Origin of the sequence: Dongia sp., from assembly GCF_041905885.1 — a bacterium.
Classification (GTDB): Bacteria; Pseudomonadota; Alphaproteobacteria; order Dongiales; family Dongiaceae; genus Dongia.
The window spans coordinates 1-55,471 of sequence record NZ_JAYRKD010000009.1 but is presented as its reverse complement, the minus strand read 5'-3'; the positions used below and the strand labels follow the sequence as shown (position 1 = coordinate 55,471).

At 66.0% G+C, this 55,471-nt stretch carries 53 protein-coding genes (1 of these 53 cut by a window edge); 13 read left to right on the top strand and 40 right to left on the bottom strand.

What is annotated here, in order from left to right:
- A protein-coding gene (locus ACH2CY_RS11485; protein ID WP_395019121.1) for a branched-chain amino acid aminotransferase crosses the window boundary here: on the top strand, positions 1-204 show its 3' portion. It extends 894 nt beyond the left edge of the window; the window shows 204 of its 1,098 coding nt (coding positions 895-1,098); the start codon falls outside the window, past its left edge; its stop codon occupies positions 202-204.
- Between the two features lie 40 nt (positions 205-244).
- Here ACH2CY_RS11485 and ACH2CY_RS11480 read toward each other — a convergent pair whose 3' ends face one another.
- The 6 genes from ACH2CY_RS11480 to ACH2CY_RS11455 form a co-directional block, all read right to left on the bottom strand.
- On the bottom strand, positions 245-1,150 hold the full coding sequence (locus ACH2CY_RS11480) for a DUF2189 domain-containing protein (RefSeq protein ID WP_395019119.1): 906 nt from the start codon (positions 1,148-1,150) through the stop codon (positions 245-247).
- Positions 1,151-1,349: 199 nt separating this feature from the next.
- A complete protein-coding gene (locus tag ACH2CY_RS11475) occupies positions 1,350-2,927 on the bottom strand; it encodes a ribulokinase (protein ID WP_395019117.1) in 1,578 nt (525 codons plus the stop codon).
- Entirely contained in the window at positions 2,927-3,619 is a 693-nt protein-coding gene (locus tag ACH2CY_RS11470) for an L-ribulose-5-phosphate 4-epimerase (RefSeq protein ID WP_395019116.1), read from the bottom strand. Before ACH2CY_RS11470 ends, ACH2CY_RS11475 begins: the two co-directional genes overlap by 1 nt.
- 62 nt (positions 3,620-3,681) lie before the next feature.
- The gene (locus ACH2CY_RS11465; protein ID WP_395019114.1) at positions 3,682-4,617 is read right to left on the bottom strand and encodes an ABC transporter substrate-binding protein; all 936 of its coding nucleotides are present in this window, start codon (positions 4,615-4,617) and stop codon (positions 3,682-3,684) included.
- A gap of 81 nt (positions 4,618-4,698) precedes the next feature.
- Positions 4,699-5,703 (bottom strand): ribose ABC transporter permease, encoded by a 1,005-nt coding sequence (locus ACH2CY_RS11460; protein WP_395019112.1) that lies wholly within the window; start codon positions 5,701-5,703, stop codon positions 4,699-4,701.
- Positions 5,704-5,711: 8 nt separating this feature from the next.
- A complete protein-coding gene (locus tag ACH2CY_RS11455) occupies positions 5,712-7,217 on the bottom strand; it encodes a sugar ABC transporter ATP-binding protein (protein ID WP_395019110.1) in 1,506 nt (501 codons plus the stop codon).
- 214 nt (positions 7,218-7,431) lie between these two features.
- On the opposite strand from ACH2CY_RS11455, the gene ACH2CY_RS11450 reads away from it, so the two are divergent.
- Positions 7,432-8,268: a DeoR/GlpR family DNA-binding transcription regulator gene (locus ACH2CY_RS11450; protein ID WP_395019109.1), complete on the top strand. Its 837-nt coding sequence runs from the start codon at positions 7,432-7,434 to the stop codon at positions 8,266-8,268.
- Here the strand turns inward: ACH2CY_RS11450 and ACH2CY_RS11445 are convergent, their stop codons facing one another.
- The 5 genes from ACH2CY_RS11445 to ACH2CY_RS11425 form a co-directional block, all read right to left on the bottom strand.
- Positions 8,269-8,970 carry an ABC transporter ATP-binding protein gene (locus ACH2CY_RS11445; RefSeq protein WP_395019108.1) on the bottom strand — a complete coding sequence of 234 codons (702 nt, stop codon included), beginning with the start codon at positions 8,968-8,970 and terminating at the stop codon, positions 8,269-8,271.
- The gene (locus ACH2CY_RS11440; RefSeq protein ID WP_395019106.1) at positions 8,970-9,704 is read right to left on the bottom strand and encodes an ABC transporter ATP-binding protein; all 735 of its coding nucleotides are present in this window, start codon (positions 9,702-9,704) and stop codon (positions 8,970-8,972) included. Before ACH2CY_RS11440 ends, ACH2CY_RS11445 begins: the two co-directional genes overlap by 1 nt.
- A complete protein-coding gene (locus tag ACH2CY_RS11435; protein WP_395019104.1) occupies positions 9,701-10,648 on the bottom strand; it encodes a branched-chain amino acid ABC transporter permease in 948 nt (315 codons plus the stop codon). The genes ACH2CY_RS11440 and ACH2CY_RS11435 overlap by 4 nt, the downstream gene beginning before the upstream one ends.
- Positions 10,645-11,529 (bottom strand): branched-chain amino acid ABC transporter permease, encoded by an 885-nt coding sequence (locus tag ACH2CY_RS11430; RefSeq protein ID WP_395019102.1) that lies wholly within the window; start codon positions 11,527-11,529, stop codon positions 10,645-10,647. Before ACH2CY_RS11430 ends, ACH2CY_RS11435 begins: the two co-directional genes overlap by 4 nt.
- A 157-nt stretch (positions 11,530-11,686) precedes the next feature.
- Complete coding sequence (locus ACH2CY_RS11425; protein WP_395019101.1) at positions 11,687-12,979, bottom strand: ABC transporter substrate-binding protein; 1,293 nt, start codon at positions 12,977-12,979, stop codon at positions 11,687-11,689.
- Between the two features lie 133 nt (positions 12,980-13,112).
- Here ACH2CY_RS11425 and ACH2CY_RS11420 point away from each other — a divergent pair, with 133 nt between their 5' ends.
- Positions 13,113-14,462, top strand: coding sequence for a hypothetical protein (locus ACH2CY_RS11420; RefSeq protein WP_395019100.1), 1,350 nt, complete (start codon positions 13,113-13,115; stop codon positions 14,460-14,462).
- On the opposite strand, the gene ACH2CY_RS11415 is transcribed toward ACH2CY_RS11420, so the two are convergent.
- Positions 14,463-14,948, bottom strand: a complete 486-nt coding sequence (locus ACH2CY_RS11415; protein ID WP_395019098.1) for a MarR family winged helix-turn-helix transcriptional regulator — start codon at positions 14,946-14,948, stop codon at positions 14,463-14,465.
- A gap of 214 nt (positions 14,949-15,162) precedes the next feature.
- Here ACH2CY_RS11415 and ACH2CY_RS11410 point away from each other — a divergent pair, with 214 nt between their 5' ends.
- Positions 15,163-15,936 (top strand): ferredoxin--NADP reductase, encoded by a 774-nt coding sequence (locus tag ACH2CY_RS11410; RefSeq protein ID WP_395019096.1) that lies wholly within the window; start codon positions 15,163-15,165, stop codon positions 15,934-15,936.
- Positions 15,937-16,083: 147 nt separating this feature from the next.
- Here ACH2CY_RS11410 and ACH2CY_RS11405 read toward each other — a convergent pair whose 3' ends face one another.
- From ACH2CY_RS11405 to ACH2CY_RS11395, 3 genes are read right to left on the bottom strand one after another with little or no spacing between them, the layout of a single operon-like run.
- The gene (locus ACH2CY_RS11405) at positions 16,084-16,926 is read right to left on the bottom strand and encodes a carbohydrate ABC transporter permease (protein ID WP_395019094.1); all 843 of its coding nucleotides are present in this window, start codon (positions 16,924-16,926) and stop codon (positions 16,084-16,086) included.
- Positions 16,923-17,810: a carbohydrate ABC transporter permease gene (locus ACH2CY_RS11400; protein WP_395019093.1), complete on the bottom strand. Its 888-nt coding sequence runs from the start codon at positions 17,808-17,810 to the stop codon at positions 16,923-16,925. The genes ACH2CY_RS11405 and ACH2CY_RS11400 overlap by 4 nt, the downstream gene beginning before the upstream one ends.
- 37 nt (positions 17,811-17,847) lie before the next feature.
- Complete coding sequence (locus ACH2CY_RS11395; protein ID WP_395019091.1) at positions 17,848-19,113, bottom strand: ABC transporter substrate-binding protein; 1,266 nt, start codon at positions 19,111-19,113, stop codon at positions 17,848-17,850.
- A gap of 132 nt (positions 19,114-19,245) precedes the next feature.
- Between ACH2CY_RS11395 and ACH2CY_RS11390 the strand changes: the two genes are divergently transcribed.
- On the top strand, positions 19,246-20,145 hold the full coding sequence (locus tag ACH2CY_RS11390) for a helix-turn-helix domain-containing protein (RefSeq protein WP_395019090.1): 900 nt from the start codon (positions 19,246-19,248) through the stop codon (positions 20,143-20,145).
- A 68-nt stretch (positions 20,146-20,213) separates the two neighbouring features.
- Here ACH2CY_RS11390 and ACH2CY_RS11385 read toward each other — a convergent pair whose 3' ends face one another.
- Together ACH2CY_RS11385 and ACH2CY_RS11380 are read right to left on the bottom strand one after the other, a co-directional pair.
- Entirely contained in the window at positions 20,214-21,533 is a 1,320-nt protein-coding gene (locus ACH2CY_RS11385; RefSeq protein WP_395019088.1) for an alpha-glucosidase/alpha-galactosidase, read from the bottom strand.
- Positions 21,534-21,630: 97 nt separating this feature from the next.
- Positions 21,631-23,103 (bottom strand): D-alanyl-D-alanine carboxypeptidase/D-alanyl-D-alanine-endopeptidase, encoded by a 1,473-nt coding sequence (locus tag ACH2CY_RS11380; protein WP_395019086.1) that lies wholly within the window; start codon positions 23,101-23,103, stop codon positions 21,631-21,633.
- Between the two features lie 92 nt (positions 23,104-23,195).
- On the opposite strand from ACH2CY_RS11380, the gene ACH2CY_RS11375 reads away from it, so the two are divergent.
- Positions 23,196-24,731: a trimethylamine methyltransferase family protein gene (locus tag ACH2CY_RS11375; protein WP_395019085.1), complete on the top strand. Its 1,536-nt coding sequence runs from the start codon at positions 23,196-23,198 to the stop codon at positions 24,729-24,731.
- Here ACH2CY_RS11375 and ACH2CY_RS11370 read toward each other — a convergent pair whose 3' ends face one another.
- From ACH2CY_RS11370 to ACH2CY_RS11345, 6 genes are all read right to left on the bottom strand, one after another.
- A complete protein-coding gene (locus ACH2CY_RS11370; protein WP_395019083.1) occupies positions 24,732-25,712 on the bottom strand; it encodes a 2-dehydropantoate 2-reductase in 981 nt (326 codons plus the stop codon).
- A gap of 10 nt (positions 25,713-25,722) precedes the next feature.
- Positions 25,723-27,237: an acyl--CoA ligase gene (locus tag ACH2CY_RS11365; RefSeq protein ID WP_395019081.1), complete on the bottom strand. Its 1,515-nt coding sequence runs from the start codon at positions 27,235-27,237 to the stop codon at positions 25,723-25,725.
- Between the two features lie 13 nt (positions 27,238-27,250).
- The gene (ggt, locus tag ACH2CY_RS11360) at positions 27,251-28,837 is read right to left on the bottom strand and encodes a gamma-glutamyltransferase (protein WP_395019080.1); all 1,587 of its coding nucleotides are present in this window, start codon (positions 28,835-28,837) and stop codon (positions 27,251-27,253) included.
- A gap of 37 nt (positions 28,838-28,874) precedes the next feature.
- Entirely contained in the window at positions 28,875-29,555 is a 681-nt protein-coding gene (locus ACH2CY_RS11355; protein ID WP_395019078.1) for a FadR/GntR family transcriptional regulator, read from the bottom strand.
- Between the two features lie 165 nt (positions 29,556-29,720).
- Entirely contained in the window at positions 29,721-30,188 is a 468-nt protein-coding gene (locus tag ACH2CY_RS11350; RefSeq protein WP_395019077.1) for a hypothetical protein, read from the bottom strand.
- Positions 30,185-31,747 carry a GMC family oxidoreductase gene (locus tag ACH2CY_RS11345; protein WP_395019076.1) on the bottom strand — a complete coding sequence of 521 codons (1,563 nt, stop codon included), beginning with the start codon at positions 31,745-31,747 and terminating at the stop codon, positions 30,185-30,187. The genes ACH2CY_RS11350 and ACH2CY_RS11345 overlap by 4 nt, the downstream gene beginning before the upstream one ends.
- A gap of 145 nt (positions 31,748-31,892) precedes the next feature.
- On the opposite strand from ACH2CY_RS11345, the gene ppaT reads away from it, so the two are divergent.
- The gene (gene ppaT, locus ACH2CY_RS11340) at positions 31,893-33,092 is read left to right on the top strand and encodes a pyridoxamine--pyruvate transaminase (RefSeq protein ID WP_395019074.1); all 1,200 of its coding nucleotides are present in this window, start codon (positions 31,893-31,895) and stop codon (positions 33,090-33,092) included.
- Between the two features lie 31 nt (positions 33,093-33,123).
- Entirely contained in the window at positions 33,124-33,864 is a 741-nt protein-coding gene (locus ACH2CY_RS11335) for an SDR family NAD(P)-dependent oxidoreductase (protein WP_395019072.1), read from the top strand.
- 68 nt (positions 33,865-33,932) lie between these two features.
- Here the strand turns inward: ACH2CY_RS11335 and ACH2CY_RS11330 are convergent, their stop codons facing one another.
- From ACH2CY_RS11330 to ACH2CY_RS11285, 10 genes are all read right to left on the bottom strand, one after another.
- Entirely contained in the window at positions 33,933-34,739 is an 807-nt protein-coding gene (locus tag ACH2CY_RS11330) for an N-acyl homoserine lactonase family protein (RefSeq protein WP_395019071.1), read from the bottom strand.
- Between the two features lie 29 nt (positions 34,740-34,768).
- Positions 34,769-35,707: an ABC transporter permease gene (locus ACH2CY_RS11325; protein ID WP_395019070.1), complete on the bottom strand. Its 939-nt coding sequence runs from the start codon at positions 35,705-35,707 to the stop codon at positions 34,769-34,771.
- A gap of 1 nt (position 35,708) precedes the next feature.
- Positions 35,709-36,788, bottom strand: a complete 1,080-nt coding sequence (locus tag ACH2CY_RS11320; protein ID WP_395019069.1) for an ABC transporter permease — start codon at positions 36,786-36,788, stop codon at positions 35,709-35,711.
- Positions 36,785-38,368 (bottom strand): ABC transporter ATP-binding protein, encoded by a 1,584-nt coding sequence (locus ACH2CY_RS11315; RefSeq protein WP_395019068.1) that lies wholly within the window; start codon positions 38,366-38,368, stop codon positions 36,785-36,787. Before ACH2CY_RS11315 ends, ACH2CY_RS11320 begins: the two co-directional genes overlap by 4 nt.
- A 62-nt stretch (positions 38,369-38,430) precedes the next feature.
- Positions 38,431-39,474: a BMP family protein gene (locus ACH2CY_RS11310; protein WP_395019066.1), complete on the bottom strand. Its 1,044-nt coding sequence runs from the start codon at positions 39,472-39,474 to the stop codon at positions 38,431-38,433.
- A 121-nt stretch (positions 39,475-39,595) separates the two neighbouring features.
- Positions 39,596-40,510 carry a 3-hydroxyacyl-CoA dehydrogenase NAD-binding domain-containing protein gene (locus tag ACH2CY_RS11305; protein ID WP_395019065.1) on the bottom strand — a complete coding sequence of 305 codons (915 nt, stop codon included), beginning with the start codon at positions 40,508-40,510 and terminating at the stop codon, positions 39,596-39,598.
- Between the two features lie 22 nt (positions 40,511-40,532).
- Positions 40,533-41,135, bottom strand: a complete 603-nt coding sequence (locus ACH2CY_RS11300; RefSeq protein WP_395019064.1) for a glutathione S-transferase family protein — start codon at positions 41,133-41,135, stop codon at positions 40,533-40,535.
- Between the two features lie 52 nt (positions 41,136-41,187).
- Complete coding sequence (locus tag ACH2CY_RS11295) at positions 41,188-41,568, bottom strand: RidA family protein (RefSeq protein WP_395019062.1); 381 nt, start codon at positions 41,566-41,568, stop codon at positions 41,188-41,190.
- Between the two features lie 35 nt (positions 41,569-41,603).
- Positions 41,604-42,731, bottom strand: a complete 1,128-nt coding sequence (locus ACH2CY_RS11290; RefSeq protein WP_395019061.1) for an LVIVD repeat-containing protein — start codon at positions 42,729-42,731, stop codon at positions 41,604-41,606.
- Between the two features lie 9 nt (positions 42,732-42,740).
- Positions 42,741-43,913, bottom strand: coding sequence for a cupin domain-containing protein (locus tag ACH2CY_RS11285; RefSeq protein WP_395019059.1), 1,173 nt, complete (start codon positions 43,911-43,913; stop codon positions 42,741-42,743).
- 209 nt (positions 43,914-44,122) lie between these two features.
- On the opposite strand from ACH2CY_RS11285, the gene ACH2CY_RS11280 reads away from it, so the two are divergent.
- The 3 genes from ACH2CY_RS11280 (at position 44,123) to ACH2CY_RS11270 (ending at position 47,843) form a co-directional block, all read left to right on the top strand.
- Positions 44,123-44,902 carry a FadR/GntR family transcriptional regulator gene (locus ACH2CY_RS11280; protein ID WP_395019058.1) on the top strand — a complete coding sequence of 260 codons (780 nt, stop codon included), beginning with the start codon at positions 44,123-44,125 and terminating at the stop codon, positions 44,900-44,902.
- 271 nt (positions 44,903-45,173) lie between these two features.
- Complete coding sequence (locus ACH2CY_RS11275) at positions 45,174-46,799, top strand: GMC family oxidoreductase (RefSeq protein WP_395019056.1); 1,626 nt, start codon at positions 45,174-45,176, stop codon at positions 46,797-46,799.
- Positions 46,800-46,892: 93 nt separating this feature from the next.
- Positions 46,893-47,843, top strand: coding sequence for a dihydrodipicolinate synthase family protein (locus tag ACH2CY_RS11270; RefSeq protein WP_395019054.1), 951 nt, complete (start codon positions 46,893-46,895; stop codon positions 47,841-47,843).
- Position 47,844: 1 nt separating this feature from the next.
- Here the strand turns inward: ACH2CY_RS11270 and ACH2CY_RS11265 are convergent, their stop codons facing one another.
- The 5 genes from ACH2CY_RS11265 to ACH2CY_RS11245 all read right to left on the bottom strand — a co-directional run bounded on the left by ACH2CY_RS11265 (position 47,845) and on the right by ACH2CY_RS11245 (position 52,679).
- The gene (locus tag ACH2CY_RS11265; RefSeq protein WP_395019053.1) at positions 47,845-49,017 is read right to left on the bottom strand and encodes a YbfB/YjiJ family MFS transporter; all 1,173 of its coding nucleotides are present in this window, start codon (positions 49,015-49,017) and stop codon (positions 47,845-47,847) included.
- A gap of 59 nt (positions 49,018-49,076) precedes the next feature.
- Entirely contained in the window at positions 49,077-49,310 is a 234-nt protein-coding gene (locus ACH2CY_RS11260; protein WP_395019051.1) for a 4-oxalocrotonate tautomerase family protein, read from the bottom strand.
- Positions 49,311-49,351: 41 nt separating this feature from the next.
- On the bottom strand, positions 49,352-50,062 hold the full coding sequence (locus ACH2CY_RS11255; RefSeq protein ID WP_395019049.1) for an SDR family NAD(P)-dependent oxidoreductase: 711 nt from the start codon (positions 50,060-50,062) through the stop codon (positions 49,352-49,354).
- 127 nt (positions 50,063-50,189) lie between these two features.
- A complete protein-coding gene (locus tag ACH2CY_RS11250; RefSeq protein ID WP_395019048.1) occupies positions 50,190-51,125 on the bottom strand; it encodes a LysR family transcriptional regulator in 936 nt (311 codons plus the stop codon).
- A gap of 9 nt (positions 51,126-51,134) precedes the next feature.
- A complete protein-coding gene (locus ACH2CY_RS11245; RefSeq protein ID WP_395019046.1) occupies positions 51,135-52,679 on the bottom strand; it encodes a trimethylamine methyltransferase family protein in 1,545 nt (514 codons plus the stop codon).
- Positions 52,680-52,883: 204 nt separating this feature from the next.
- Between ACH2CY_RS11245 and ACH2CY_RS11240 the strand changes: the two genes are divergently transcribed.
- Positions 52,884-53,348 (top strand): PAS domain-containing protein, encoded by a 465-nt coding sequence (locus ACH2CY_RS11240; protein WP_395019044.1) that lies wholly within the window; start codon positions 52,884-52,886, stop codon positions 53,346-53,348.
- Between the two features lie 10 nt (positions 53,349-53,358).
- Here ACH2CY_RS11240 and ACH2CY_RS11235 read toward each other — a convergent pair whose 3' ends face one another.
- Positions 53,359-53,787, bottom strand: a complete 429-nt coding sequence (locus tag ACH2CY_RS11235) for a bacteriohemerythrin (RefSeq protein ID WP_395019042.1) — start codon at positions 53,785-53,787, stop codon at positions 53,359-53,361.
- 35 nt (positions 53,788-53,822) lie between these two features.
- Positions 53,823-54,887, bottom strand: a complete 1,065-nt coding sequence (locus ACH2CY_RS11230) for a 2OG-Fe(II) oxygenase family protein (RefSeq protein ID WP_395019040.1) — start codon at positions 54,885-54,887, stop codon at positions 53,823-53,825.
- A gap of 184 nt (positions 54,888-55,071) precedes the next feature.
- Here ACH2CY_RS11230 and ACH2CY_RS11225 point away from each other — a divergent pair.
- Positions 55,072-55,471, top strand: a 400-nt coding sequence (locus tag ACH2CY_RS11225; RefSeq protein ID WP_395019039.1) for a 2-dehydropantoate 2-reductase N-terminal domain-containing protein, incomplete at its 3' end; no start/stop codon positions are given.

Sequence of the window (55,471 nt, the reverse complement as noted above, 5' to 3'; positions counted from 1 at the left end):
AAGAGCGGCAAGATCCGCGAGGCTTTTGCTTGCGGGACCGCGGCGGTGATCACGCCGATCGCCAAGGTCCGCGGCCGGCGCCACGATTTCACCATGGGCAACGGCAAGGCCGGCCCGGTGGCGCTGAAGCTCAAAAAGACGCTGCTCGACCTGCAGACCGGCCGCAGCAACGACACCTACGGCTGGGTCGACAAGCTGTTCTGATAGGCCTGCGCTCCGCTCTCTCGCGATCCGGCCGGTGTCATCAGTGCGCCGCGGGCAGGCGCGGTACGAGCTTGCGATAGAGGTGCCAGCTCGCGTGGCAGAGGACCGGCATCGCGATCGCCAGCCCGATCAGCAGCGGGATCGCGGCGACGACCAGGCCACCCGCCACCACCAGGCCCCAGGCGGCGATCGGCAGCGGGTTCGCCCGGACGGCACGGAACGACGTCTGCACCGCCGTGCCGAGGCCGACATCGCGGTCGATCAGCAGCGGGAAGGACACGACCGTCATCATCAGGGCCAGCACCGCGAACAGGAAGCCGACGGCAAGGCCGATCCCGATCAGCCACCAGCCGGCCTGGGTCAGGAACAGGTCGGCCACGAACCGGCCGACGGATTCGATCGCCTGCGGCCCATGCGTGACGCGGTAGATCCAGAACGCGGTGCCGAGCCAGACCAGGTACATCGCCACCAGCATGAGCCCGAGCAGCATGATCGCGCCGAAATTGCGCCGTCGCGTCACGCTGAGGGCATTGGCCCAGCTGTGACTGTCGACGTGGTGACGCGTGAGGTTGATCTCGCGTCGGCGGCTCAGCTCATAGAGGACTACGCCGACGAACGGCCCCATGATGACCGAGCCCGATACGATCGGGAACAGCATCGGGATGAACTCATGGTGCAAGGCGGCGGCGCCGATCGCCAGCGAAGCGAGCGGATAGATCAAGAGCAGGAAGACGATGTCGGTGCGATAGGCCATGAAGTCATCGAAGCCGCTGGCCAGCACCTCCTTGAGGTCGCTGAGCTCGATCTTGCTGACGGCGAGCGGCCTGGAGAAGAGGTGCGTTGACGTGTGCCCGATGGACCGACCGGCGCCCGCGACGCCCGTCGCCACTTCGCGCAGCTCGTCAATGACGCACTCGACGGGATTTCTGATTGTCTGCACATCCATGATGCTTCCTCCGAACGGATTGGCTCTGGAGGTCATCGGCTTCGCAGGGGCCGCATCATCGATGGGCGGCGGGCACAACCGACTGCGGCGTGCAGGCAACGCCCAAGTCAGACGACGGTCGGGGCTAGGCCGCGACCAGTCTTAAGTTCGCAGCATACGCCTCCGTGGCGCCGGCGTGAAGGCGGGAACGGCGCCGTCGTCAGGCGCCGGAATGGCCAGCGGCGAGGTTCTTCAAGTAGGGCAGGATCTCGCCGAGATTCGGCGCCGGCTGTCCGCTGCCGAAGGCGAAATAGGCCTGCTTGAACATGCCGTAGAGCCGGTCGTAGACCGCGCGCCGTTCGGGGCGGGGCTGGATGGTCTTGAACGGCAGGCAGAGCGTGGCTTGCGCCGCCGCGACGTCGGGATAGAAGCCGGCGGCGAGGCCGGCGAAGATGCCGGCGCCGAAGCCGGTGGGGATGCCGTCCGGCACCAGCACCGGCTTGCCGAGGACGTCGGCATAGACCTGGTTCAATACCGCGTTCTTCTGCGGGATGCCGCCGCCGTTGATGATGCGGGCGATCGGCACGCCGTTCTCGGCCATGCGCTCGAGGATGAGGCGGGTGTGGAAGGCGGTGCCCTCGATCGCGGCGAAGAGTTCGTCCTGCGCCCTGTGCATGAGGTTCCAGCCGAGCGTGACACCGCCGAGGTCGGATTTCACCAGCACGGTGCGGTCGCCGTTGTCCCAGGTAAGGCGCAGCAGCCCCTTCCCGCCCGGGCCGTAGCGGTCGAGGCTCTTGCTCAGCTCTTCCAGGGGGACATGTGCGCGGCGGGCGATGGCGTCGAAGATGTCGCCGGTCGCCGAGAGCCCCGCCTCGATGCCGATCAGATCCGGCGCGACGCTGCCGGGCACGATGCCGCACAGGCCCGGGATCAAGCCGGCTTCGCGGGCGATGGCGATGATGCAGGTGGAGGTGCCGACCACATTCACCACGTCGCCGATGCGGCAGCCGGCGCCGAGCGCGTCCCAATGCGCGTCGAAGCCGCCGACCGCGACCGGAATGCCGGCGGGAATGCCGAGACGTTCCGCCCAATGCGCGGAAAGGCGGCCGGCGATCTTGTCGCTGGTCTGGTAGTCGCCGCCGAGCTTGGCGCGGATTCCGTCGAGCAGTCGATCTACCGCCGAGAGGAAGGCCTGCGACGGCAGTCCCTGCCAGCGTGGGTTCCACATCCATTTGTGGCCCATGGCGCAGATGCTGCGCTTCAGCTGCGCGGCATCGGTGACGCCGGTCAGCGTGGCCGCGACCATGTCGCAATGCTCGACCGCGGTCACCAGCTTGCCGCGGTCGCTGGGGTTGTGGCGCAGCCAATGCAGCAGCTTGGCGAAGCCCCATTCGTGGGAATAGACCCCGCCGCACCAGTGGATCGCCTCCAGGTCCTGTTTATGGGCGAGCGCGGTGATCTCCTCCGCTTCGGCTTTGGCGCGGTGGTCGCACCAAAGATAGTAGTCGCCGAGCGGCTGCATCCCCTCGCCCAGCATCAGCACGCTGGAGCCGGTGGTGTCGGCCGCCAGCGCCACGATGTCCGCGCCGGCGACGCCGCTGTCCTTAAGCGCCGTCTTCAGCGCGAGGGTGAGCGCCGCCATGTGGTCGTCGTGCGACTGTGTGGCGAAATCGGGATCGCTGTCGCGCCGGTGCAGCGGGTAATCCGCGACCGCGTGGCCCAAGCGGCAGCCGGTCTCGTCGAACAGGGTCACGCGGACGCTGAGCGTGCCGAAATCGATGCCGGCGACGACGCGCATCAGCTCTTCTGCCCGTAGGTTGCCCCGGCCCCGTGCTTGCGGAAGTAATGGCGGTCGAGCAGAGCCTGGGAGACGCCGGCCGCATCCGGCCGCAGCGCCAGGGTGTTCAGCGCCATGCGCGCGACGTATTCGAGCGTCACCGCATTGTGCACGGCATCGGCGGCATCGCGGCCCCAGGTGAAGGGACCGTGCCCCGCGACCAGCACGGCCGGGACTTCAAGGGGATCCTTGTTGCCGAAGGCCTCGACGATCACCACGCCGGTATTGCCGACATAGTCGCCGCCGATCTCGCCGTCGGTGAGCGCGCGGGTGACCGGGACAGGCCCGTGGAAATAGTCCGCATGGGTGGTGCCGAAAGCCGGGATCGGGCGCGCGGCCTGGGCCCAGGTGGTGGCGAACTCGGAATGGGAATGCACCACGCCGCCGATCGAGCCGAAGGCCTGGTAGAGCTGCAAATGCGTGCCGAGGTCGGAGGACGGGTTCAGCTTGCCGAACACGACCTTGCCCTCGAGATCAGTGAGGACGATGTCGTCCGGCGTCATGCTGTCATAGCGCACGCCGCTCGGCTTGATGGCGACGAGGCCGGCGGCGCGATCGATGCCGCTGACATTGCCGAAGGTCGACAGCACCAGGCCGCTCTTCACCAGATCGAGATTGGCCTCGAGGACCTGCTGCCGCAGCTTATCCAGCATGTTTGTGATCTCTGGAAAAAAGTCCGCGGGGCGCCGTCGCCGGCGCCCCGCGGCACGGGAGGTTAGTGCGAGGTCCAGCCCTTGTAGGTCGCAATGTTGTCGGCGGTGATCAGCACGGGATCCAGCAGGATCACGCTCTGCTCCGGCTTCTTGCCGTTGAGGATACCGGCCGCGAGCTCGAGCGACTGGCCGGCCATCACATAGGGATCCTGCGAGGACGAGGCCTTGATCAGCGAGGTCGGGTCCTTGAGCTCGACCTCGATGTCCGGCGCGCCGTCCACCGCGGTGATGATGAACTCCTTGCGGCCGAGCTGCTTGGCCGCGAGGTTGACGCCGATCGCGGTCGGGTCGTTGATCGCGAAGATCGCGTCCACCTTCGGGAAGCGGGTCAACAGGCTCTGCGCCACGGCGAAGCCTCCGTCGCGGGAGCCCTTGGCATCCTGGTCGTCGGAGAGGATCTTGATGCCCGGGTTGGCGGCGAAGACTTCCTTGCAGCCCTTGACGCGATCGGTGACGGAAGAAACCTGCGGCCCGTTGACGATCAGGACTTCGCCGCTCTTGTTCGGCAGGTGATCGACGATGTACTGGCAGGCGAGCGTGCCGGCCTTGACGTTGTCGGTCATGACGGTCACGTCGGCGCCGGCCGCCGCGACGTCGAAGGCGGCGACGATCATGCCGGCCGCCTGGGCCTTCTTCACCGCCGGCTCGATCGCCTTCGGATCGACCGCGTTGATCATCAGCACGTTGGTGCCCGCGGCAATGAAGTTGTCCACCTGGGTGAACTGCTTGTTGAGGTCATAATCGGACGAGACCGAGGTCACTTCGACCTTCGGGTTGATGCCCTTGGCCTTGTCCTCGATGCCCTTGATGGTGGCGACGAAGAACGGGTTGCCGAGCGAGCCGACCGAGATGCCGACCTTGCCGAGATCGGCGGCCAGGGCCGGCGCCGCGATCGCGGTGCTGAGCACCAGGCCGAGTGCCAGACGAGAGAGCTTCATGGTTCCTCCTTGTTGCGACGATGTTTGTTGGTTTCGTGCAGTGATCCGGCGCCTATCACGCGCCGGCCGTCTTGGTCCCCTTCACGTGCGTCCGCCTTCCCGCGTGCGATAGCGGTCGAGCGCGACGGCGCCGATGATGACCAAACCCTTGATGATGTATTGCCAGATGTCGGAGATGCCGAGCAGGATCAGGCCGTTGGTCAGCATGGCGATGATCAGCGCGCCGATCAGCGTGCCCCAGATCGAGCCGATACCGCCGGTGAAGCTGGTGCCGCCGAGGATGACCGCGGCGATCGCGTCCAATTCGTAAGACTGCCCGAGCTGCAAGCCGTTCGCGGCATAGAGCCGCGCTGCCGACATGACGCCGCCCAGCCCCGAGAGCAGGCCCGAGGCGGCGTAGACGAAGAGCAGGATCTGCCAGACCTTGATGCCGGCGAGGCGCGCCGCGTCCGGGTTGCCGCCGACCGCATAGATGCGGTTGCCGAGCACGGTCCGCCGCAGCACGATCCAGGAGATCACCACCACGGCCAATGCAATGATCACCAGCCAGGGCACGCCGAGGAAAGTGCCGTTGCCGATGAAGGCGAAGGGGAGCTGCGGGTTGAACACGGTGGTGTCGGCGCCCATCAGCCGGGCGATGCCGCGCACCGCGGTCAGCGAGCCCAGGGTCACGATGAAGGGCGGCAGGCGCATCGCCGCGATCAGGATGCCGTTGGCCAGCCCGAAGGCGAGGCCCATGCCGAGCGCCGCGGGAATCCCCAGCATGCCCCATTCCGGGATATTTGAGGCGATGATCGCGATCATGGCGGAGGCGGCGAGGATCGAGCCGACCGAAAGATCGATTCCGGCGGTGAGAATCACGAAGGTCATGCCGGCGGCGAGCACGATGTTGATCGCCGCCTGCTGGGTCACGATCGAGAGATTCTGCCAGCTCATGAAGCGGTCGGTGGTGAGCTGGAAGAACACCGCGAGCAGGATCAAGACCGGCAGCATCCCGGCGACCTGCAGGATTGTGCGCATCTTCTGCTTGCGGGCCTGGGCGCCCTGCCTGGCTTCGGCTGCGGATTGGGTTGCCTGATCGACCATGCTTGTCTCTAAGCCGCCTTGCTGTCTTCGGTGAGGGTGGCGAGCGCCATGACGGCTTCCTGGGTGATCGGCTGTTCCGCCGAGCCCTTGACCTCGCCGACGATCCGGCCGTCGCGCATGACCAGCGCACGGTCGGAGATGCCGACCAGCTCGGGCAGCTCGCTGGAGATGACCAGGATCGCCGCACCGGCGCGGGCGAGATCGTCGATGATCTGGTAGATCTGCGACTTGGCGCCGACATCGATACCGCGGGTCGGCTCGTCGAGCAGCAGCACCTTGGGCTTGGTCTCCAGGAGCCGCGCCAGCAGCACCTTCTGCTGGTTGCCGCCGGAGAGCGAGCCGGCGGTGACGCCGGCGCTCAAGGTGCGGATGCCGAGCGACTGGATCGCCTTGGCCGCGCGGGCACGGGCGGCGCGGAGATTCAAGAGGCCGCCGGGATGCGAATCCTGGTCGAGCACGCCCATGCCGATATTCTCGCGGATGGTCATGTCGAGGAAGAGGCCCAAGGCCTTGCGATCCTCGGTGAGGTAGACGATTCCGGAATCGACTGCGTCCTGCGGCGCGCCGATCCGGCATTCCCGGCCGCCGACCAGGACGCGGCCGGCGGTCTTGCGGTCGGCGCCGTAGATGAGACGCGCGAGCTCGGTGCGGCCGGAGCCAACCAGGCCGGAGAGCCCGACCACTTCGCCGGCGCGCAAGGTGAAGCTGCAATCCTTGATCAGGCGGCCGTCGCTGAGCCCTTCGACCTGCAGCACGATCGGCCGATCGCCGGCGGCGCCGCCATGTTTCTTGGTGTAGAAGGAGGAGAGCTCGCGGCCGACCATCATGCGCACGATGGCGGCGGCATTCACCTCGCCCTTGTCGAGGGTCCCGACCAGCAGGCCGTCGCGCAAGACCGAGACGCGGTCGGCGAGCTCATAGACCTCGCTCATCCGGTGGCTGATATAGACGATGGCGATGCCTTCGGCCTTCAATTGCCGGATGATCGCGAACAGGCGCTCGGCCTCGCGGGCGGAGAGCGCGGTTGTCGGCTCGTCCATCACCAGGATGCGCGGGTGTTCGGCCAGCGCCCGGGCGATCTCCACCAGCTGGCGCTCGGCCAGCGACAGGGTCGCGACCCGCGCCGCCGGGCTGAACGGCGCGTTCAGGCGTTCGAGCAGGGGCCGCACCGCGGCCTCCATCGCCCGGCGGTCGATCAGGCCTATGCGGCTCTTCTCGTCGCCGAGGAAGACGTTCTCTGCGACCGTGAGATTGGGGGCGAGCGAAAGCTCCTGGTAGATGACGGCGATACCGTGGCGCCGGCCGGCCAGCGGCCCGTCGATCGTCACCGGCCTGCCTTTGAGGCGGATCTCGCCGCCGGGATCGGCCTGGTAGGCGCCGGAGAGAATCTTCATCAGGGTGGATTTGCCGGCGCCGTTCTCGCCCATAAGCGCGTGGATCTCGCCGCGATGGAAGGTGCAGGTGACGTCGGTCAGCGCCCGGATCGCCCCGAACGTCTTGCCGATCCCGCGCATCTCCAACTCGGGTGCCTCACCCGCAGCCACTGACCCTGGGGTCCCTGACAACGCCGCTCCTCCGCCCGGTCTTTACTTTTGAATTTTGCATTCGACTTTTGAAATAGAAACTTCCGTATCGAAAGCGCTTTGTCAAGCACTGGAGGAATTGAGCGATTTCAAGCCTCTCGGGTCCGGCTTGACCGCTCCCCCGACTTTCGATTTGATCGCCGCGATGAGCGACCCCGCTGCCCTGACCGATTTTCCCGCTGCGAATGCCGGCGAAGCTTCCGGTTCCGAAGCGCGGCGGCAGCAGTTGCTGGATTTCGTCCGGCACCATGAATTCGCGCGGATCCAGGATCTGGCGCGCCAGCTCGGCGTCTCCGAAGTCACCGTGCGCAGCGACATCGACATCCTGGCGCGGGCCGGCGGCATCCGGCGGGTGCGCGGCGGCGCCATGCGCGTGGTCGAGGCGGTGCCGGAGGTCGTCTACGAGGCGCGGGTCTCCTCACACCAGCGCGAGAAACGCGCCATCGGAATGGCGGCCGCGGCGATGCTCGCCCCCGGCGACAGTGTGATCCTCGACGTCGGCACCACGGCGATGGCGGTGGCCGACGCGATCGTCGACCGGCAGGACCTCACCAACCTCACCGTGTTCACGCCGGGGCTCAACATCGCGCTGGCCTTGGAGCGGGCGATCCCGCGGATCGAGGTGGTGGTGACCGGCGGGACGCTCCGGCCGCAGCAGCATTCTTTGGTCGGACCCAACAGCACGCTGATCCTGGACCAGATCCGCGCCACCTTCGGCTTCCTGGGCTGCAACGGGATTGATCCGTCGCATGGCATCGTGGGCCTCAGCCTCTCCGACGTCGCCTTGAAACAGGCGATCCTGCGCGCTTCACGCACCAGCGTCATCGTCACCGATGCCAGCAAGTTCTCGCAGACCTCGCTGGTCCGCGTCTGCGGCTTCGAGGACATCGACATGGTGCTGACCGCGGGTGCGCCGGACCCGGTCTCGGTCGAGGCGGTGCGCGAAGCCGGCACCGAAGTGCGGATTCTCCCGGTCGACTGACTAGCGGTGGACGCCGATGTAGCGCTCCAGCGGGATCGGGTCCGTGGCGAGCTCGGCCGCCGGCGCCTCGTGCTGGATCACGCCATTCTCGATCAGCGCGATTCGGTCGCAGATCCGCAACGCCGATTTCACCTGCTGCTCGACCAGGAGGATCGCCACGCCGCTTTCTCGAAGTGCCGCGACAGTGTCGAGGATGCGGTGGGTGACCGCCGGGATCAGGCCTTCGCTCGGCTCGTCGAGCAGCAGCACCTTCGGCTGGGCGCAGAGCGCGCGCGCCACCGCCAGCATCTGCTGCTCGCCGCCGCTCAAGGTACCGGCGGCTTGGCTGAGCCGCTCGCGCAGGATCGGGAAGAGGTCGAGGATCGGTTCCGCTTGCGCTTGCGGCGCGTCCTTCACCAGCAGGCCCATGCGCAGGTTCTCGGCCACGGTGAGCTCGGCGAAGAGGCGCCGGCCCTGCGGCACATAGGCGATGCCGCGCCGCGGGATCGCATGCGCCGGCAGGCCGATGATCTCCGCGCCGTCCAGCAAGAGCGAGCCGGAGCGCTTCGGCACCAGGCCCATGATGGTTTTGAGCAGCGTGGTCTTGCCGGCGCCGTTGCGGCCCATCAGGCCGAGGATCTCGCCCGCGGCGACGGTGAGCGAGATTTCGTTGACCGCTCTCACGGGACCATAGGCGCCGGTGATGGATTTCAGCTTCAGCATCAGTCCCCCAGATAGGCCTGCTGCACGGCAGGATGCTGCTCGATCTCGGCCGGCGTGCCTTCGGCCAGGATCGCGCCGCGGTCCATCACGGTGACCCGGTCGGCCAGCTCCAGCACGACCTTGAGGTTGTGCTCGATGAAGAGGATCGTGGTGCTCTGCGCGGTCTTGCGGATCAGGTCGCAAAACGGCGCGATGTCGCCCGGCGCCAGGCCTTGGGTCGGCTCGTCAAGGATCAGCAGCGAAGGCTTGAGCGCCAGGCCCATGGCGATCTCCAGCAGGCGCTGGTGGCCATAGGGCAATTCACCGGCGATGCGCTCGGCTTCACCGGTCAAGTCGACCGCGGCGAGCGCTTCATCGACCGCAGCGTTCAGCATCGCCGGCGGCAAAGCGAAGCGATGGCCTTGCGTCCGGGTCAGGTGCCGCTGCGCCGCCAGCGCGACGTTGTCGCGGCAGCTCAGCCGCTTGAACACGCTGGTGATCTGGAAGGTGTAGACGATGCCGCGGGCGACCCGGTCCCAGGGCTGCATCCGCGTGATGTCGGTGCCGTCGAAGGCGACCGTGCCGGCACTCGGCAGCACGCGGCCGCAGATCATGCCGACCAAAGTGGTCTTGCCCGCGCCGTTGGGGCCGATGACACCGCGGATCTCGCCGCGCTCCAGCACGAAGGAAACGTCGTTGACGGCGCGAATGCCGCCATACTGGCGCGTGAGATTGCGTGTCTCCAAGAGGCTCATGGCGCGCGCCGCCAGCGGCGGAGCCAGCCGGCAAGGCCGGCTGGGAACCAGAGGGTGATCGCCACCAGCGCCAGGCCGACGATGATCATGTAGCTCGAGGTGAAGCGGCTGGCGATCTCGATCAGGTAGTACATGATGCCGGTGCCGAGCAACGGACCGAGGGTGGCGCCCGCCCCGCCGAGCAAAGTCCAGAGCAGCGGCTCGGTCGAATACTGCAGCGACGCGAAGGACGAGCCGACATAGCCGAACAGCAGGCAATAGAGCGCGCCCGCGAGCCCAGAGAGTGTGCCGGAGATGACCAGCGCGGTGAAGCGATAGAGCGCGGTGTTGTAGCCGAGCAGCCGCGTGCGGGCCTCATTCTCGCGGATCGCGATCAGCACCCGGCCGAAGGGCGAGCGCAGCAGCCAGAGCGAGAGCAGCAATGCCAGGGCGAAGGCGAGCAGCGCGACGTTGTATTTCACCATCGGATCGGCGAGGCCGAGGGACGCGCCGAAGATCTCGACCGGCGGCAGCGAAAGCACGATGCCCTGGTCGCCCAAGGTGATGGTGTTGAAGTAGAGCGTCGAGAGGAAGGCGGCCTGGGCCAGCATCAGGGTCACGATCAGGAAAGCGACACCGGTGGTGCGGTAGACGATGGCGCCGGTCAGCAGTGAGACCAGCAGCGCGGCCCCGATCCCGGAAGCGAGGGCGGCGATCGGCCCGAAATCCCACCAATGCGCCGTCAACCCCGCGCCATAGGCGCCGGCGGCGAAGAACAGCGCATGGCCGAGGCTCAAGAGGCCGGTATAGCCGAGCAGGATGTTGTAGCCGATGGCGAAGACCGCATAGAGCATGATGCGGGTGACGTTGCCGTAGTGATAGGCCGGCAGCGCGAATTGCACGACGAACAGCGCCGCGATGACGGCGAGATGCAGCCCATAGAGGCGTGCCGCGGAGCCGCTCATGTCGCGGCACCCCGGGCCAGGCCGCCCGGCTTCCAGACCAGCACGGCGGCGACCAGCAAGGTGGCGATGATCTTCGACAGCGTCGGCGAGAACAGCACCGAGATCATGCCCTCGCCGATGCCGATGCAGGCGGCGGCCAGCAGGGTGCCGCGCAGATTGCCGAGCCCTCCGACGATGACGACGATGAAGGAGAGCAGCAGCGGGTCGGCGCCCATCAGGTAATGCGCGCCGCGGATCGGCGCGATCAGCACGCCGGAGAGGGCGGCCAGCATCGCGCCCAAAGCGAAGACGGTCGCATAGACCCGTTTCACCGGCACGCCGAAGGCCTGGGCGGTCTCGGAATCCAGCTGCGTCGCGCGCATGTAGAGGCCGATCCGGCTCTTCGACAGCAGCAGCCAGGTGGCGCCGAGCAGCAGCAGCGCCAGGCCGGCGACGATCAGCTTGTAGCCGGAATAGCCGAACCAGGGAAATTGGACGCGGAAATAGATCGGCGGCTCCAGCGGGCGCGCATCCGGGCCGTAGACCATGAGCACGCCCTGCTGGATGATGTAGAGCAGGCCCATGGTGGCGACGATGGTGCGCTCGGGATCGTAGTTGATCCGCCGCAGCACCAGCCAGTCCGAGGCGATGGCGATGGCGCCCACGATCCGCGGCGCCACGGCCAGCGCCACGGCGAATCCCAGCAGCGGATGCGCGCCGAGCAGGTCGGCCGAGCACCACCAGGCGACGACCGCGCCCAGCATCACGAACTCGCCATGGGCGATGTTGATGACCCGCATCACGCCGAAGACCAGGGAGAGGCCGAGCGCGGTCAGCGCCAGCACGGCGGCACCGACCGACCCTTCGAGCAGGGCGAGAAGCAGAGCAGAGCCGGTGATCATGGGTGCATCATTGCCGCATCGAGTTTGCGGCACCCCCTCCCAACCCTCCCCCGAAGCCGGGGGAGGGCTTTGCATGCGATCAGATCTCCCTCCCCCGTCTTCGGGGGAGGGTTGGGGTGGGGGTGCACCACAATGACTCTATCCGGCTGCGTCGGCTCTAAAGCGCTTGCTTGGTGTAGTCGGCCTTGGGCTCGTAGAGGCCGTCCTCGATCGAGGTGGTGTGCACCACGTTCAGTTTGCCGCCCTTCACCTCGGAGATGAATTGCGGACCGAACATCTGGTGCGCCTTGCCGATGAACTGCTTCTTGCCCTGCGGATGGCCCTTGCCTTCGTCGTAGCCGGTCGTGGCCTCGATCGCCTCGACCAGCTTCGCCTTGTCGGCGGGACCGGCGTAGCCGCTCTTCTCGACCGCTTCCTTGATCGAGAACAGAGTCTCCCAGCAGCCGAACATATGCGAGTTGGTGCTGATCTCCTTCGCATTGTCGACACTGGCGCCGTTGTCGTCGATGCCGACGGAGGCGCGGTAGAACTTGGCGTTCTCGGTGTCGAGGCCGGAGAGGTAGCGCGGGAAGGCTTCCCAGAGATGCGAGCCTTCCAGGAATTCCAGGCCAGGTGCTGCGATATCCACGGCTTCCAGGGAGTCGATGAAGCCGAACAGCTTCGGTCCTTTGTCGCCGAAGAACTCGCCGAGCTCGCGCACGAAGGTCAAGACGCCTGGGCCGACCATGACGTGATAGATCGCGTCGGTGCCGGCGGGGATCTGCGAGAAATACTTGGTGAAGCTGGTCTCGGTCGGCGGGATGGCGATCACCGCGTTGACCTCGCCGCCCTGCGCCTTGGCGGTCTCGCTGAAGAAGTCGCGGTGATTATACCCGAAGATATAGTCCGGGATGATCATCGTGACTTTCTTGCCGACGTTCTGGATCACCCAGGGCGAGATCGCGGTCACCTGCGAGCGCACGTTGGTGATGCCGGTCTGGAAGACGTAGCGGTTGAAGTCGCCGGCCGCGAGCTCGCTCCCTTCGCTGACCACGAAGAGCGGCATCTTCAGCTCGCCGGCCCGCGCGGCGACCGCGCCGACCACGTTGCCGAACAGCGGGCCGAACACGAAGTCGACCTTGTGCTCGTTGGCGAATTTCTCCATCACCTCGGTGCCGCGCTTGGCATCGGTCGCATCGTCCTCGACGATGAGCTCGACCGGACGGCCGCCGATGCCACCCATGGCGTTGATCACCTTGACCGCGGCGGTGCTGGTGCGTTCGTACCAGAGGCCATAGGCCGCGCCGATGCCGGTGCGATGCGCCTGGAGGCCGATCTTCAGGCTGTTCTCGGCGGCGCGAGCGGTGATGATGAAAGGCTTGGCGAGCTGCAGGCCGGCCACGGCGCCGGTTGCAGCCAGAATCTGGCGCCGCGACAGGCCGCGCGGCGTGCTCTGAGAACGGACACGCATTTGTTTCGCCTCCCTGGGACGATATTGTGTTGTGCCGTTGATTGTTAGTATACGAACAATCGAACACCGGTCAACTGGGGGAACGGTGCGGCAATCCCAATTGAAGCTCGCGCTCAGTCTCGCATTCTGGGTCGTGGCAACGCGCGCAGCGGAAGCCCATGCCGGCGCTGCCGGCTTCATCCTGCTGCTGCCGACCGAGCTCTACATCCTCGGTGGCGCCGCCGCGGTGCTCGTCTCCTTTATCGTGCTCGCATGGTTGCATCGCCGCGCGCCCGCATCCGAGATTGCGCGGGTCGAGCGCGCGCTGCCCCGCGCCGTCGTCGTCGGCGTCAGCCTCGTGACCCTGCTCTTTCTCATCCTGCTGGTCGCAGCGGGATTCTGGGGCAGCGCCGACCCGATCGCCAACCCGCTGCCGCCGGTGCTCTGGACCTTGTGGTGGGCGGGCTTCACGCTGGTCGTGGCCCTGTTCGGCGACCTCTGGAGCTTCACCAATCCCTGGATCGGACTTTATCTCCTGGCAGCGCGGCGCCCGCTGTTGCGCTATCCGGAGCGTCTCGGCCATTGGCCGGCGATCCTGCAGTTCGTCGCCTTCGCCTGGTTCGAGCTCATCTATCCGGCGCCGCAGGACCCGACCCGGCTCGCCACCGCGGTGAGCCTCTACTGGCTGGTCAACTTCATCGCGCTGATGGTGTTCGGTCCGCACTGGCTCGCGCGGGGCGAGGCTTTCTCGGCGTTCTTCGCCATGGTCGGGCGGTTGAGCACGCGCAGCTGGCGGCTCGCCACTGAGCCGAGGCTTGCGGTCATGACGCGCATTGGCCCACCGGCAGAGCGGTTGCGCGAGTCCTCCGGCGACTTGAGCAGCGCGGTCTTCGTGCTGGTGACGCTCGCCACGGTTTCGTTCGACGGATTGTCGCGCACCTTCTCCTGGGTGGGATGGCTCGGGCTCAACCCGCTGGAATATCCCGGCCGATCGGAAGTGATCGGAGCCAACACGCTGGGCCTGCTGCTGAGCATGGTCGCGCTGGGCGCACTCTATGCGGCGGCGATCGCTCTGGGGCGGTGGCTTGCAGGGGCGCAGGCATCATTGCGTCCTCTGCTCTGCCGCTTCGTGCTCTCGATCGTGCCGATCTCGATCGCCTATCACATCGCGCATTACTTCCAGAGCCTGATCGTCGATTTCCCGACCGCGATCCTGGCGCTGTCGGATCCCTTCACTTTGGGCTGGTCGCTGCTGCCGGATGAAGGGCTGCAGCATGGCACCACGATGGGGCTGGGCCCCGAGGGTGTCATCATGGCCTATCGGGTGCAGACCGCGATCATCGTCGTCGGGCATATCCTGGCGACCTTGGCCGCGCATCGCATCGCGCGCGCCGAGACCACCGATCGCAAGCAGGCCGTGCACATGGGCATTCCGCTTGCGGTATTGATGGTGTTCTACACCCTGTTCGGACTTTGGCTGCTGTCAACGCCCGAGATCGGCTAGTCAGCGCATCTTGTCCAGGAGCCGCATCAGGGTCTCGCGCTCATCCTTGCCAAGCGGCGCGAGCGTCTGCTCGCTGATCTCCAGTGCGTTGGCGGCCAGCGCGCGGTAGAGCTGCGTGCCTTCCCGCGTCAGGCCGACCAGCAGCAGGCGCGCATCCTCTTTATCGGGCCGCGTGTCCACCAGGCCGCGCTTGATCAGCCGGTTGACCACGCCGCGGATGGTCGAGGCATCCATGCCGGTCAGGCGGCCGAGACGGTTTTGCGAAGTGGGACCGGTCTGCCATAGCTTGGCAAGCGCCGCCCATTGGGTCGGCGTCAGCTCCGCATCGCCGATCCGCGCGGCGAAGAGCGCGCAATGACGCTGATGCGCGAGGCGCAGCGCGAAGCCGATCTGGTGATCGAGCACGTAGAACGCCGCGGCGGCGCCCGCGTGGATCTTGGGGGCCGGAGCGGTGCTGCGTCTCGCTTGGGATGCCTTGGCAGGCATGGGCGAACCCCGGGGCGACGTCACACCGCACCGTTCTAGGCGCTTGTGAGTACACACGCAAGATCTGGGGTTATTCAGGCCGAGATCGGGCGCCGATATGTCGAAGCCGCATGGGTTCTGCCCGCTAAGTCGCATTGCGGGGCTTGGAGATCGTATGTATACACCCAATATCGGATATCTCGGTCGTGCCTGCCGCAGCAAAACGGACAGAAACATGAGCAATCTCAACGAAGAGACCGTCCTCAGCGTCCACCACTGGACCGACCGGCTGTTCAGCTTCAAGACCACCCGGAACCCCGCCTTCCGCTACCGGAACGGCCAGTTCACCATGATCGGCCTCAAGGTCGAGGGGAAGCCGCTGCTGCGCGCCTATTCGATGGCGAGCGCGAACCATGACGACCATCTCGAGTTCTTCTCGATCAAGGTGCCGAACGGCCCGCTGACCTCGCGCCTTCAGCACTTGAAGGAAGGCGATCCGGTCGTCGTCGGCATGAAGCCGACCGGCACGCTGATCCAGGACAACCTGCTGCCGGGGAAGAACCTCTATCTGCTCGGCACCGGCACCGGCCTCGCCCCCTTTCTCTCGGTGATCCGCGACCTCGAGGCCTATGAGCGGTTCGAGAAGATCGTGCTGGTGCATGGCTGCCGGACCATCGCGGAGCTGGCTTATGGCGATCTCATCTCGGAGAAGCTGCCGGCCGACGAGCATTTCGGCGAGTTGGTGAACGAGAAGCTGATCTACTACCCGACTGTCACCCGCGAGCCCTACAAGAACAACGGCCGGATCAGCCTGCTGATCGAGAATGGCAAGCTCTGCGACGACATCGGCCTGCCGCAGCTCAACGCCGAGACCGACCGCGTCATGCTCTGCGGCAGCCCGGCGATGCTGAGCGACCTCCGCAGCATCCTCGAAGCCCGCGGATTCGACGAAGGCAACATGGGCGAGCCCGGCCATTTCGTGATCGAGAAGGCCTTCGCCGAGAAGTAAAACGGCTGCTCGGCGCTGGAGTAAGTTTCTCCCGCTTTTGAACTCGTCATCCTCCGCGAAGGCGGAGGATCCACGAGTTTGCATCCATCGCTCGAGAGAAACTCGTGGATAGTCCGCCATCGCGGACCATGACGACCCAAAGGGTCGTCACTTCAATCCGCTGAGCGCCACGCCCTCGATGAAGTGCTTCTGGGCGATGAAGAAGGCGACCATGATCGGGGCGACGCTGACCAGCACCGCCGCCATCATGATGGTCCATTTGCCGGCGAACTGAACCTGAAACAGCGCGAGGCCGACCGGCAGGGTGGTCTTGTCGAGATCGCTCGGCAGGTAAATGAGCGCCGTGAAGAGATCGTTCCAGGAAAACAGGAAGGCGAAGATCGCGAAGGCGGCCAAGGCCGGCTTCGCCAGCGGCAGGTAGATCTTCCAATAGATGGTCATCAGGCTGGCGCCGTCGATCCGTGCCGCTTCGGCAAGCTCGATCGGGATGGTCAGGAAATACTGCCGCATCAGGAAGACGCCGAAGGCGCCGCCAAGGAAGCTCGGGAGATAGAGCGGCGCCTGGGTGCCGTAGAGACCCAGCCACTTGAACAGGATGAATTGGGGAATCGCGGTGATCTGCTGCGGGACCATCAAGGTCACCAGCAGCAGCACGAAGAGAAAGTGCCGTCCCGGGAATTTCACGATCGCGAAGACGAAGGCCGCCATCGAGCAGGTCAGCAACTGGCCGAAGGTCGAGATCAGCGCGATCTTGATGCTGTTCCAGAGCAGGGTCTGGAAGGACATGAGCTCGAAGATCCGCGTGTAGTTTTCGAAGGTGAGAGTCGGCGGGATCAGCGTCCGGGTGTAGGTGTCTTCCGGCAATTTCAATGAGGTCGAGAGCATCCAGACGAAGGGCCCGACCATGGCGACCGCGCCGACCAGCAGCACCAGCATGGCGAGACGATCGGGCCATTTGCTTTCCCAGGGTGCGGGTTCGATGCGGATCAAGCCGGCACCTCCCAGCGCTTCTGGATCCGGAAGTAGACCAGGGTGAAGAGGAAGATGATCGCGGTGAGCACGATCGCCTGCGCCGTCGCGTCGCCCATGCGGAAGAAGCGGAAGCCGTTGCGGTAGATCGAGAAGACCAGGGTCGGCACGCTGGAATTGCCGTTGCCGACCCGTGTCAGGATGTAGATGTAGTCGAAGGCCTGGAAGGCGTGGATGGTCGAGAGCACCGACTGGAAGAACAGGCTCGGCGCCATCGCCGGCAGGGTGACGTAGAGGAGCCGCTGCAGGGCATTGGCGCCGTCGAGATGCGCTGCCTCATATTGCTCGCGCGGGATCGCCTGCAGGCCGGCGAGGAAGACGATCATGCCCTCGCCGATGGCACCCCAGACATTCACGATCACCACCGAATAGAGCGCCATGTTCGGCCCCAGCCAGCGGACCGGCGGGATGCCGAGGTTGCCGAGCATGGCGTTCAACACGCCCTGATCCTGGGCAAAGATCCAGGTCCAGAGCAGGCCCACGGCCGTCGGCGAGGAGATCACCGGCAGGAAATAGAGCGTGCGGAACAGGCTGACGCCGTGGATGCGGCGGTTCAGCAGCAGCGCCACGGACAGCGCGCAGACGATGGTGAGCGGCACATAGAGCAGCGAGAAGATGATCGTGTTGGAGAGCGAGCGCAGGAACATGCGGTCGCCGGCGAGGCCGAGGTAATTGTCGAAGCCGACGAATTCCGGCGTCGTCAGTAGGTCCCAGCGGAAGAAGCTCAAGCCGAGCGTGGCGAAGATCGAGCCGAAGGCGCCCACCGCCAGCCCCAGCAAGGTGGGGCCGAGCAGCAGGAGCACCCAGAGCTTCTCCCTGCCCAGGGGCCGCAAACCGAAATTCATCCAGGCTCCCCGTGCAGCGCGTTACGAAGCGCCGGCGCTATTGCCGGTTCTTCGCCAGCGCGTCGTCGCCATTCTGCACGGCTTCGGCGACCGCGTCATCGATCGGCATCGCGCCGGTCCAGGCGTTGTTGAGGGCATCGCCCACCGCGGCAGACCATTCCTCATAGCCGCGGAAGACGGGTTTCACATGCGCGTATTGCAGGGCGTCGATGTAGAGCTTGTGGTCGATCGGGGCCGAGGTCTGCGCAAGATAGGCCGGGCTTTCGGCCACCGATTTCCGGATCGGGATGGCGAGGCCGATCTTCGCCGCTTCCGCCTGGCCCACCGGGCCGGTGGCGAATTTCACGAACTCCCAGGCTTCCTTCGGATGCGGGCTGGCCTTGGCGATCACGAAGCCCGCGGAGTTGACACCGGTCGCCCGGCCGGCCGGACCCTTCGGCAGCGGCGCCACCGCCCATTTGAACTTGGCCGGCGCGTAATCCGGCACCGACCAATGGCCGGAGACACCCATCGCGGCGATGCCGGCCTGGAAGCCGTCGGTGCCGTATTGCTGGAGCTGCTCGGTGGTCGGCATCGACTTGTCTTCGAGCCACATGTCGTTGATGAAATGCCAGGCCTGCATGGCCTGCTCGCTGCCGATCAGGGTCTTGCCGTTGGGGATGTCGACGATGTCGCCGCCGAAGGACCAGACCACCGCGCCCCAATAGGGCTCGGGATCGAGCACCTCGGCCCAGAAGCCCCATTGGTCGATGCTGCCGTCGCCGTTCAGGTCCTTGGTCAGCGCCTTCGCCGCCTTGCGGAAGTCGTCGTAGGTCCAATCGTCGTTGGGGTATGCCACGCCCGCCGCGTCGAACATGTCCTTGTTGTAGTAGAGCACGATGGTCTGGAAATCCCGCGGCAGGCCGAAATAGCCGTCCTTGGTTTTGTAGGCTTCCAGGGTGATCGGGTAGATGTCGTCGAGAATGCCGGGCTCGGCATCGATATAGGGCTGGAGATTGAGGAGCACGCCGCGCGATTGCCAGTCGGGATAAAGCGGCGCGTCCATGGCAAAGACGTCGGGCGGCGTGCCGCCGGCCATAAGCACGCGGATCTTCTCCCAATAGGAATCCCAGTCGTTGACCTCGACCTTCACCTTGATGTCGGGATGCTGGGCTTCGAACTCCTTGGCGACCTTCTGCCAGACCTCGCCTTCCTGTGGCGAGCCCCAGAGCTGGTAGGTGATCTCGGTCTCGGCGCGCGCCGCGCCGGCGGCGACGAATACGATGGCGGCCAGCGCCGCCCCTGAAAGTGCTTTCCCGCGCATGTCCCTCACCTGTGCTGCCCGGATTGGCTTCCGGGTCGATTGCCACTGATCCGGCAGTCTGGGGCGGGGAATCCGGTATTTCTACCGGTAAAACCGCTGGAGATTCCCGTTTTTGAGTATCATTCTGCCGCCATGACCGTCGCCGCCGAGATCCTGGAAGCCCCGGAAGTCAGTGACGGCTTCCTCAAAGCCAGCGCCTTCTTCGCCGAGCATCACGTCGCCGAGGCGATGCCGGAGGCGCATTGGCATGACCATGTCGAATTGAACCTGCTGCTCTCCGGCGGCATGACCTATCTCTTCAACGGCCGCCGCGTGCCGCTGGCCGAGAACCAGGTCTATTGCTTCTGGGCCGCGATCCCGCACCAGGTGATCGCGGTCGAGAAGCCGAAGAACGGCAAGGTGGAGTTGGTCTGCGTCTACGTGCCCTTCGCCGATTTCCTCGCCCTCTCCATCGGCGACGGATTCAAGAGCGCGGTGATGGGCGGCCGGATCCTCACCCTGCCGAAAATGGACGCGATCGACCCGCTGCTGTTCCGGCGCTGGGCCGGCGAATGGCAGTCGGCCGACGAGGCGCATGAGCAGATTCTGCGCGACGAGGTGCGGCTGCGGGTGAAGCGACTGGCGATGGATGCCCTGCCGGCCGTCCCGATCGAAGCCGAAGCGCCCGAAGGCGAGGCCGAGCCGCAGCATCTGACCGCCGACCGCAGGATGATCGACCGGGTGCAGAAAATGACCACCTTCATCAACGCCCAGTTCGGCAACCCGATCCAGGTCGAGGACGTGGCCAAAGTCGGCGGGCTGCACCCGACCAATGCAACCGTGGCGTTCAAGAAGGTGCTGGGCATGTCGATCGCGCAGTATCTGCGCCGCCAGCGCCTCAGCCAGGCGATGATGATGCTGGTCGATACCGACATGGCGATCATCGAGATCGCGTTTGCCTGCGGCTATGGGTCCTTGAGCCGCTTCTACGACGCCTTCCAGCGGCATATGGGGAAGACGCCGCGGGATTATCGGATGCAGTTCAGGAAGTAGGGTTGGATCTTCCGATTCGTGCGCACGGAAGCATCACGAGGGGATCGTGCCGGCGGAAGATCAGCGCGCTAATGATACCGCGGCAGCAAGTTGCCGTGCGCATCGATCATCGCGTCGACCATCTCCTTGATCTCGTCCATCGAGAGCTCAGCGGCGGTGTGCGGGTCGAGCATGGCGGCGTGGTAGATGTGCTCGCGTTTGCCGGTGAGCGCGGCGGCCACCGTCATCTCCTGGACGTTGACACTCAGGCGCATGATGCCGGCGAGCTGGCCAGGGACGCGGCCGACGCGGATCGGCTGGATGCCGTTGCGATCGACGTGGCAGGGCACCTCGACCGCGCATTCCGGCGGCAGGTTCTCGATCAGGCCGTTGTTGCGGACATTGCCGTAGATCAGGTTGTGCCGGCCGGTCACCATGGCGTGGATGATGGCGGCGGCATATTCGTTGCTCTTGCAGACCTCGAGCGGCTTGGCCTGGTCCTCGAGTTCGCCTTTCAGCCGGTTCCAGTCGGCGATCTGGTCCTCGCAGCGCACCAGATATTCGTCGAGCGGCACCGAGAACTTCTTCACCAGGTCGTCGCGGCCGCGCTTGATGAACCAGGAATTATACTCGGCGAAATGCTCGGATGATTCGGTGACGAAATGGCCGAAGCGCTTCATGGTCTCGAAGCGCACCGCGTCGGTTGTCGGGTAGCTGCCGTCCTCTGCCAACCTTCGCAGCCGCGGATAGAGGTCCTCGCGCGCGCCGTTCGGATGCCGCTTCTCGAATTTCAGGAAGAAGGCGACGTGGTTCAGGCCGGCGCTGACGTAATCGATGCTCTCGATTGGCTCACCCAAGCAGCGGGCGAGATGGGCCGAGGTTTCCTGCACGCTGTGGCAGAGGCCGACATAGCGGAGCTCCGGTGCGGCCTGCGTGACCGCCCAGGAGTTCATCGCCATCGGGTTCACGTAGTTCATCATCAGCGCGTCCGGGCAGAGGTCGCGCATGTCGCGGGCGATGTCGAGCAGCACCGGAATCGTGCGCAGGGCCCGGAAGATGCCGCCGATCCCGAGCGTGTCGCCGATGGTCTGGCGCAGGCCGAAACGCTTCGGCACTTCGAAATCGGTCACCGTCGCCGGCTTATAACCGCCGACCTGCATCATCAGGATGACGAAATCGGCGCCCTGCAGCGCCTTGCGCCGGTCGGTGGTCGCATCGACATGGAGCTTCGCGAGACCCAGGGTCTCGCCGATGCGCCGCGCCACGATCTCGGAGGTGGCGAGCCGCTCGGGGTCGACGTCGTGCAAGCTGATGGCGCTCTCGGCCAGCTCGGGATTGCTCAGCACATCGGAGAGGATGTTCTGCGCGAACACCGTGCTGCCGGCGCCGATCAGGGTAATCTTGGTCATAAAGCGAAACCTCTCAACTCAGCCCGTCAGGGTATCGCATGGGCCAAGATCCGGGTTCTTGCCGTTTCCCCGGAGAGCTTTCCCGAAAGCCAGCGGCCTAGAAGCGCTCGCGCCAGCTCTTTAACAGGGTGTTTTCCAGGGCATGGGCGCGGCCGAGCCAGTTCCGCGCCCCCGGCGTGGGGGCGAGGACGCGGCGGTCGAAGCTGGCGTCCAGCGCGCTGCGTTTCTCGCGATCCAGCAGGAAGATCGCGAAGGCGAGGCGCTTGCCGCTCTTGGCGGTGAGGAAGCCGCCGAGGCCGCAGGCGAAATCCATGGTACCGCTCTTCGCCGCCGCCTCGGCCTTCGGGTCGTCGCCCATGATCTTGTTGAGCATGCCGGCCAGAACCGGCTCGCGCGCCATCGCCATCAGGACCGCCGCGATCTGCCGCGGCGAGGCGCGGCTCTCGCTGGAGAGGCCCGAATGGTTGACCAGCTTGAAGCCGGTCCAGTCGACATAAGAGAGATGCTGCCGCAGCCAGTCGCCCAGGGCGGCGCTGGATTCGGGGGGGCCGAGGACCTGGCCGGTCAGCTTCCGGCTGGTCGCCATGCCGATCAGCTCCGCCGTCATGTTGTTGCTGAACTTCAAGAGCCCGGTCATGACCTCGGCCAGCGGCGGGCTCTCGACCGTTCCGGCCAGGACGGCATCCGGCGGCACCATTCCTTCCTGCGGTTCCGGCAAGGCGATGCCGTTGCGCTGGGCCAGCGCGCGGAAGACACGCGCGGTGTTCAGGGCCGGCTGCTTCACCGGCAGGAAGATGGCGCCTTCCTCCGGCAGGCTCTCCGGGAGATCCGATGCATAGAGCCAGCTTTCGTCGGAGCCGTCGCCCGCGAAGAGGAAGTTGGCACCCGGCGGCGTCTCGCTCTCCGCCGGCATGAACTGCACCCAATCGGCGGGCACGTTCAGCCCATCGGCCACGGCGCGGGCGTGGAAGGCAAGCTTGCCTTCTTCGTCGCGCGACCAGTTCACCTGGATGCGGTTGAAGTCAACGCTCAAGGCATCGACACCGGCATTATAGGTGGCCTGGATCGGCTGGTCGTTGCTCACCTCCGGCACCGAACCGGTGGCGCCGGCATCGTAGAAGAACGCCTTCCAGCCTCCTTTCGGTTGCAGCGCCTGAACCTGGAGCGCGAGATCGCGGAGCTCGATATTGGTCAGCACCGGATCGCCGCCGCCTTTTAGGTAGAGCGTATCGCCGGACCGATAGAGCCGGGTCTGGAACTTGTAATCGGCGCCGAGCAATTGCTGCGCCGGATAGACCACAGCCAGCTTGGCGACCGAGGCCGGGATGAACAGCGCGTCGGCGGTCTGCTCGGCGAGCGCGCGGCCGTCGTCGAGGTCGATCAGCACGAAGCCGATATCCTCCGGCGCGAAGCCGGCCTTCGCGATCGCTTTCATCTCCGGGGTCGCCTGCGGCTCGGCGAGACCGGGCATCGCCCAGATGGCTGTCAGGAAGAGGACGGCGAGGCAGCGGCGCATGCGGCGGGCGAATCCGGTGGATGGGGCGCGGATCATGGCATCGAAAGCAGGCATGAGGAATAGGCAGCCGCGTTTCGACAAAACTCATCCCCAGGGCCCCGGCCCTGTTATAGCCTTGCGATCATGAATCCAGGGGGGCGGAAGCGATGACGGAATCGGTGCGGGCGCGGCGGGTGCGCGAGCGGCGCGGCACCGGGCCGAAGCAGCTGCCCTGGCGCCGGGTCGAGAACAGTTTCCGGCCGCTCGAGGTGCTGAGCGAAGAGCAGGTCGAGCGCATCCATGTCGCCAGCCTCAAGCTGCTGTCGGATTACGGCCTCGAGTTCCAGAACGACGAGGCGCTCCAGATCCTCGCCGCCAACGGCGCCAAGGTCGACCTCGACAGCCGCATGGTCCGCTTCCCGGCGGAGGTGGTCGCGCATTTCATCGGGTTGGCACCCGCGAAGGCCGAGGTCTTCTCCTGGAATCCGGCGAAGCGGATCGGGATCGGCGGCCGCGAGATCGCCTTCGGCACGGTCGGCGGACCGCCGAACTGCTCCGACCTGGAGCGCGGGCGGCGGCCCGGCACCTACCAGGACCAATGCGATCTCATCCGCCTGGAGCAGAGCCTCAACGTGCTGCATTTCTGCGGCGGCGCGCCGGTCGAGGCGATCGACCTGCCGGCCGACACCAGGCATCTCGATACGGCCTTTGCTTTCCTGACCCTGACCGACCGGCCCTTCTTCGGCCGCGCGATTGGCGGCACGCGCATAGCCGATGCGATGGCGATGGCGGCGATCGCCCGCGGGGCCGATGTCTCCGAACTCTCGACGCAGCCGGCGATCATGTCGGTGATCAGCGTCAATTCCCCGCGCCGGGTCGACAAGGAAATGGTGAGCGGCCTGCTGCAGCTGGTGCGCACGCGCCAACCGGCCATCGTGACACCCTTCACCTTGCAGGGCGCGATGAGCCCGGTCACGCTGGCGGGTGCGCTGGTGCAGCAGAATGCCGAGGCGCTGGGTGTGCTCGCCTTCGCGCAGATGGCCAGTCCTGGGGCGCCGGTGGTCTATGGCGGCTTCACCTCGAATGTCGATATGCGTTCCGGTGCGCCCGCCTTCGGCACGCCGGAATATGCCCGTGCCGCCATCGCCGGCGGACAGCTGGCGCGGCGCTACAACCTGCCCTACCGCACCTCCAACGTGAACGCGTCCAACGCGGTCGATGCCCAAGCGGCCTACGAGAGCGAGATGTCGCTCTGGGCGGCGGTGATCGGCGGCGGCAATCTGATCCACCACGGCGCCGGCTGGCTGGAAGGCGGACTCTGCGCCTCTTTCGAGAAGATGGTGCTCGACGCCGAGATGATGCAGATGATGGCGGAGTTCGTGCGGCCGGTCGTCATCGACGATGTCGAGATCGGCCTCTCGGCGCATGATGAGGTCGCGGCCGGCGGGCATTTCTTCGGCAGCCAGCATACCTTGGCACGGTTCGAGACCGCCTTCTACCAGCCGATGGTCTCCGACTGGCGCAATTACGAGACCTGGAAGGAAGCCGGCTCGATCGACGCGACCCAACGCGCGCATGCGATCTGGAAGGAGCTGCTGGCCAACTATGAGGCGCCGCCGCTGGATGTCGCACGCAAGGATGCGCTGGCGGAGTATGTGGCGCGGCGGAAGGTGGAGATCGGGAAAACGGGGTTGGACGGATAGCTACCCCTGATACAACCCCGCCTTCATCGCCTTGTGCTTGGTCAGCGCGTAGACCGTGTCGATCATCGGGGTCGGCACGTTCACCAGCCGGCCCAGTTCCGCGACCGCGCCGACGATCGCGTCGAGTTCCACCGGGCGGCCGCGTTCGAAATCCTGCAGCATCGAGGTCTTGTGCTCGCCGACGCCGGCGGCGCCGTCGATCCGCTTCTCGACCGGGATCGGCATGGTGATGCCGAGCTGGTTGGCGATTGCTTCGGCCTCGTCCATCACGCCGCGCACGACTGCGCGGGTGGCGGGATCCTCGGCGATGCTCTTCAAGGTGCCGCCGGTCAGCGCGCTCAACGGGTTGAAGGCGACGTTGCCCCAGAGCTTGACCCAGATCTCGGTGCGGATGTCGGTCTTGACCGGCGCCTTGAAGCCGGCGGCGACGAAGGCCTTGCTCAAGGCGGTGACGCGCGCGGTCTTCTGGTTGCTGGGCTCGCCGAGGCTGAAGCGGTCATTCTCGACATGACGCAATTCGCCCGGGGCGATCACTTCGGCGGCGGGATAGACCACGCAGCCGATCACCCGCTCCGGGCCGATGTGTTTCCATTGCGCATCGCCGGGATCGACGATCGGCAGGCGGCGATCGTTCAGCGGGCAGTCGAGCCCGTAGAAATACCACCAGGGCAAACCGTTGACCGCCATCACCACGGCGGTCTTCGGCCCGAGCAGCGGCCTCATCTTCTCGGCGATCGCCGCCACCTGATGCGCCTTCAAGGCGACGATGACGAAATCCTGCGGCCCGGCCTCGGCGGGGTCCTCGGTCACCCGGGGATGCACGGTGAAGTCACCGCTATGGCCGCTGACCTTCAAGCCCTTCTCGCGCATCGCCGCGAGATGCGCGCCGCGCGCGATCAGGGTTACATGCTCGCCGGTGCGGGCAAGATGCGCGCCGATCAGCCCGCCGATCGCACCCGCGCCGTAAATGCAGAACTTCATCGCCCGCTTCTCACCCAAGTCCCAGCTTTTTCGCCAGGCCGATGCGTTGCAGCTTGCCGGTGGCTCCCTTGGGGATCTCGGGCATGAACAGGATCTTCTTCGGCACCTTGAAGTCGGCGAGCTTGCCGGCGACGAAATCGCGGAGCTCCTTCTCGGCGACGCTCTGGCCTTCCTTCAGCACCACGGCGGCGGCGACTTCCTCGCCGAGCTTCTCATGCGGCATGCCGAAGGTGACAACCTGCGCCACCGCCGGATGGTCCATGATCACGTCATCGACCTCGCGCGGCGCGATCTTCTCGCCGCCACGGTTGATGATCTCCTTCAGCCGGCCGGTCAGGCTTACATAGCCGTCGGCATCCATGATCCCCTGGTCGCCGGTGCGGAACCAGCCGTTGGTGAAGGCCTCCGCGTTGGCTTTCGGGTTGTTGAGATAGCCCGAAGTGACGTTCGGCCCCTTGATGACGATCTCGCCGATCGTGCCCCGCGGCAGCAGGTTACCGTCGTGGTCCATGATCGCGACTTCCGGTCCCGCAGCGATGCCGACCGAGCCCGGCTTGCGCGGTGCAGGGGGCAGCGGGTTGCTCGCCATCTGATGCGTGGCCTCGGTCATGCCGTAGGATTCCAGCACTGGGCAGCCGAAGGTCTGCTCCAGCGCCTTCATCACCGGCGGCGGCAGCGAGGCCGAGGACGAGCGGATGAAGCGCAGCTTGCGCCGCGCCAGGATCTCCTGGTTGCGGTCGGCGCGGGCGAGGATGGTCTGGTGCATGGTCGGCACCGCCGAATACCAGGTCGCCTTCGCCTCATCGAGCCAGCCGAAGAACTTCAACGCGTTGAAACCCGGCGGGCAATGCGCGCTCGCCCCCGCATACATCGAGGACAGCAAGGCGCCGATCAGGCCGTGGATATGGAAGAGCGGCATGATGACCAGGCTGCGATCGACCGGTGTCAGTGCCAGGGTCTGGGCGATGTGCCGGGCCGAGGCGGCGAGATTGCGTTGGCGCAGCGGCACGATCTTCGGACGCGAGGTGGTGCCCGAGGTGTGCAGTACCAAAGCGACGTGATCCGGATCGGGCTGCATCGGCCCGGCATCGGCGAAGGGGACCGAGAGGGTGAAGGCGCCGGCTGGGCCATTGAGATCCGGCGTGACGTCGATGACCCGGATGCCGCGGCGCGCCGCAACCACGCGCGCAGGCGCATCGGGGCCGGCCTGGATCAGCAGCGCCTTAGCCTGCAGGTCATCGAGATAGAAGTCGAACTCGTCCTCGCGATAGGCGGGGTTGAGCGGCGCCGCGGTCGCGGCGGCGGCCACCGCCAGGAACATCGCCGCCATCTCCGGGCCGTTCGGCATCACGATGGCAACGGCATCCTGCGGCCCGACGCCGACGCCGCGCAACGCGCCGCCGACCTTGTCCACCAGCGCGACCAGCTCGGCGCGAGTCATGGTGCGGCGCTCCGGCGCGCCGATCGCCTCCGCCTTGCCGTCGCCGCGCCGCAGCAGTTCGGCGACTGTCGTCACTTCACTCATGCTTGTTCCTTCCTCAGTAACCGAGCGCGCAGCCGTCTTTGCGCGGATCGGAGCCGGCGGTCAGCGTGCCGCTCGCGTGATCGATTTGAATGGCCTGCCCGCCGCCCAAGGGCTCCGGCGCCTCGATCACGTTGTGGCCGCGCTGCTTCAAGCCGGCGACCGCCGCCGCCGGAATGCCGCGCTCCGCCTCGACATTGCCGCTGTCGTAGAAGACGCGGCCGCAGTCCAGGCCGGCCTGCGGGTCCATGCCGAAGTCGAGAATATTGGTCAGCAGATGCACATGGCCGAACGGTTGATAGTCGCCGCCCATCACGCCGTAGGGCATCAGTGCGCGCCCGTCCTTCACCGCCATGCCCGGCATGATCGTGTGCATCGGCCGTTTGCCCGGTGCGATCGCGTTCGGGTGCTTCGGGTCGAGGCGGAAGCTGGAACCGCGGTTCTGCAGGATGACGCCGCTCTTTGGCGCGACCACGCCGCTGCCAAAGGAATGATAGGTCGAGTTGATCAGGCTGACCGCGTTGCGGTCGCGATCGACGACGCAGAGATAGACCGTGTCGCTCGCCTCCAGCAGCGGCGGCGGCAGGTCGGCGATGGCGCGGTCGCGGCTGATCCGCTGCTGCAGCTTCGCGGCATAGTCCTTCGCCAGGAGCTCCCGGGTGGGGATGTTGGCCTGGCCCGGGTCGCCGATCAGGGCGTTGCGGTCGCGATAGGCGAGGCGTCCGGCCTCGATCTCGAGATGCAGCCGCTCGGCGCTCAACGGATCGAGCTTGCCCAATTCAAAGCCGCTGAGGACGTTCAGCATCAACAGTGCGGTGATGCCCTGGTTGTTGGGCGGCATCTGGAAGATGTCGGTGCCGCGATAGTTGGTCGAGATCGGCTCGACATAGTCGCCCTGCGTGCCGGCGAGATCGTCCATCTCGTGCAGGCCGCCGAGGCTCTTCAGGTGCTGGACGATGTCCTCGGCGACCGAGCCCCGGTAAAAACCGTCGCGGCCCTGCCGGGCGATCTTGCGCAGGGTTTCGGCGAGGCGCGGATCGCGCAGCTTCTCGCCGGCCTTCGGCGTGCGGCCGTTGGGGAGGAGCACCGGATCGACATTCGGCTGCGCGGCGAAGCGCTCGGCGCAGTGGGCCCAGTCGAAGGCGACGCGGTCGGCGACGATGTAGCCCTCCTCCGCATAGCGGATCGCCGGCGCCAGGATCTGCTCCAGCGGCTTGCTGCCGTGGTCGGCATGGATGCGGCACCAGGCGTCGACCAGGCCCGGATAGGTCACGGCATGGACGCCGTAGGTAGGCACCGCGTTGACGCCCTGCCCGAGATACCAATCGACCGTCGCCCGCCGCGGCGCGCGGCCGGAGCCGTTATAGGCGATGACCTTGCCCTCGCCCTTCGGCGCATAGAGCAGGAAGCCGTCGCCGCCGATGCCGGTCGATTGCGGCTCGACCACCGCGAGGACCGCCGCCGCGGTGATCGCGGCGTCGATCGCATTGCCGCCGGCCTTCAGCATCTCGATCGCCGCCACCGTGGCCAGCGGATGCGAGGTCGAGGCGGCCGCCTCGGTGACGCGGAGCGGCGAGCGGCCGGGAGACTGGAAATCACGCATGATGATGCGGCAACCTCTGCATGGGATTGGGTCTGGACTATTCCGCCGCCGCAGCGGCGCCGAGCAGGCCGTCGCGCACGGCCTCAATATGTTTCTTCATCAGCGCCTCGGCCTTGGCGGGATCGCGGGCGGCGATGGCGGCGACATAGGCGCGGTGATGCGCGCAATAGGCGGCGTGCCGCGCCGGCGTCAGCGCGGCCTGGCGCAAGGCGCCCCATTTCGCCTGGCGGCGCATCGCGTTGAAGGCGTCGAAGATCGAGAGCAGCAGCCCGTTATGCGCCGCTTCCGCGACCGCGCGGTGCAGGCGGCCGTCCCAGAGTTCCCAGGTCTTGGCATCGCGCGCGGCTTCGCTCTTCTCCAGCAAAACTTCCATCTGCTCGATCTCTGCGTCGGTCGCACGCAGCGCGGCCATCCGGGCGAGCAGGGGTTCGAGCAGCAGGCGCGTTTCCAGGACTTCGCTCGGGCTGGTGCGCGACGTGACTAGGCTGAGCGATGCGGGCACTGGCGCCGGCCGGGTGCCGACGAAAGTACCCTGGCCGACATGGCGCCAGACCTTGCCCTGCGCCTCCAGGACTTCGAGCGCCTCGCGCAGCGCGCTGCGGCTGAGGCCCAACTGCACCGCAAGCTCGCGCTCGGCCGGCAGGCGGCTGTTGGCCGGATAATCCGGGCCGGCCAGCACCTCGGTCAGCTTGGCCATCGCACGTTCACGGCGCGGCATTTGAAACCATCCGTCAATTGGTATCGGAAACGGCTCCGATTGTTGACACTTCGCGCGGCCGTATGCAAGCGTCCGCCGGCGGAAATCAAATTGATACCAATCGTGATAGGTATCAATCCGACGGCCCGCGCGGGGTTTACGCTGCTGGCTCGAGGCTCTTGCAGATCACTCCACGGCGGTGGATGAGCCGACTGAGGTAAACGCCGGCTTGCCACAGGTCACCCGACCGCCGTTCTGCGGTAAGGCGCAACGCACCTCGACCGTCGCCGGTCGTGCCATGCGCACAGATGCGAGATCGATCTGACCGACCGTGGCCTGCCAGTCATTGGGGCGGGCGCAGAAGATGTTCTCGAGCATCATGCGGCGCGCGCCGTCCGGGCGCATGACATAGAGCGCGCCGTCTTGCGGCTGCTGACTGACTGTCACGAAGATATCCTCCGCGCCGCCATCGCCGATTTCCGCCAGGCCGAGGTCGCGCTCCACCCAATGGCCAAAGATCATGCGGCATTGCAGCGGTTCCGCCCCGGCATTGGCGATCTGGATCATCACCTTGGGATCGCCGGACTCCGTCACGCCGCCGGCGCAGCCCGCGAGCAGGGATGCCGCGGCAAAAAGGGAGAAAAACCGCGTCATACGGGGAACCCCAGCGGCAGGAGGGGCGTCAGCGGTGCCTTGCCCTTCAGAAGGTCGCTGTACCGCTCCGCCATCGCGACGATCGCGGCGTTGACCGGCCCGGTGGTGATGGTCGGGATGACCGAGGCGTCGCAAACCGAGAGGCCGTCGATGCCCTGCACCTTCATTTCCAGATCGACCACGGCGTCCTTTCCCTCGCCCATGCGACAAGTTCCGACCGGATGATGGTGGGTGAAGGCCGCCTTCTCCAAGAAATCGCGCTTCGCCGCTAGGTCGGTGACGCTGGGACCCGGCAGCATCTCCGCGCCGCGCCACTCGGCCAGGGCTGCGGCGCTGCCGACAGCGCGCGCCGTCTCCAGGGCGTCGAGATAGCAGTCGCGGTCGTAGTCTTCGGCCAAGTAGTTGGGATCGATCAGCGGCGGCACGTTCGCATCGACCGAGGCCAAGCGGATCGTGCCGCGGCTCTTCGGATGGGTGAAGCCGAACATCACGGTATAGGCCTCGCCGAAGGGGGGTGCGGTGAACTGCTCGGTCGCCACCGGAGCGATGACGCAAGCCAGCACCAGCTCCGGCGCACCGGCTGCGCCGTTGCGCGGCAGGTACATCAGCGATTCCGAGTTCTGGTATTGCGAGGGCGGCACCGGGCGTTTCGCGCGATAGACATTGCCGCCGGAGAGCAGATGGTCATGCAGATTGCGCCCGACCCCCGGCAGATCGGCATGGACCGGGATGCCGAGCGCTTTCAGCTCGTCCGCCGGGCCGACGCCCGAACGCATCAGCAGGCAGGGCGAGGCGAGCGCGCCGGTCGCAACGATCACGCGATCGGCCCGCAAGGTGACGGCACCGTCCTTGGTCTTGGCGAGAAGGCCGGTGCATCTTCCGCGCGCGACGATCAGCGACTGGACCTCGGTCCAGGGCAGCAGGGTGAGGTTGGGCCGATTCAATGCCGGCGTCAGATAGGCATCGGCGATGGTCTGGCGCTTGCCGTCCTTGATGGTGAGCGTGTTGGTGCAAGGCCCGGTCATCTGTGGGCCGTTGTGATCCGCAGTCGGCGCAAAGCCCGCCTCCTCGCCTGCCGCCATATAGGCTTTGGTGATCGCATGCGGGTCGCGCGGGCGGATGAGATGCAGCGGGCCGCTGTCACCGTGGAACGCGGAAGCGTCCGACGTGTAGGTCTCGGACTTCAGGAAATAGGGCATCAGGTCGGCGAAGCCCCAGCCGGCGCAGTCCCAGGCGGCGAAGTCGTCGGCATGGCCGCGCACATGGGCCATGGCGTTGATCGCTGTCGAGCCGCCGATCACCTTGCCGCGCGGCCAGTCGAAGACGCGGTTAGCGGCATGGCGCTGCGGCTGGGTTCGGTAGCCCCAGTCGACCGCGCTCCCTTGCAGCAGCGGCCAGGCGCGTGGGTCGGCGATGCGTGGATCTTCCGGCGCGCCGCCGGCCTCGACCAGACCGACCTTGATGGCCGGGTCTTCGCTCAAGCGTGACGCGAGCACCGCGCCTGCCGTCCCGGAACCAATGATCAGGTAGTCGAACCAATTTTCCGGAGATTGCGACATCGAAGCCGGGACCAATGACGGTGAAACATGCGGATAGTGTTTTCACTTTTTTCGGCGCCAGTCTATCATTCAATCAAGAGAGCGTTCGCAGACGGGACCAAAGCTCCAACTGCGACGAACCAAAGAGGGGAAGGCTCGAACCACCATGGCAAAGAAGACGACGGTGCGGTCGAAAAATGCCGCGCTGAAAGAACCTGTGATCACCCTGTCGGCGGGACCGGTCGCGGCCTATCCGCGGATCCTGCAGGCGATGGCGCGGCCGCTGCAATACGACTACGACCCGTGGTTCCAGCAGTTCTACGAGGACCTGGCGAAGAAGGCGGCCAAGGCGATGCGGACCCGCGCACCCGCCCTGATCCTGCAATGCGAGCCGGCGCCGGCGATCGAGGCCACGGCGGCCTCGCTGATCTCACCCAGCGACGTGGTGCTGAACCTGGCGTCGGGCGTCTACGGCAAGGGCTTTGGCTATTGGTCGGCGCGCTATCACAAGGAAATGGTCGAGATCGAGGTCCCGTTCAACGAATCGATCGACCCCGCCGCCGTGAAGGCCGCGTTTAAGAAGCGGCCGGACATCAAGGTCGTGTCGCTGGTGCACCACGACACGCCCTCCGGCACCATCAACCCGGCCAAGGAGATCGGCAGGATCGTGCGCGACCACGACGCGCTGCTGATCGTCGATGCGGTCTCCTCCTTCAGCGGCATGGACATCCACCCGGACGACTGCTTTGCCGACGTGTTCATCACCGGTCCCGGCAAATGCCTGGGCGGCGCGCCGGGCGTCACCGTGATGGCGGTGAGCGACCGGGCCTGGAAGCATATCAAGAAGAATCCGAAGGCGCCGTTCGCCTCGATTCTCAGCCTCTCCGACTGGAAGGATGCCTGGAGCAAGGAGAAGCCCTTCCCCTTCACGCCTTCGATCGCCGATATCAACGGCCTCGACGCGGCGCTCGACCATTATCTCGAGGAAGGCGCGGAGAATGTCTGGCATCGCCACGCCCTGACGGCGCGCGCGACCCGGGCCGGCATCAAGGCGATGGGGCTCTCGCTCTGGGCCAGGAGCGAGGCCATCGCCTCGCCGACCTGCACCGCGGTCACGGTGCCGGCGGGCCTGAAGGACAGCGACATCATCGCCGCGTCGCGCGAAAGCTTCGGCGTGGTGTTCTCCAGCGGGCGCGACCAGACCAAGGGCAAGCTGATCCGCATCGGCCATATGGGCCCGGTGGCGGAGCCGGTCTATGCGACCGTCGCGGTCACCGCCTTCGGCGGCGCACTCCGGAAGCTGGGCAAGAAGATCGATGTCGGCGCCGGCGTCGAGGCCGCGCTGGCCGTGATCGCCAAGGGCTGAGACAGAACGCATCAAGACAGAGGGGACGAGCATGAAGCGATTTGAAGGCCGGGTGGCCGTGGTGAGCGGCGCGGCGCAGGGCATGGGCAAGGCCGTGGCCTTGCGACTGGGTGCGGAGGGCGCCACCGTCATCGCCGCCGACATCAACGGCAAGGGCGCGGAAGCGACGGCCAAGGAGATCGGGGGCAAGTCCTACGGCCAGCAGACCGATATCGGCGATCCGGCCTCGGTGAAGGCGCTGTTCGACGGCGTCGCCGCTAAGGCCGGCAAGCTCGACGTGCTGGTCAATGTCGCGGCGATCGTGCCCTTCGTGAAATGGGACGAGCTCACCTTCGAGGAATGGCGGCGCGTGGCGCGGGTCAATTTCGACGGCCTCTTCCTCATGTGCAAGGCGGGCTCGGACCTCATGCGCAAGAACAACTACGGCCGCATCGTCAATTTCGGCTCAAACAGCATGCTGGCGGGCACGCCGAACATGGCGCATTACGTCGCAACGAAGGGCGGTGTCTTTTCCTTCACCCGGGCGCTCGCGACCGAGCTCGGCGGCTACAAGATCACCTGCAACACCGTGATGCCCGGCCTGACCGACACCGAGGGCGTGCAGACCACGCCGCACAAGGACGCCTTCGGCTTCGTCGACATGCTGCAGGCGATCAAGGGCAAGGGCGTGCCGGCGGACATCGTCCCGGCGGTCGCCTTCCTGGCTTCGGAAGAAGCGCATTGGATCACCGGCCAGGCGCTGAACGTCGACGCCGGCATGGCGCGGTGGTAGCGCACCACCGCTGACACCAACTTGATTGTCATCCCCGGGCTCGGCCCGGGGATGACGCTGAATACGCGTCAGGAGTAGTAGTTCGCACCCGTCTGGTAGGTCTTGAAGCTCTCCAGGTCGTGCGAATAGAAGAGCTCGGCGTCGTGCTTCTCGGCCAGCGTCTTCAGGCGCTTCATCGAGTTCAGGCTGCCCACCGGATCGAGGTGGAAGCTCGAGATGCACATCATGTCCATGTTCTTCTTGCTGTAGCAGGCATCGGCCGTGAACAGCATCGGCCGGCGGTTCTTCAGCTCGACCATCATGCTGTAGTGGCCGGCCGTATGCCCCGGCGTCTCGAACAGCCAGACGCCTTTGGCGATCTCCTGGTCGCCGGTCAGGGTCTGGAATTTCGGCGTGTACATGTCGAGCGCGGGATCCGGCGGCAGCTGCACGTTCTTCTGCTTCATGATCTCGGGCGAGAAGGTGAGGTCGGAATAGCCCAGATGCTCGAAGGGCTGGCAGTTGGCGCTCTGCTCCAGCTCCTTGGCGTGGCAGATGGTGCAGGCCTCGTGCAAGTGCTTGTTCCCGCCGCAATGGTCGAAGTGATAGTGGGAGTTGATGACGTAGTTGATGTCGCTGGTCTTCTTGCCGATCGCCGCGAGCTGGCCGGGAATGGTCTGCGCCTTGTCCTGGATCGGCTTCTCAAAGGGCAGCACCCGCATCACATGGTCGAAGTCGTAGCCGGTGTCGAACATGTAGGTGCCGTCCTTGTGCTCGACCACCACCGAATAGCAGGGGAAGCGGAGCTCGCCGCCGGGCCCGCGGTTCCAGAAGGCGTGGAACCCGTCGATCACCAGGGTTCCGCCGTCGAGCAGGTAGACTTTCGTGTCGGACATGATGGGGCCTCCCTTCCCTTTGTATCCCGTCAGCCGCGGTCGCCGCGCACATAAGGCAATCCGAGCGCCGGCGGCAGCACGCTGTGCCGCGCGAAGATTACCAGAACCAGCATAACCATGGCGAAGGGCAACATCTGCACGACATCGGTCGGCACGTTGACCCCCGCGACCTGGAGCGCCGTGGTCATGGAGAGGCTGGCGCCGAACAGCGCCGCGCCCAGCAGCACCCAGACCGGCCGTCCCCGCGCCAGCATCGCCAGCACGATGCTGATGAAGCCGGCGCCGCCGGTCATCATCGGCACAAACAGGCCTGCGCCGACATTGGCCATATAGGCGCCGCCGAGCCCCGCCAGGAATCCGGTCGAGAGCACCGCCAGGGCGCGGGTCTTGATGACACTGACCCCCGCGGCGTCGAGTGCGGCCGGCTTGTTGCCTGCGGCCTCCAGGTTGAGGCCGACATAGGTCGAGCGGAACATCCAGGTGAAGACGCCGACCAGGATCACCGCCAGATAGACCACGGCATTGTGGTTGAAGAGGCCGGGCCCGATGACCGGAATGGCACCCAAGCCCGGAAGGCTCAGCAAGGGTGCTGCATCGAGCCGCGGGTAGGTGCGGCTGAACTGGAAGTAATGCAGCAGCGCGGTCAGGCCTTCGAAGCCGATGGTGACCGCGATGCCGATCACGATCTGGTTCAGGCCGAAGCGGATGCAGAGCAGCATCACGATCAGCGACACCACCGCACCGCCGATTCCGCCGCCGATGAAGCCGAGCGTGAACGAGCCGGAATAATAGGCGGCGACGAAGCCGGTATAGGCGCCAAACAGCATCATGCCTTCGATGCCGATGTTGAGCACGCCGGCCTTCTCGGAGATCTGTTCGCCGAGCCCCGCCAGCAGCAAAGGCACGCCCGCGGTCACGGCACCGAACAGGAGGGCGGTGAGGAAAGGTTGGGTGAGCAGGCCTTCCATATCAGCGTGCTTTCTTGCGGCGGATATGGTCGAGGTATTCGACCACGGCCAGGAAGATCAGCAGCAGGGCGACCAGGACCAGGACGAAATGGTTGGGCACGCCGATCCGACGCGCGGCGCTGTCGCCGCCGATCATCAAGGCCGAGAAGAAGAAGACGAAGCCGATGGTGCCGAAGCCGTTGAACCGCGCGAGGAAGACCAGCGGCACCACCAGCAGGCCGTAGGCCGGGTTCCAGTCGGCGCGCACGGTGCCGAAAACGCCGAGGATCTCGACCGAGCCGCCGAGGCCGATCAACCCGGCGCTGATCGCGAAGGTGGCCATGGTCAGCCAGGCCACGTTCAATCCCGCATGCACCGCCGCCGCCGGATTGGCGCCGACCACCTGCAGCTTCAGCCCGAAGGCGGTGCGGGTCATCATCAGATGCACCAGGATGATGACCGCGACCGCGATCAGGATGCCGCTGTGGATGGTGCTGTCGCCGAGCCGCGGCAGGCGGTCCTCGACCGGAAGCGTGCGGGTCTGCGGCACGGTGGTGGCGGGATCCCAGAACAGCAGCTTGATCAGCACATTCGCGAAGCTCACGCCGAGGAAGCTCATCATCATCGAGGTGATGATCTCGTTGATGCCGTAGCGCGCCTTGAGCAGCGCCGGAATCACCGACCAGAGCGCACCGGTCGCGATCGAGAGCAGCATGCAGAGCGGCAGGACGATAATGTCGGGCAAGGTCCCGACCAAAGCCGGCGCGGTGGCCGAAGTGATCACCGCCGCCAGCAGGAACTGCCCGTCGCCGCCGAGATTCCAGATGCCGGCGCGGAAGGCGACGATCAGTCCGGCGCCGATCAAGAGCAGCGGCGCCATGCGCGTGAAGGTCTCCTGCAAGCCGCCCCAGGTCAGCAGCCCGCGCTTCGCCACATAGCCGTAATAGGCCAGCGGGTCCTTGCCGAGGATGAGCAGGATGATGCCGCCCATGACCAAAGCCAGCAGCACCGGGATCAGCACCCGGGCGATGGCCGAGCCGATCTCCTTCATCCGGTCGCCGCCGGGGAGCTGACCTGGCAAGGTTTCGACTTCGGCGCTCATGCGGCCTCCGCATTGGCGCCGGTCATCAACAAGCCGACCTTGCGCTCGACATCGGGGCCGTTCTCGACGATGCCGGCGAGATGGCCCTGGAACATGACGGCGATCCGGTCGGAGATTTCCAGGAGCTCGTCGAGATCGGTGGAGATCACCACGATCGCCATGCCGCTGCCGGCGCTGGCGAGGATGCGGTCATGCGCGAGGCGGGTGTTCTGCAAGTCGAGGCCATAGGTCGGCTTGTTGAAGACGGCGATGCTGGCTTCGGCGTTGAGTTCGCGGGCCAGCAGCACCTTCTGGATATTGCCGCCGGAGAGCCGCCCGACCGGCGTCTTCTCCGAGGGCGTGCGGATGTCGTTGCGCTGGATCTGGCCGCGGGCATGGTCGTGGATCCGGTGCCAGTCGCTGATACCGCGTTTCCAGAACGGCGACGTGCCGATCTCCTTCAGCACCAGGTTGGTCGCGACCGAGAAGGCGCCGACCGTGCCCTCGCCCAGCCGCTCGTCGGTCACATAGCGCACGCCATGTTTGCGGCGTTCCGGCACGCCGTCGGCCGTGACGTCGGTCCCGCCGATGGTGATCTGGCCGCCGCCGGCGCGGCGCTGGCCGGCCAGGACTTCGGCGAGATGTTTCTGGCCGTTGCCGTCGACACCGGCAATGCCCAGCACTTCGCCGGGCCAGAGATCGAAGCTGACGGCGCGCAAGGGACAAGCGCCGCGCTCGGCCTCGGTGCTGATGTCGCGGAGCTGGAGGCGCGCAGGCCCGCCGCGGTCGATCGTGCGATCCTTGTGGGCGGCGCGGCCGCGGCCGGTCAGGATCTCGGCGTCGCGGGCATGGGCCTCGGTGGTGCCGAACATCATCTGGATGACGGTGTCGGTGACCTGCTTCTCGGTCATCGCTTTCAGCTGCTCCGGCGGGATGTCGCCGACCATGCGGCCCAGGCGCAGCACCGAGATGCGGTCGCCGAAGGCATAGGCCTCGACCAGCTTATGGGTGATCAGGATCAGCGCCACGCCCTTGTCGCGCAGGCGCTTCATGACGGCCCCGAGATCCTTGACCCCCTGCGGCGTCAGCATCGAGGTCGGCTCGTCGAGGATCAGCACCTTCTCGCCGCGCCAGAGCGCGCGCATGATCTCGACCTGCTGCTGCTCGCCGAGCGAAAGTCGGCCGACTTGGGCATCAGGGTCGATCTGCACCCCGAGCAGGCCGGACAATTCCTGGAACCGCTTCAGCGCGACGCTGCGCGCGAGGCGCTGCCACCAGTTGCCGCCCAGCATCAGGTTCTCGATCACGGTGAGGCTCGGCACCAGCAGCACATGCTGGAACACCGTGCCGATGCCCAATTCAAGGCTGTGCCGCGGCGAGGCGATCTTGACGGCGCTGCCGCCGATCAGGATCTCGCCCTCGTCCGGCTGCTGCATGCCGGCCAGCATGCCGATCAGGGTGGACTTGCCGGCCCCGTTCTCGCCCAGGAGGACGTGGACCTCGCCCGCATTGAAGTCGAGCGAGACGTCGGCGTTGGCGACCACGCCTGGGAATCGCTTGGTGACGTTGCGGACCGCAACGACCGCTGAAGTCTGGTTCATGATGCAAGACTGCGTCGGGCCACGCCGCAGGACGGCGTGGCCCTTCGCAATAGACTCGCTGCTTACTGCGCCGGCCCCGGATCGACCGAGCTCATCAGGGCGCGCACTTTCTGTGCGTCCTCGATGCGGTCGACCTTCACGCTGCCGTCGATGATCTTCGCGCGCAGATCCTCGAGCGACTTCCAGACATCGTCCGGAATATGCTTGGTGTGCAGCAGCGCGACCGAGTTGTCCTTCAGGCTGATCGCATATTCATGCGTGCCGAACTTGTCGGCCTTCAGGTCCTCGACCATCTGGGTGTAGACCGGGACCATGTCCCAGACCACCGAGGACAAGAGGTTGCCCTTGTCGATCTTGGTCTTGTCGCCGATCACGTCGATGAACCAGGTCTTGTTCTTCGCCGTCTCGACCGCCTGGAGCATGCCGAAGCTGGCGCCATCGCCCTGGCCGAAGATCACGTCGGCGCCGGCACCGATCAGCTGCTCGGTGACGCGCTTGCCGCCGGCCGCATCCGCATAGGCGGCTGGGCCGATCACGGCGTAGAGGATCTTCACGCCGGGGTCGGTCGCCTTGACGCCGTTGGCAAAGGCCGCCGACTGCGAGTTCCAGGACGGCGGCTCGCCCGAGACGACGATGCCGACGGTCTTGGACTTCGACATCTTCACCGCCAGCGCGCCCGCCATATAGGCGCCTTCATGGCCGGAGAGCGTGTAGTCGGCGAGCACGCCAGGAACGCCCGCGCCTTCCTTGTCGACGATCGCGACCGGCACCTTCTTCTCGGCGCCGACTTCCGGCACCGCGGTGTTGTAGCCGGAAGCATGGGCAATGATCAGGCTGGCGCCGTCATCGGCCAGCTCGCGCGCCTGCGGGTGCACGTCGCCGTAGCCGAGGCCCGTCGCCGGCATGAACTCCAGGCCGAACTTCTCCGCCACGGCCTTCGCCGCGTCGAAGCCCTGCTGGTTCCAGCCGTAGTCGGTCGGGTCTTCCGGCGTCATCACGGCGATCTTCTTCACGTCCGCCGCTTGCGCGCCGACCGCAAAGGCGCCGGTCGCCAGCACCGCGGCAATGGCGGTCGCCGTCATCAACCGTCTTGAAATCCTGTTCATGATAGAAGCCTCCTCATTTCCCTCGTTTCATTGTTACGCACGCTTTAGATGCTGCGCTTCTCGAACTTGGCTATCCGCGCCGCGCAGCCCTCATCCATGGTGGCGCGATTTCCATGTCTCGTTAAACTCCCAAAGCCTTGCGCACGGCGACCAGCTTCTTCGCGCGGTCGGCGCGGAGCGCATCGATCTTTTCCGGCGTGTAGTCGAAGATGCCGCCGCCGGTCTTCATGCCGAGCTTGCCCTGCTGGGTCTTCGCGGTCACATAGCCGGCGGTGTCGCTGCGGGTGCAGAGCTCCTGGTTGAGGTAGGAGCTGACCGCCTGGTAGATGTCGAGCCCGGCCATGTCCAGGAGCGCCATCGGCCCGACCACCGCGAGCTTGTAGCCGATGCCCCAGGAGACGCAGGTGTCCAGCGCCTCGGGCTCGATCACGCCCTGCTCCACCAGATCGACGCATTCGCGCATGATCGAATAGAGCACGCGGTTCTCGACGAAGCCCGGCACGTCCTTCTTGATCAGCACCGGCAGATGGCCGATCTCTTTCACGATCGCGGTCATCGCCGCGGTGGTCTTGGGATCGGTCTGCGCGCCGGGGATGACCTCGATCATCGGGATGATATGGGGCGGGTTCGACCAATGCATGCCGATCACCCGCGCCGGCGTGGCGACGCCTTCCTGGATCTTGGTGATCGGAATCCCCGAGGTGTCGGAGGCGATGATACAGTCCTTGGGGACCGTGGCCTCGATCTCGCGGAACACCGCGATTTTGACGTCGAGCTTCTCGGAGACGTTCTCGATGGCGAGATCGGCGCCGGCGACCGCTTCCACCAAAGTCTCGGCGACGGTGATGGATCCCTGCGGCTTTTCCGGCACGCCGAGCGCGCCCAGCACCGTGGTCGCGATGTCGAAACCGGCCTTGGCCTTGGCGCGCTGGCCGGCATCGGCGTCGAAAGTCGAAACCGTGTAGCCGGCGCGCGCCAGGGTCGCGGCGATGCCGGGACCCATGGTGCCAAGACCGATGACGGCGGCTTTGCTCATCCCAGCGCTTTTCATACCGGAATCAGCCCACCGTCGCTTTCTTGAAGGAGGCCTTCTCCTTCAGCCGGTCGCGCCAGGCGCGCAGATTGGCGAGGGCCGGGAGCTCGATCGGGAAATCGAGGCATCGGTGCAGCACCGGGCCCATGGCGATGTCGGCGAGGCTGAGGCTGTTGCCGGTGACGAAATTCTTCCCGGCGATCGCCTGGTCCAGGATCGCGAGCTGCGCGCCCAACTCCTTGGCATCCGCCGCGAAGGTCGGCGCACGCTCGTTGTCGGCCTTCTTCGAATCCTTGAACACCTGCACATACTGGTAGTTCACCGAGGCCAGCAGCCAGTCCATCCAGCGCTCGACCTGGCTCCGCGCCACGAGATCGGTCGGGTAGAGATCGGTCTTGCCGCCTTTGCTCGCGAGATAGCGCAGGATGGTGTGGGATTCCCAGATCACCGTGTCGCCGTCGACCAGGGTCGGCACCTTGCCGTTGGGATTGAGCTTCAGATAGTCGCCGCCGGTATTGTTGAACTGGCGGCCGTAATCCTCGCGGCTGTAAGGCGTGCCGGTCTCCTCGAGGAAGAACAGGACCTTCTGCACGTTGCCGGAAGTGGCACGGCCAAGAACTCTCAACATAGGACTCTCCCTGGGCGATCTTTGAGGCGGCGTTGCGCGCCGCCGTTATTGGTTAAGCTTTCGGTTTGTAGGCGACGGCGTCCATCTCGATCTTGCAGCTGATGACGGCGCGCGCCTCGACCGTGGTGCGCGACACGTTCCCGTCCGGGAAATACTCCTTGAACACGCCGTTGTAGCGGCTGAAGTCGCGCGCATCCTCGAGATAGGTGGTGATCTTCACCACGTCCGAGAGGTCGGCGCCCTCCAGAGCGAGGATGCGCTTGATGGCCTCGAGGGTCCAGCGCGTCTCATCTTCGATATTGCCGACGCACATATTGCCCTTCTCGTCCTTGGCAACCTGGCCGGAGACATAGATGAAGTCGCCGGCGCGCACCGCCGGATGGAACGGCAGGTTCGGGTTCTTCTTGCCGATCGGTGTGATGTTGCTGGCCAAAATGTCCCCCCGAAAATCCTAAGCCGACAATCTTTCTAGAGTACAGACGTCTCGATGATATCGACGCCGCGTTGCCGGTCTATCAGATAGCAGATTCCGCGGTCGTCGATAGTCACATCATTGGATGAAGACAATTCATGGCCTTGCGGCGCGTCCGGCTCGTAGAAGGCGATCTCCTTCGGCGCGAAGGGATCGGCGATATCGAGGATCCGCAAGCCCTGGGCGAACCAGGCGAAGGGGATGATGGTCCCCTTGAACCGCTCGGAGGGCTGGTGGCAGCCCATCATCGGCGGCTGCGGCGTGCCGTCCTTGTCCAGGCCCTCGACCTGCCAGGTCGAGATCGGGATCGGGCAATGTTCGTTGGTGATGTCGTAGATCCAGGTGAAGGCCGGGGCGGCCGGCCAGAGCTTCGCCACGTCCTCATCCGCCACCACCATGATCTTGCGGCCCTTCAAGGGCTCGGGGATCGGCAGGCAGGTATGGGTCGGGTGCGGGAAAGCCGGCGAGGTGTTGCCGCCGGCGATCAGCTTCGGCTTCGACATGTCCTCGATGTCGAGGATGTAGTAGCCGTGGTGCCAATAGGAGACATAGAGCCGGTCGCCGCGGCGCATCGGGTGATGGCAGCGCGGCGGCGTCCAGTTCTCCCAGGGGTATTCCTCGCCGCCCGCGGTCCACTGGCCCGGAATCCACCAGCGCCCGACCTCTTGCGGTTTCGCGGGGTCCTTGAGGTCCAGGATCATCGCGATGTTGCCGACATAGCCCTCGGCGGTCGGCGAGATATAGGCGTAGCGGCCGTCGAAGTCGAAGCGGTGCACGCCCTTGCCATGGGTGCGCCAGTTGGTGATGTGCTTCGGCGCCGCCGGGTTCGAGACGTCGTAGATGCCCAAGCCCCCGCCGAAACCGAGATCGCCGGCCGGACCCTGCTTCTCGTGGTTGACGATCATGATGCCGTTGGCGACGCGCACCTTATGCGAATGCCAGCCTTCCGGCACCTCGACCTTGGCGACGGTCTTCGGCTTCCGGGGATCGGAGATATCGACGATGGTCGTGCCGGTCGGCTGCCGCATGTGGCCGACAAACAGATGGTTGCCCTCGACCCAGACCTGACCGCCGCCCGGGCAGTCAAAATTGGCGAGCAGCTTGGTGTTCTTCGCTTTTGCCATGATCTCTGTTCAGGCGAGCTTTACGATGTCGCCTTGCTTGTTCTTGCCGTGCTTCTGGTAGAAGGAGAGCGCCTTCAGGGTCGGCTCGTCGCTGGCGACGAACAGGATCGCCGGCTTATCCGACGTGTTCACATGCTCGGCCCAATAGCCGCCCGGCACCACGAAGGTGTCGAACGGATCCCACTCGATCTTCTTGTTGCCGACCTGGGTATAGCCGCTGCCCTCGAAGGGCGAGACCACCAGGCTGGCGCTCTGCTTCAAGGGCAGGGTCTTCTCGCCGGGCCGCAGCATCTGCATGAAGAAAGTGATGGTCTTGAAGATGCCCTGGCCGGTGGTGGGATCGACATATTCGATCATGATCGCTTCATGGGGATCGCCGTCCCAATTCTTGAAGCGCTCCAGGGCCTCGCGCATCATGTCGTAGCGATAGACATACATCGGCGAGGCGGTGCCGGCGCCGCGGTGATGCGAGACGAAGCGCGGCAGCAGGCCACCGCTCCCATAGATCTGCTGCGAGTAGTCCGAGGGAAAGCGCTCCGACTGCATCTTCTTCTTGATCTTCACGCCCTCTTCTTCTTCGGTGTAATCGTGCTCGAAATACATCGAGTTGAGGGCTTCCACGAGCGGCAGGTCGAGGACCGAGAGGTTGATCGCGTTGTCGTCGCCCTGGTTGCCGTGGTTGTGCCAGGTGTCGTGCGGCGTGAGGACGAGATCGCCCGGGCCGAAGGTGATGTTCTCGCCTTCGACGCCGGTGAAGTTGGCCTTGCCGGTCAGCCCCAAGCGGATCGCGTTGGGCGAATGCCGGTGCGGCGGCATGATCTCGCGCGGATCGTTGAGGCGATAGGCCACATACATGGTGGTCGTGGTGGCGCGGCTCGGCGCCAGGCCCGGGTTGACCAGAACCAATGAGCGGCGCTCCGAGGTCTCGGTCGTGATCAATTCGGCGGAACGGTGCAGCAGCGGTTCGATCTGGTCCTTGTAGGTCCACAGGAACGGGATCGCCTTGCGCTTGTCCATGACCTGGGTGTCTTCGTCATGCAGCTTGGTGCGGTCGACCACCCAGTAGGGCGCCATGTTGCTGGCATAGACATCCGCGTGCAGCTGATCCAACGCGGCCTGGAGATTGTGCTCTTTCGCCTTGTTCGACTGCATCGCCGCCTCACCCTTGACGCCATTTTTCACGTGAACCAATCACCGATTGGTCCCGTATTTCGCTGGCCTCGATCGTAACCATTTCCGTTCGTCACCGTCAACGAGAGTCCATTCATAGGATCGATTGGTGCGGTGGATTGTTGCCGCCGGAAGATCATGGTATCGTCCGCGCCAAGAATGGTTTCACCGACCGCACCCTTCGCGGACAGAAGAGGGGGCGGCAGTACAGGGAATCCGCCATGGAGCGCACCGACCACACGCTCATCAAGCTGCGGCAGTTGATTGCCAGCGCCGAGTTCAGCAGCGGCGGCCGCATGCCGCCGGAGCGTTCGCTGGCGAGCGAGCTCGGCGTCGGCCGCCGTTCCTTGCGCCGGGCGCTCGAAGTCCTGGAGCGCGAAGGCCGGATCTCGCGGCACCAGGGCCGTGGCACTTTCATCAACGGCGTCCACGGACATCCCGCCGGCGATCTCGGCAAGGAATCCGGCCCGGCTCTGGTGCGCGCGGTCGGCTCCGCGATTCGCGGGACCGGCATCGATCTCCGCTCCAACCCGGCCTTCGCCAACATCCTCGACCACACCAATCCGCTGGAAGTGATCGAGGTGCGGCTGGCGATCGAGCCGGTGATGGCGCGGCTGGCGGCGTTCCGCGCCTCCCAGGCCGAGATCGACAAGCTGGTCGCGATTGCCGGCGATACCCGCGCGGCGCCGGATTCGGCGCGCTACGAGGAAGCCGACATGCGTTTCCACCGCACCATCGCCGAGGTCGCGCGCAACGCCCTCTTTCTCGCGGTGTTCGACACGCTGCATGCCAGCCAGCGCGATTCCGGCTGGCGGCGGCTGGGCGAGAACGCGAACTGCTTCAAGCGCCAGTCGGTCTATGCCGATTTCCACCAGGAAATCTCCGCGGCAATCGCAGCGCGCCAGGGCGAGAAGGCCGAGAGCCTGATGCAGCGCCATCTCTCCGACGTGCAGCGCTACATCTACGAGCACGCCTTCCCCGCCGCCACCGTCCAGCAATAGCGCGCTGAACCGCGCGAACCGCAGGCCCGTCGGCTTGCGGGCCATTGGTTCCCCATGTTACAGGATTGGTCATCGGGCGCCCGACAAGATCGAACCAATCGACGCGCGCGCTGAACCAAACGATCGCGATAACGCCCGCCGGCGCGCCGAAATCAAGGTTCCGCGGGTCGGGTGAGCGAGACCAAGGCTCGAACCAATAGCGCCGCCGGTCTCGCGCGATCGCCTTGGACAAGAGTAGGGACAGGCGAGAGCGGCGTGGGGCGATCACCGAATGCAGACTGAAAAGAACTTCGACTATGTGATCGTCGGCGCGGGTTCGGCCGGCTGCGTGCTGGCCCATCGGCTGACCGAAGAGAAGGGCGTCACCGTGCTTCTGCTCGAGGCCGGCGACTGGGACCGCGACCCCTGGATCCATATCCCGCTCGGCTGGGGCAAGATCCTGGTCAACCGGCTGCACGACTGGGGCTATTTCTGCGAGCCCGAAGAGAGTGTCGGCGGCCGCGCGGTCGAATGCGCCCGCGGCAAGGTGGTCGGCGGCTGCTCCTCGACCAATGCGATGGCCTATGTGCGCGGCAACCGCGGCGACTACGACCGCTGGGCGGCGGATGGCGCGAAGGGCTGGTCCTTTGACGAGATCCTGCCCTACTTCAAGAAACAGGAAAGCTGGGAAGGCGGCGGCGACTCCTACCGCGGCGGCCAAGGCCCGCTCGGCACCCAGTTCTGCCATTACGAAGACCCGCTGCTCGGTGCCTTCGCCGAGGCCGGCAAGGCCGCGGGCCATGCCTCGACCGACGACTATAACGGCGCGAAACAAGATGGGTTCGGCCGTCTGCAGATGACCATCAAGAACGGCAAGCGCGCCAGCACCGCCTCGGCCTATCTCCGCCCGGCGCTGAAGCGCGGTGGCGTCGAGATCCAGGTGAACGCGCTGGCGCTGCAGGTGCTGATGGAAGGCCAGCGCGCCACGGGCATCGAATACCGGCAGCACGGCGTGGTGCACAAGGTACGGGCGGAGCGCGAGGTGATCCTGGCCGGCGGCGTCATCAACACCCCGCAGCTCCTCAACCTCTCCGGCATCGGCGATCCGGCGGAGCTCAAGGCGCATGATATTCCGGTGAAGGTCGCCTTGCCCGGCGTCGGCAAGAACCTGCAGGACCATGTCTCGACAATCCTGATGTATCACCGCAAGGAGAAGAGTCCGTTCTTCCACGCGATGCGCTTCGACCGGATCGCCCCCGCGCTCGCCCAGGCCTATTTCTTCGGCAAGGGCTTCGCATCGGATGTGCCGGGCGGCATCACCGCGTTTCTCAAGAGCCGCGACGAGCTGAAGCTGCCGGACATCCAGTTCCTGCTGACCGCGGCGCCGCTCGGTGCCTGGCCTTACATGAAGCCGTTCAAGCAGCCGTTTGCCGACGGCTTCGCCTGCCGCATCGTTATGCTGCATCCGGAAAGCCGCGGCCAGGTCACGTTGCGCTCGACCGATCCCGAAGCGCATCCCAGGATTTTGCAGCGGTTCCTGTCGACCGATGCCGATTGGAAGGCGATGCGTGCCGGCGTGAAGCTGGCCCGCGAGGTCGCCGCGCAGAAATCGATGGAGCCGTTCATCGCCCGGGAATTCTTCCCCGGCGGCGACAAGAACTCGGATGCGGCGATCGACGAGCATATCAAGAAGACCTCGATCACCGTTCATCACCCGCTCGGCACCTGCAAGATGGGCGCCGACAGCGACCCCCTGGCGGTGGTCGATACCGCGCTGAAACTGCGCGGCGTCGACGCGCTGCGGGTGGTCGATGCCTCGGTCCTGCCGGATCTCCCGACCGGCAACATCAACGCCGCGGTGATCATGGCGGCGGAGAAGGCGGCGGATCTGATCAGGGCGGACCACGCGGGCGCCTAGGCCGCCCGCGTCAATTCCTTGTCGCGCATCGTCAAATAAATCCGAGGCGCCGCCGGATAGTAGAGCCATCGACGCTCGAACACCGGCAGCATCATGGATCGCGAGAAACTGAAAAAGAGCCTGGAAGGCTGCTACATCACCGTGCCCACCATGTTCCGCGATCCGGACCTGGAGGTGGATACCGGCGCCACCCGGCGGCACGTGAAGTTCCTGCTCTCACGCGGCATCAACGAAGGGAACGCCGTGCTGCTGGCGGGCGGCGCGGCGGGCGATTTCTCGACCATGAGCTTCGACGAGCGCAAGATGGTCGCCGAAGCGGTGGTCGCCGAGGCCGGCGGCCGCGTGCCGGTCGCGATGGGCGCGCAGACCACGAGCACGCGCGAGCTGCAGCGCCTGGCCAGGACCGCCAAGGAGATCGGCTGCAGCTTCATCCAGGTCTCCTGCCCGTTCTACTTCACGCATACCGAGGGCGACTTCTACGAATACGTCGTCGCCGCGGCCGAGGCCGCTGACATCGGCATCATCGTCTACAACACCTTCTGGACCAGCGCCGGCATCTCCTTCGGCATGGTGGACAAGCTCTCCGAGATCCCGAATGTGGTCGGCCTCAAATGGGCGACGCCGCGCACCGATGCGATGGAGTTCGAAAGCGCGGTCTCGCATTTCGCCGACAGGCTCACCATCATCGACAACAACCTGCTGTTCACCATGAGCCACATGATGGGTGCGCGGGCCTTCGAGGTGCACTTGTGCAACTACTGGCCGGAATGGGGCATCAAGCTGCTGGACCGGCTGAACGCCAAGGATTACGGCGAAGTGCAGCGGATGATGGTGCAGGAGGCGATGCCCTTCTATCACCTCTGGGTCGAGATCGAGAAAGGATTCACCAGCGGCGACGGCTATCTCGACAAGCTCTGCATGGAGCTGGTCGGCCTGGATTCCAGCCGCTGCCGCCCGCCGACGCGAGACGTGCGCCCACTCTACAAGGAGAAGGCGCGGCAGATGATGCTGGCGAGCGGCGTCCCGGGCGTGATCGCGAAGTAGCTCAACGCCGCGCGGCGACCAGATCGATCAGCAGCGCCAGGACCACCGCGCCGGCGGCAACGGCGAAGAGCGTCGCATAATGGCCGCCGGTCCTTTCGAAGAGATACGACATCCCGTAGGCACCGGCGGCCTGAAACACCGCGAAGCTGGTCGTGGCCCGGCTCCAGGCGGTTTTCTGCTGCGCCGGCGCATGCGGCAGCAGCTCATGCACGCGGCCGAGCACCAGCGCGACGATGCCTGGCACGGCGGCGCCGACCACGGCGCTCGACACCATCAGCGCAATCGCACCCGGCCCGAAGGCGGGGATCGAGACGGCGATCGCCTGCAGGATGAAGGCAAGACGCAGCGCGCGACGGAAGCCGATACGGTCGGCGACTGTGCCGCCGACCAGCGGGCCGACGATCGCGCCGAGGCCGAACAGCACCCAATGGAAGGCGCCGGCCTGCAAGCCTTCGCCGCGGCCGCGGGCGACGTAATCGACCAGGAAGATCATGTGCGGCACCAGGCTGGCCGCATTCAATCCGTATTCGAGGTAGAGCGCCCGCAAAGCGAGGAGGCCTGATGGCGCCGCCGGCGCGGCAGGGCCGGAGGCTGGACCCGGCGCCGCCTGTTTCGGCCAGCCGTTCCAGGCGATCGCCGTCAGCACCAACGCGACCAGGCCGAGGCCGAGCCAGGTTTCCATCAGGCCCAGGCGCAGCAGCAAAGGCACCAGCGTGCCGGCCGCCACGATGCCGAGCCCGATCCCCATGAAGATGGCGCCGCTCACCAGACCGCGGCGGGACGGCGGCACGTGGGGCAGGATCGAGGTGGCGCCCAACACGATGATCCCCGCGCCGGAAAAGCCGGCGATGAAGCGCCAGACGAAGTACCAGGCGAAGTTCAGGGGAAAGGCGCCGGCGAAGAAGGCCGCGGTCGCCAGGACCATCGAGGCGCGCAGGATCGTGACGGTCTCGAAACGCCGCGACAGCTTGCCGGCGACGAGCGCGCCCAGCAAATAGCCGGCGAGGTTGGCGGCGCCGAGATAGGCGCCGCCGGCGGGATCGAACCATCCCGCCGCGATGATCGCCGGCAGCAGCGGCGTATACGCAAATCGGGAAAGGCCGATCCCGACCAGGCTGCCGGAAAGGCCGGCCAAGGTCAGGCGCCATTGGGCGCGGGCGGGGGAACTCGACATCGAAGTCTCACTCTAGCGGCTGGGAGCCGTGTTTCAACGACTCCCAGCGGCAAGGTGGGTCAGCGACCGGCGGCGCGGCGCTTGCGATGTTCCGCGACCGGCAGTCCGCCCCAGCCCCAGTTCTCCAGCTCGACCTCCTCGATCACGACGAAGGTGGCGTCGAGCGGCTTGTTCAAGACGTCGAGCAGCAGCTGGCTGACCCCGGCGATGAGCTTGGCCTTCTCCTCAGGCGTCACCGACGTCGCGCCCGGTGTCGGGCTCTCGCGGGTGACCTGGATGTTGACGTAAGGCATCGTTGTCGCTCCTTTCTCTTGTCTTCGGTGGCCGGCGCTCATCAATGCCCCGCACTCTGGCCGCCGTCGACATGCAGGATCTCGCCGGTGACGAAGGGCGCCGATTCCAGATAGAGCACCGCATCGGTGATGTCCTTGACCTCGCCGAGCTTCTTCATCGGGTGCAGGTCGGCCAGGAACTCATGCGTCTCCGCGGCATGCATCGGCGTCTTGATGATGCCGGGCGAGACCGCGTTGACGCGGATGCCTTTGCCCGCGAATTCGATTGCCAGCGCCTTGGTCGCCGAATTGATGCCGCCCTTGGTGAGATTGGCGAGCGCGGTCGGCACCTTGGAGGTCGCCTGGTCGGTGAGGCTGGTGGTGATGCTGACGATATGGCCGGAGCCCTGCTTCAGCATCTCGGCCGCGGCGCGCTGGGTCACATGGAAGAAGCCGGCGACGTTGGTCGCGATCTTGGCGTTGAAGTCCTCGGCGGTGTATTCGGTGAAGGGCTTGCCGATGAAAATGCCGGCATTGTTGACCAGAGTATCAACCCGGCCGAAGCGCGCGATCGCGGTCCCGACCACTTCGTCCGCGGTCTTCGGATCGCCGATGTCGCCGGCGACCGCGACCACGTCGTTGTCATTGGTCGGCTTGATCGAGCGCGAGGTCGCCACCACGCGATAGCCGCGGTCGCGATAGGCCTTCACCAGACCGGCACCGATGCCCTGCGAGGCCCCGGTGATGATCGCCACCTTCTTTTCGTTGCTCATGGTTGCTCTCCTGGTTTCCGCCGGGAAGCGGGATGCCGCCGGCCGATGGGGAGAGATTTGCGCATTCCGATCATCGGCAGAATGGGCGACAGACGGCAGTCACTCTTCCGAAAAGTGGAATACCGGATCAGCGCTTCAGGGCCAGCGCTTCGGCGGAAAGCCGAGCAAATTCAGCCCTTAAGCGGGGCACCGCGACGTCGATGAAAGCCCGGACCTTCGGAACCGACGGGCGACCCTCCGGCATGACCAGGTGGACCGGCCGGGCCGGCGGCTCGGCGTTGCGCAGGACCAGCTTCAACGAGCCGTCCTTGACCCGCTCGGCCACGTGATAGGTGAGCAGCCGCGTAACGCCGATCCCGGCCACCGCGGCGCCGAGCGCGCCGCGCACGCTGTTGACGATCAGCCGCGGCTTGAAATGCACGGCGCGCGGCACCTTGCTGCCCTTGGCCGGCGGAAACACCCAGCGGTCGCGGCCTTCGTCGCCGGTGGTGATGATGCGATGCTTGGCGAGATCGGCGGGCTGCAGGATGCGCGGATGCTGCGCCAGATAGCGCGGCGATGCGACCACGACCTGCCGGACGTCGCCGCCGATGCGGATCGCGACCAGGCTGGAATCCGGCAGGTCGAGGATGCGCAGCGCGATGTCGATCCCCTCCTCGACCAGATTGGCGGCGCGGTTCAACAGCACCAGACGGACCGAGAGTGCTGGATATTCCTCCAGGAAGGCGTCGATCACCGGGCGCAGCACCTCCTCGCCGCCGATCGGCGGCGCGGTGATGGTGAGGGTCCCGGTCGGCGCCGCGTGCTCGCCGGCGGCCGCAAGGTCGGCGGTCTCGAGCTCGGTGAGCACGCGGCGGCAAGCCTCGGCATAGCCCTGGCCGATCTCGCTCAATTTCAACGCCCGGGTCGTGCGGTGCAGCAGCTCGGCGCCGACATGGTTTTCGAGATAGGCGATCGCGCGACTGACTGCGGCTGGCGAGCGGCCGAGCCGCCGCCCCGCGCCGGCGAGACTCCCCTCGTCCAGGGCGGCGACGAAGACCTTCATCGCCTCGATCCGGTCCATGCCGTTAGATCAGTGCCACATGTCGCCGACCGCGGCCTTCTTGCGGGCGATGAAGTCCTGCAGCGCCTCGTCCACCGCCGGATCGAGCGGCGGCGCCTCATAGCCGCGCAGCATGGCCTTGCATTTCTCGTGCGCGCGCTGGGTCGCGGTCTTCTCGCCGGCGTCGCGCCATTGCTCGAAGGAATTGTTGTCGGCAATGGCGGAATCCCAGAAGGCGGTCTCGTAGTTCTTCAAGGTGTGCTGGCAGCCGAAGAAATGCTTGCCGGGCCCCACCTCGCGGAAGGCGTCGAGCGCCAGCGCGTTGTCATCGACCGGCAGGCCGCGGAGATAGGTGTGCATGGCGGCGCAGAAATCCGCATCCATCACGAATTTCTCGTAGGACATGACCAGGCCGCCTTCGAGCCAGCCGGCGGAATGCAGGATGAAATGCGCGCCGCATTGGATCGCGGCCAGCATCGAGACCGCACTCTCCTGCATCGCCTGCGCATCCGCCGCTTTCGAGGCGGTGAAGGCGCCGGAACAGCGGAGCGGCACACCGAGCCGCCGGGTGAGCTGTCCCACCACCAGCGAGCCCAGCGCCGGTTCCGGCGTGCCGAAGGTCGGCGAGCCGGAGCGGAGCGAGGTCGAGCTCAGGAAATTGCCGAGCACGACCGGCGCGCCCAGGCGCTCGAGCTGGGTCAGCGCCACGCCGACCATGGCCTCGGCCATCGACTGCGCGATGGCGCCGGCATTGGTCACCGGGCCCATGGCACCGCCGAGGATGAAAGGCACCACCACCGCGCATTGGTTGGCGCGGGCATAGGCGCGCAAGGCCCGCGACATGGTGCCGTCATAGACCAGCGGGGAATTGGCGTTGATGTTCCCCATGATCACGCAGTTCTGGTCGACGAAGTCGGCGCCGAAGGCGATGCGGGCGAGCGCGATCGAATCCTCGGCCCGCTCCTCGGCGGTGACGCCGCCCATGAAGGGTTTGTCGGAATACTTGATATGGCTGTAGACCATGTCGAGATGCCGCTTGTTGACCGGCAGGTCGGTGGGCTCGCAGACCGTGCCGCCGGAATGGTGCAGCCAGGGCGACATGTAGGCGAGCTTCACGAAGTTGCGGAAGTCCTCGATCGCGCCGTAGCGCCGGCCGTTCTCGAGATCATGGACGAAGGGCGAGCCGTAGGCCGGCGAGAAGACGAGATGCGTCTCGCCGATCTCGACCGAGCGCGCCGGGTTGCGGGCATGATGGGTGAAGCGCTTGGGCGCCGAGCGGGCGATGATGCTGCGCACCAGGCCGGGCTCGAAACGCACCCGCTCGCCCTCAACGTCGGCGCCGGCGTCGCGCCAGAGCTCCAGGCAACGGTCATCGCCGCGAAAGTCGATGCCGACCTCTTTCAGGATGGTGTCGATCGCCGCCTCGATCCGGACGAGGCCTTCCTCGCCCAAGAGGTCGAAGGTCGGGATCTGCCGGTCGATGCCGGCGATGATGGCATGTGGCTTGGCGCCGCGCGCCTGCCGCGATTGCCGCCCGCCGCGGCTGCGCGCCGGCGCGGTTTCCAAGTCGGCCATGACCCACTCCCTGTTCTCGTTGCCGGGAGTCTAGCGGTGCCGGGGCGCCAGGCCAACCAGCGGCTGGGCCTGGCTCCAACAATGAAACATCTGCCTTGGAAGATGGCGGGCGAAGGGATATTGATCCCATCTGGAACGTCCATGGGAAATCCCGAGGGTGCGCCTGCCCCCGGGAACTAGCTTCGGAAACACTCTCACCTGGCCATGACAATCCTGGACGACGTCGAGAGCCCGATCCTGCGCCGTTTCTATCAGTATTATCTGGAGAAGCGCGGCGACCGGGCGTTTCCGGCCCGGGCCGATCTCGACCCGGTCGATTTCGCCTATGCCCTTGGCGACATCACCCTGATCGAAGTCGAATACGACCCGGTGCGGTTCAAGTTCCGGCTGGACGGCAGCCGGCATGTCGAGCGGTTCGGCTTCGATCTCACCGGCCGGTCCCTGGACGAGTTCCCCTATCCGGAAATGCGCCAGGCGATCTTCGACAGCTACAAGGACGTGATCGACCACCGGGAGCCTCGGCGCTACTTCCGCGATCTCGAATCATCGGGCCGCTGGTTTCGCTACGAGACCTTGCTGCTGCCGCTGTCGCGCGACGGCAAGGTGATCGACATGATCGTATCGGCGATCTCGTTCCACGACCTGCAGATCCCGATCGAGCCGAACTGAGCCCGGGACCTCAGCGGCCGGCGGCGTTTTGCAGGTGCGATTTGTAATCGAGGTCGTGCCGAAAAAGAATATCGATCAGGGTGCCGCGCACCGTCAGCGCCGCCGCGCGGTGCTCGTCGCTGGAGCCGTCGGTGCCGGAGAGGACACCGACCAGCTCGTTGAAGCGGCGTTCCAGCTCGCGGTGCTGCGCCTTGTGCCGGTCCAGGCGCGGGAAGTCGTACTGGTCCAGCAGCGCTTCCTCGGTGCGAAAATGCGCGTGGCAGCTGAGCGCCAGCTCGCGCGCGGCGGCCACGACCCTGGCCCAGGGCCCGCTGCCCTGCATCAAGCTGATCAGGATGTTGCACTGGTCGATCAGGGCGCGGTGCTCGGCATCGAGCTCCGGGACCCCGGTCTCCAGCACGTCCATCCAGGTGATCGGCAATACGATCTCGTCTGCCATCGCCCCGGCCCCCACCGGAAAACGAAGAACACGGCTCAGCTTCGCAGAAAATTCAGCAGCGTGAAACGCCGGCCTTTGGTGATCGGCAGCGCCTCGTGCAGCAACGAACAGGAGAACAGGATCGCGCCTCCCGTCGGAGGGTTGTAGCGATGCGGCCCGTATTCCGGAAAGATCAGGCCGCCGCCCTCGTATTCCTCGGTGTTGAGGTTGAGGGTCAACGCGAAGCGGCGGTCGGCCGTGGCCTTGGCCTCGTTGTCGCGGTGGCGGCGGAAGAAATCGCCGCGCTCGGCGTCGTAGCAGGTGACCACGAAGCGGTCGAAGCGGAACTTGCCGAAGCCGAAGGCCTTGTTGAGCTCCGGACCGATCCGGCGCCCCACCACGGTCGCCAGTTCCTGCAGCACCGCCTCGTCCATGATGCGATGGTCGCGGCGCGACTTCATGCTCTTGTCGATGCGACGCGATTCCTCGCCCTTGACGACGGAGTAGACGTGGCCTTCCTCGTTGCCGAGCTCATGCCAGCGGTCGATCAGCGCCCGGCACTGTCCGGGCGTCAGCACGTTCGGCACCAGCAGGACGGGTGCCACCCCGCGCAGATAGTCCCCCGCTTCCGGTCGCGGCAAGGCGCGGGCGCGCGCGATCGCCCAGGCGACCAGTGCCGGGTTGTCGGGATCGACCCGCGCTTCGATCACCCGCTGGTTGCCGTCCATGAGCACGGCGAAGGCCCCGCGCGGTGCGAATCCCATCATCCGCCGCAGCGCCTCGCGGATCTTGCCGGCGGAATCGCCGAGCAGCGGGAGGCCGAGCTTGAATTGTTCTGCGCGCCGCGCCGCCGCCTCCGGCATCTCCTGCACCAGCGCCATGCAGTCGACTCCGGCCGCGGCGAGGTTGGCCTGTTCGAGCGCCTGCAAGCCGGCATTGTCGCTGTCGCCGATCAGTAGGATCGGGTTGCCGCGCGCCCGCTCCAGGAAGGAACGCCCGGCCCCGGACTGGTCCGGCAGGATGAAGTTCGGGAAGCGGTCGCCCGGCGCCAGATCGATCGGCGGCAGAAAGCCCTTGCCAGGTTGGGTGGAGGGCCCCGGTTTGACGGCCAGATCGTTCATCTCATCCTCGTAATCACCGACGCGGCGGCAACTATAGCCCATCCGGGACGCTTGCCGGACTGTAACGATATCCCACCGCCTTTGCTGCACCCGCGAAAACCCCGCTTGATCCCAACGGCGGCCAGCCGATAGCATGCGGCGCGTCCGCCGCATCTCCCGCGGATTTTCGAGAGTTCTCAATACTATGAAGATAGCGGTCATTGGTAGCGGATATGTCGGCCTGGTGTCCGGCGCCTGCCTTTCCGAGTTCGGCCACCAGGTGGTCTGCATCGACCTGGATGCCGGCAAGATCGAGCGGTTGAAGCGGGGCGAGATCCCGATCTACGAGCCCGGCCTCAACGACCTGGTCGAGCGCAATGCCGCGGCCAAGCGCCTCGCCTTCTCGACCGACATCGCCGAGATCGCCGGCGCCCAGGCGATCTTCATCGCGGTCGGCACACCGAGCCGGCGCGGCGACGGCCATGCCGACATGAGCTATGTCCACAGCGCCGCGAAACAGATCGCCGGGCACCTCAAGGACTACGCGGTCATCGTCACCAAATCGACGGTCCCCGTTGGCACCGGCCGCGAGGTCGCGCGGATTG

What these genes read in the sequence shown, in the direction of transcription:
- ACH2CY_RS11480 (WP_395019119.1), bottom strand. Translation starts at nt 1,150, where the DNA reads ATGGATGTGCAGACAATCAGAAATCCCGTCGAGTGCGTCATTGACGAG.
- ACH2CY_RS11475 (WP_395019117.1), bottom strand. Translation starts at nt 2,927, where the DNA reads ATGCGCGTCGTCGCCGGCATCGATTTCGGCACGCTCAGCGTCCGCGTG.
- ACH2CY_RS11470 (WP_395019116.1), bottom strand. Translation starts at nt 3,619, where the DNA reads ATGCTGGATAAGCTGCGGCAGCAGGTCCTCGAGGCCAATCTCGATCTG.
- ACH2CY_RS11465 (WP_395019114.1), bottom strand. Translation starts at nt 4,617, where the DNA reads ATGAAGCTCTCTCGTCTGGCACTCGGCCTGGTGCTCAGCACCGCGATC.
- ACH2CY_RS11460 (WP_395019112.1), bottom strand. Translation starts at nt 5,703, where the DNA reads ATGGTCGATCAGGCAACCCAATCCGCAGCCGAAGCCAGGCAGGGCGCC.
- ACH2CY_RS11455 (WP_395019110.1), bottom strand. Translation starts at nt 7,217, where the DNA reads ATGCGCGGGATCGGCAAGACGTTCGGGGCGATCCGGGCGCTGACCGAC.
- ACH2CY_RS11450 (WP_395019109.1), top strand. Translation starts at nt 7,432, where the DNA reads ATGAGCGACCCCGCTGCCCTGACCGATTTTCCCGCTGCGAATGCCGGC.
- ACH2CY_RS11445 (WP_395019108.1), bottom strand. Translation starts at nt 8,970, where the DNA reads ATGCTGAAGCTGAAATCCATCACCGGCGCCTATGGTCCCGTGAGAGCG.
- ACH2CY_RS11440 (WP_395019106.1), bottom strand. Translation starts at nt 9,704, where the DNA reads ATGAGCCTCTTGGAGACACGCAATCTCACGCGCCAGTATGGCGGCATT.
- ACH2CY_RS11435 (WP_395019104.1), bottom strand. Translation starts at nt 10,648, where the DNA reads ATGAGCGGCTCCGCGGCACGCCTCTATGGGCTGCATCTCGCCGTCATC.
- ACH2CY_RS11430 (WP_395019102.1), bottom strand. Translation starts at nt 11,529, where the DNA reads ATGATCACCGGCTCTGCTCTGCTTCTCGCCCTGCTCGAAGGGTCGGTC.
- ACH2CY_RS11425 (WP_395019101.1), bottom strand. Translation starts at nt 12,979, where the DNA reads ATGCGTGTCCGTTCTCAGAGCACGCCGCGCGGCCTGTCGCGGCGCCAG.
- ACH2CY_RS11415 (WP_395019098.1), bottom strand. Translation starts at nt 14,948, where the DNA reads ATGCCTGCCAAGGCATCCCAAGCGAGACGCAGCACCGCTCCGGCCCCC.
- ACH2CY_RS11410 (WP_395019096.1), top strand. Translation starts at nt 15,163, where the DNA reads ATGAGCAATCTCAACGAAGAGACCGTCCTCAGCGTCCACCACTGGACC.
- ACH2CY_RS11400 (WP_395019093.1), bottom strand. Translation starts at nt 17,810, where the DNA reads ATGAATTTCGGTTTGCGGCCCCTGGGCAGGGAGAAGCTCTGGGTGCTC.
- ACH2CY_RS11395 (WP_395019091.1), bottom strand. Translation starts at nt 19,113, where the DNA reads ATGCGCGGGAAAGCACTTTCAGGGGCGGCGCTGGCCGCCATCGTATTC.
- ACH2CY_RS11390 (WP_395019090.1), top strand. Translation starts at nt 19,246, where the DNA reads ATGACCGTCGCCGCCGAGATCCTGGAAGCCCCGGAAGTCAGTGACGGC.
- ACH2CY_RS11385 (WP_395019088.1), bottom strand. Translation starts at nt 21,533, where the DNA reads ATGACCAAGATTACCCTGATCGGCGCCGGCAGCACGGTGTTCGCGCAG.
- ACH2CY_RS11380 (WP_395019086.1), bottom strand. Translation starts at nt 23,103, where the DNA reads ATGCCTGCTTTCGATGCCATGATCCGCGCCCCATCCACCGGATTCGCC.
- ACH2CY_RS11375 (WP_395019085.1), top strand. Translation starts at nt 23,196, where the DNA reads ATGACGGAATCGGTGCGGGCGCGGCGGGTGCGCGAGCGGCGCGGCACC.
- ACH2CY_RS11370 (WP_395019083.1), bottom strand. Translation starts at nt 25,712, where the DNA reads ATGAAGTTCTGCATTTACGGCGCGGGTGCGATCGGCGGGCTGATCGGC.
- ACH2CY_RS11365 (WP_395019081.1), bottom strand. Translation starts at nt 27,237, where the DNA reads ATGAGTGAAGTGACGACAGTCGCCGAACTGCTGCGGCGCGGCGACGGC.
- ggt (WP_395019080.1), bottom strand. Translation starts at nt 28,837, where the DNA reads ATGCGTGATTTCCAGTCTCCCGGCCGCTCGCCGCTCCGCGTCACCGAG.
- ACH2CY_RS11355 (WP_395019078.1), bottom strand. Translation starts at nt 29,555, where the DNA reads ATGCCGCGCCGTGAACGTGCGATGGCCAAGCTGACCGAGGTGCTGGCC.
- ACH2CY_RS11350 (WP_395019077.1), bottom strand. Translation starts at nt 30,188, where the DNA reads ATGACGCGGTTTTTCTCCCTTTTTGCCGCGGCATCCCTGCTCGCGGGC.
- ACH2CY_RS11345 (WP_395019076.1), bottom strand. Translation starts at nt 31,747, where the DNA reads ATGTCGCAATCTCCGGAAAATTGGTTCGACTACCTGATCATTGGTTCC.
- ppaT (WP_395019074.1), top strand. Translation starts at nt 31,893, where the DNA reads ATGGCAAAGAAGACGACGGTGCGGTCGAAAAATGCCGCGCTGAAAGAA.
- ACH2CY_RS11335 (WP_395019072.1), top strand. Translation starts at nt 33,124, where the DNA reads ATGAAGCGATTTGAAGGCCGGGTGGCCGTGGTGAGCGGCGCGGCGCAG.
- ACH2CY_RS11330 (WP_395019071.1), bottom strand. Translation starts at nt 34,739, where the DNA reads ATGTCCGACACGAAAGTCTACCTGCTCGACGGCGGAACCCTGGTGATC.
- ACH2CY_RS11325 (WP_395019070.1), bottom strand. Translation starts at nt 35,707, where the DNA reads ATGGAAGGCCTGCTCACCCAACCTTTCCTCACCGCCCTCCTGTTCGGT.
- ACH2CY_RS11320 (WP_395019069.1), bottom strand. Translation starts at nt 36,788, where the DNA reads ATGAGCGCCGAAGTCGAAACCTTGCCAGGTCAGCTCCCCGGCGGCGAC.
- ACH2CY_RS11315 (WP_395019068.1), bottom strand. Translation starts at nt 38,368, where the DNA reads ATGAACCAGACTTCAGCGGTCGTTGCGGTCCGCAACGTCACCAAGCGA.
- ACH2CY_RS11310 (WP_395019066.1), bottom strand. Translation starts at nt 39,474, where the DNA reads ATGAACAGGATTTCAAGACGGTTGATGACGGCGACCGCCATTGCCGCG.
- ACH2CY_RS11305 (WP_395019065.1), bottom strand. Translation starts at nt 40,510, where the DNA reads ATGAGCAAAGCCGCCGTCATCGGTCTTGGCACCATGGGTCCCGGCATC.
- ACH2CY_RS11300 (WP_395019064.1), bottom strand. Translation starts at nt 41,135, where the DNA reads ATGTTGAGAGTTCTTGGCCGTGCCACTTCCGGCAACGTGCAGAAGGTC.
- ACH2CY_RS11290 (WP_395019061.1), bottom strand. Translation starts at nt 42,731, where the DNA reads ATGGCAAAAGCGAAGAACACCAAGCTGCTCGCCAATTTTGACTGCCCG.
- ACH2CY_RS11280 (WP_395019058.1), top strand. Translation starts at nt 44,123, where the DNA reads ATGGAGCGCACCGACCACACGCTCATCAAGCTGCGGCAGTTGATTGCC.
- ACH2CY_RS11275 (WP_395019056.1), top strand. Translation starts at nt 45,174, where the DNA reads ATGCAGACTGAAAAGAACTTCGACTATGTGATCGTCGGCGCGGGTTCG.
- ACH2CY_RS11270 (WP_395019054.1), top strand. Translation starts at nt 46,893, where the DNA reads ATGGATCGCGAGAAACTGAAAAAGAGCCTGGAAGGCTGCTACATCACC.
- ACH2CY_RS11265 (WP_395019053.1), bottom strand. Translation starts at nt 49,017, where the DNA reads ATGTCGAGTTCCCCCGCCCGCGCCCAATGGCGCCTGACCTTGGCCGGC.
- ACH2CY_RS11260 (WP_395019051.1), bottom strand. Translation starts at nt 49,310, where the DNA reads ATGCCTTACGTCAACATCCAGGTCACCCGCGAGAGCCCGACACCGGGC.
- ACH2CY_RS11255 (WP_395019049.1), bottom strand. Translation starts at nt 50,062, where the DNA reads ATGAGCAACGAAAAGAAGGTGGCGATCATCACCGGGGCCTCGCAGGGC.
- ACH2CY_RS11250 (WP_395019048.1), bottom strand. Translation starts at nt 51,125, where the DNA reads ATGGACCGGATCGAGGCGATGAAGGTCTTCGTCGCCGCCCTGGACGAG.
- ACH2CY_RS11245 (WP_395019046.1), bottom strand. Translation starts at nt 52,679, where the DNA reads ATGGCCGACTTGGAAACCGCGCCGGCGCGCAGCCGCGGCGGGCGGCAA.
- ACH2CY_RS11240 (WP_395019044.1), top strand. Translation starts at nt 52,884, where the DNA reads ATGACAATCCTGGACGACGTCGAGAGCCCGATCCTGCGCCGTTTCTAT.
- ACH2CY_RS11235 (WP_395019042.1), bottom strand. Translation starts at nt 53,787, where the DNA reads ATGGCAGACGAGATCGTATTGCCGATCACCTGGATGGACGTGCTGGAG.
- ACH2CY_RS11230 (WP_395019040.1), bottom strand. Translation starts at nt 54,887, where the DNA reads ATGAACGATCTGGCCGTCAAACCGGGGCCCTCCACCCAACCTGGCAAG.